Raw genomic sequence first — 57,671 nt, 5'->3', positions numbered from 1 at the left:
AGGGCCTCGCGCAGGGCGGCGATCAGGTTCTTGCCGGTGGTCTCGCCGACCGCGCTGTCGACCGGTCCGACACAGCGGTGCGCGGGCGTGAAGCCGAGCGGTACGGCCGCCATGCTGATCTCCCGCTGGACGCGGGTGCGCAGCCCCGAGGGTTCCTCGGCGGACTGCCCGAGCGCGAAGACCGCCGCGCGGATCTCCTGGATGGTGACGTCGAGTTCGGCCACGGCCCGGCCGACGCCCTCGCGCACCTCGGGGACGGCCGCGCCGCGCCGCGCGTCCTCCAGCAGCATCCCGGTCGCGAACAGCCGCTGGGTGACCAGATCGTGCAGGTCGCGGGCGATGCGGTCGCGGTCCTCGAACACCGCGAGCCGTTCCCGGTCGCGCTGGGCCTCGGCCATCATCAGCGCGAGCGCGGCCTGCGCGGCGAACCCGTCGGCCAGCTCGCGCTCCGCCCGGGTGAACGGGCGTTCCCCGCGGGCGCGGGCCATGACGAGGCCGCCGAGGACGCGTCCGTCGCTGCACAGCGGCAGCAGCAGGGTGGGGCCGTAGGCGCGGGCGAGGCCGTCGGCCAGACGGGGGTCGGTGGCCGCGTCGTCCACGCGCACGGACCGTCCGGCGAGCAGTTCGGCGGCGATGCCGCTGCTCGGCGGGATCACCGTGCCCAGTGATTCCGCGGGGCGCCGCGCGGACACGGCCGCGATCTCCAGGCCGCCGCCGTCCACCGGCAGCAGGACGACGCCGGCCGCCGCGCCGGAGAGCCGGCGGGCCTGTTCGGCGACCACCTGGAGGGCGTCGTCGGTGCCGTCGCCGGACAGCAGGGCCGTGGTGACGGCGACCGACCCGTCGATCCAGCGTTCGCGCTGCTGGGCGGCCTCGTACAGCCGGGCGTTGCCGATGGCGATGCCCGCCTCGGTGGCCAGCACCCGGACCAGGACGAGGTCGTCCTCGTCGAACGGTTCGCCGTCGCGTTTGTCGGCCAGGTACAGGGTGCCGAAGACCTCGCCCTGCACTCGGATCGGGACGCCGAGGAAGCCCCGCATCGGCGGGTGCTCCGCCGGGAAGCCGCTGAAGCGCGGGTCGGCGGCCAGGTCGTCGAGCCGGAGCGGCTCCCCGTCGCGGATCAGAGCGCCCGGCAGGCCCGTCCGGCCGTCCGGCGGCGGACCGATCCGGCGGGCGGTCGCCTCGTCGGTCCCGTGGTGGACGAAGTCGGCCAGCCCCTCACCGTCCTCGGCGACGACACCGATGGCCGCGTACCGGGCGCCGGACAGGGCCGCGGCCGTCGCGCAGATCCGGTCCAGCGTCACGTGCGGGTCCAGCCCGGAGGCGACGCACCGCATCGCCTCCAGCAGCTTCGGCACCCGTACGCGCAACTCGGCGGAGGGCTCCGGCTGCGACGGCGGAAGGCCGGGGGACGGGACGGGCATGACCTGAGCCTAATGAGGTGGATTTGGGGAGGAAAGTCGGATCTTCGACGGCGGGGCCGCGTCCCCGTCCGCCCCACCGGCGCGTCCGTGCCGGTGGGGCCCGGCCGGTCCCGCCTACCGGGCCGTCACCAGCAGGTCCGACGCCGTCTCCCGCTCGGCCATCGTCCGCAGCGGACCCGGTACGGCGGTCAGTTCCGCGTACGTCCCCCGCTGCACGACCCGCCCCTCGTCCAGGACGATCACCTCGTCGACGTGCTGGAGTCCGGCGAGCCGGTGCGTGATCAGCAGGGTCGTACGGCCCTCGGTGGCGGCGAGCAGGTCGGCGGTGAGGGCGTCGGCGGTCGGCAGGTCGAGGTGCTCGGCGGGCTCGTCGAGCACCAGCACGGGGAAGTCGGCGAGCAGCGTCCGGGCCAGCGCCAGCCGCTGCCGCTGACCGCCCGACAGGCGTGCCCCGTGCTCCCCGACCAGCGTGTCCAGACCGTCGGGCAGGCTCTCGGCCCAGTCCAGCAGCCGGGCCCGCGCGAGCGCGCCGCGCAGCTCGGCCTCACCGGCGTCCTTCCTGGCCAGCAGCAGGTTCTCGCGCACCGAGCTGTCGAAGAGGTGCGCGTCCTGGGCGCACAGCCCGACCAGCTTCCGTACGTCGTCGCCGTCCAGGGCGCTCGCGTCGACCCCGGCCAGCGTGTACGAACCGGCCTCGGCGTCCAGGAACCGCAGCAGCACCTGCGCCAGGGTCGTCTTGCCCGACCCGGACGGCCCCACCACGGCGATCCGGCGCCCCCGCGTCAGCGTCAGGTCCAGGCCGGCCAGGGCCTCCCGGTCCTGCCCGGAGTGGCGGGCGGCCAGGCCCTTGACGACCAGCGGGAACGGCGTCGCGGGCGCCGGCCGGGGAGTCTCCGGCTCCCGTACCGGCTCGGGCGCGTCGAGGACCTCGTACACGCGCTCGGCGCTGCGGCGCACCCGCTGCCGGTACTGCGCGGCGAGCGGCAGGCCGAGGACGGCCTCGAAGGCGGCCAGCGGAGTGAGGGCGACCACCGCCATGGCCACCCCGCCGAGCCGGCCGTCGGCGACCGCCTGGACCCCGGCCAGGGCGGCGGCGGCCACGGTCAGCCCGGAGATCAGCGCGGTGAGGCCGTCGCCGAGCGCGGTGGCGGTGGCGGCCCGCGAGGCGATCCGGGTCAGCGCCCCGTCGGCCCGGCGTGCCTCGGCGGCCCGTGCGGGCAGGGCCCCGGCGACGGTCAGTTCGGCGGTGCCGGTGAGCAGGTCGGTGACCCGGGTGGCGAGCAGCCCGCGGGCGGGGGCCAGCCTGCGCTCGGCCCGCCGCGCGACGGCCCCGGTGACCAGCGGGACGCCCACCCCGGCGGCCAGCAGTCCGGCGGCGAGCACGGCACCGGCCTCCGGCAGCAGCCAGGCGGTGAAGCCGACGGACGCGGCGGAGACGACCACGGCGGAACCGGCGGGCAGCAGCCAGCGCAGCCAGTAGTCCTGGAGCGCGTCGACATCGGTGACGAGCCGGGTCAGCAGATCGCCGCGCCGCTCGCGGCGCAGGCCGGCGGGCGCCAGCCGTTCCAGTCGCCGGTAGACGGCGACCCGGGTGTCGGCCAGCATCCGCAGGACGGCGTCGTGCGACACCAGCCGCTCGGCGTAGCGGAACACGGCCCGTCCGATCCCGAAGGCCCGGGTCGCGGTCACGGCCACCATCAGGTAGAGCACCGGCGGCTGCTGCGAGGCCCGCGAGATCAGCCACCCGGAGGTGGCCATCAGGCCGACGGCGCTGCCGAGCGCGAGACTGCCGAGCAGCAGGGCGAGGGCGAGCCGGCCGCGCCGGGCGGCGGACAGGGCCCGGACCCGGCCCAGGGGACCGCCGCCCGCACGGGTGCCGGTGGCGGGCAGGCCGGTACCGGAAGGGCCGGCCGGTTCCTCGCCGACCGTCGCGGCGGGGGCGGGCGTCCCGGCCGGTGCCGGGGCGGGTGTGGCCGGCTCCGCCAGCTTCACGACCCGGTCGGCCACCTCCAGCAGCGCCGGGCGGTGCACCACCAGCAGGACCGTCCGGCCGCGCGCCAGTCGCCGTACCGCCGCCACGATCTCGGCCTCGGTCCCCCCGTCGAGGGCGGCCGTCGGCTCGTCCAGCAGCAGCACCGGCCGGTCCGCGAGGAACACCCGGGCCAGCGCCAGCCGCTGCCGCTGACCGGCGGACAGCCCGGCCCCGTCCTCGCCGAGCACCGTCTCCAGGCCCTGGGGCAGTTCCTCGACGAAGGCCAGCGCCCCGGCGTCCCGCAGCGCCCGCCGTACGGCGGTGTCGTCCGCGTCGGGCCGGGCCAGCCGTACGTTCTCGGCGATGGTCGCGGCGTACAGGTGCGGGCACTGCGGCACCCAGGCCACCTGGGCGTGCCACCGCGCCGGGTCGAGGCCGGTGAGATCGGCTCCCCCGATCCGCACCCGCCCCTCGGCCGGCCGGACGAAGCCGAGCAGGACGTCGAGGAGCGTGGACTTGCCCGCCCCGCTCGGGCCGACGAGCGCGACCGTCTCCCCGGGCTCGACGGTGAAGCTGACGTCCGAGACCGCGTCCGCCGAGCGGCCGGGGTAGCGGACGGTCACGCCCTCGAAGGACAGGGCACCGCTCGTGGGCACCGGACGGCCGCCCCGCTCCGGGCCGGGGGTCTCCAGTACGGCGAAGACGTCCTCGGCCGCCGCCAGCCCCTCGGCCGCCGCGTGGTACTGCGTCCCGACCTGCCGCAGCGGCAGATACGCCTCGGGCGCGAGTACCAGCACGACCAGACCGTCGTACAGGGCCATGTCGCCGTGGACGAGACGCATGCCGATCGTCACCGCGACCAGCGCCACCGAGAGCGTGGCGAGCAGTTCCAGGGCGAAGGACGACAGGAAGGCGATCCGCAGCGTCCGCATGGTCGCCTGCCGGTACTCGCCGGTGATCCGCCGGATCGACTCGGCCTGCGCCTTGGCCCGGCCGAAGACCTTCAGCGTCGGAAGGCCCGCGACCACGTCGAGGAAGTGACCGGACAGTCGGGACAGCAGCCGCCACTGCCGGTCCATCCGGGACTGGGTGACCCAGCCGATCAGCACCATGAAGACCGGGATGAGCGGCAGGGTGACGACGATGATGGCCGCCGACACCCAGTCCTCGGTGACGATCCGGACCAGCACGGCCACGGGGACGACCACCGCGAGGCCCAACTGCGGCAGATAGCGCGAGAAGTAGTCGTCCAGGGCGTCGATCCCCCGGGTGGCCAGGGCGACCAGGGAGCCGGTGCGCTGGCCGCCGAGCCAGCCGGGGCCGAGCGCGGTCGCCCGTTCCAGCAGCCTTCCGCGCAGCTCCGACTTGACCGCCGCGCTCGCCCGGTGCGCGGCCAGCTCGGTGAGCCAGCCGACCAGCCCCCGGCCGCAGGCGACGGTGGCCAACAGCAGCAGGGGAGTGCGCAGTTCGGCCGCCGCCATGCCGTGCTGGAAGGCGCCGACCACGATCTCGGCGATGAGCATCGCCTGGGCGATGACCAGCCCCGCGCCGACGGCGCCGAGACCGACGACGGCGATCAGGAAGAGCCGGGTGGTGCGGGCGTACCGCAGGAGACGTGGATCGATGGGTTTCACGTGAAACATGCCCTCTCGTCCCGGAGGTGCGTTTCACGTGAAACCGTGGACCGGGCCCACCGGGCGGCGGTGTCCGTGAAACGCACCCTGACCGGACTCAATGCGTGGCTTCGGCGAGGTGCTGGGTACCGATGCGCTTGCGGAACACCCAGTACGTCCAGCCCTGGTAGACCAGGACGACCGGCGTGCCGATGGCCGCGAGCCAGGTCATGATCTTCAGGGTGTACGCGCCGGACGAGGCGTTGGTGACGGTGAGGCTCCACTCCGCGTTCAGCGTGGACGGCATGACGTTCGGGAAGAGCGTCAGGAAGAGCATGGACACGGCGGCCACGATGGTGACGCCGGACAGGGCGAACGACCAGCCCTCCCGCCCGGCCTGGTTGGCCACCAGCGCGACGACCAGTGCCGCGACGGCCACCACCAGCGCGACCAGGCTCTTGCCGTCACCGCTGTTCGCCTGCGTCCACAGCAGGAAGACCAGGGCCAGCACCGCGGTGAGCAGGCCGACCCGCAGGGCCAGCTTCCGCGCCCGTTCCCGGATCTCGCCGACCGTCTTCAGGGCGGTGAACACCGTCCCGTGGAAGGTGAACAGCGTCAGCGTCACCAGACCGCCGAGCAGCGCGTACGGGTTGAGCAGGTCCCAGACGCTGCCGACGTACTCCAGCTCCTGGTCGATCTTCACGCCCCGGACGATGTTGCCGAAGGCCACGCCCCAGAGGAACGCGGGGATCAGCGAGGTCCAGAAGATCGCGTTCTCCCAGTTGCGCTGCCAGCGCTCCTCGGGCCGCTTCACCCGGTACTCGAAGGCCACGCCCCGGACGATCAGGCAGAGCAGGATGACCAGCAGGGGCAGGTAGAAGCCGGAGAAGAGGGTGGCGTACCACTCGGGAAAGGCGGCGAAGGTGGCGCCGCCGGCCGTGAGCAGCCAGACCTCGTTGCCGTCCCAGACCGGCCCGATGGTGTTGATCAGCACCCGCTTCTCGGGCCGGTTCCGGGCCAGCAGCTTGGTCAGGACGCCGACTCCGAAGTCGAAGCCCTCCAGGAAGAAGTAACCGGTCCACAGGACGGCGATCAGGACGAACCAGACGTCGTGCAGTTCCATGACTGTGCAGCTCCCTTACGCCTAGTACGAGAAGGCCATCGGCTTGTCGGCGTCCCGGGCATCGCCGCCGATCTTCGTGGGCGGGTTGAGGTCGGCCTCGGTCAGCTCGGGCGGGCCGGCCTTGACGTACTTGGCGAGCAGCTTCACCTCGATGACGGCCAGGACGGCGTAGAGCAGGGTGAAGGCGGTCATCGAGATGACGACCTCGGCCGTGGAGACCCCGGGGGAGACCGCGTCGCGGGTCTGGAAGAGGCCGTAGACGACCCACGGCTGACGGCCCATCTCGGTGAAGATCCAGCCCCAGGAGTTGGCGATCAGCGGGAAGGCCATCGTCCACAGGGCCAGCAGCCAGTACAGCCTGGAGAACCTCGCTCCGAGCGGCTTCTTCAGCAGCACCAGACGCGGCACCTCGTCCTCCCCGGTCCGCCAGGCGGCCGGCAGCAGGAACTTCTTCCTGGTCAGCCAGAGCCCGAGCAGCCCGAGCGAGAAGGAGGCCATGCCGAAGCCGATCATCCACCGGAAGCCCCAGTAGGCGACGGGCACGATGGGCTTGTAGTCGCCCGGCCCGAACTTCTGCTGCTCGGCCTTGTTGGTGTCGTTGATGCCGGGCACGTACGAGTCGAAGTCGCTGTGGGCGAGGAAGGACAGCAGGCCGGGGATCTCCAGGGCGACCTTGTTGTGCCCCTCGTCGACGTCCCCGTAGGCGAAGACGGAGAAGGGCGCCGGCTGTTCGCCGTCCCACAGCGCCTCTGCGGCGGCCATCTTCATCGGCTGCTGCTCGTACATGACCTTGCCGAGGGTGTCGCCGCTGATCGCGGTGAGCATGCCGCCGACCGCCAGGGTCACCAGGCCGAGCCGGAGCGAGGTGCGCATCACGGGGATGTGCTTCTTGCGCATCAGGTGGAAGGCGGCGATGCCCACCATGAAGGCGCCGCCGGTCAGGAAGGCCGCGGAGAAGCTGTGGAAGACCTGGTTGAGCGCGGTGTTCTGGGTGAGGACCGCCCAGAAGTCGGTCAGCTCGGCGCGGCCCTTCTCCTCGTTGATCTTGTAGCCGACGGGGTGCTGCATCCAGGAGTTCGCCGCGAGGATGAAGTACGCCGACAGCAGCGTGCCGATCGAGACCATCCAGATGCAGGCCAGGTGGATCTTCTTCGGCAGCTTGTCCCAGCCGAAGATCCACAGGCCGATGAAGGTCGACTCGAAGAAGAAGGCGATCAGCGCCTCGAAGGCGAGCGGGGCACCGAAGACGTCACCGACGAAGCGGGAGTAGTCCGACCAGTTCATGCCGAACTGGAACTCCTGCACGATGCCGGTGACCACACCCATGGCGATGTTGATCAGGAAGAGCTTGCCCCAGAACTTGGTGGCCCGGAGGTACTTCTCCTTGCCCGTGCGCACCCAGGCGGTCTCCAGGCCGGCCGTCAGGGCGGCCAGCGAGATCGTCAGGGGGACGAACAGGAAGTGGTAGACGGTGGTGATGCCGAACTGCCAGCGCGCCAGCGTCTCTGGCGCCAGAGCCATGTCCACGTCGTCGATCTCCTTACATCGCCGTGGTCAGCGGCACTTTGTGCGTGTATGTCACACCTATCTAGGGAGCAACCCGACACGCTTGTGAACGCGTTCACATTCACAAGCAATTATGACCTACTGCTTTTCGGCGCCGGAAGGGGGGTCCACTGTGACGTCAACCCCGAAAAAATGCCCGTTCCACGTGGTTTCACGTGAAACGGGCATCCATGGGGAGGCGGCGCCGGGCCCCGGGGGCTACAGCTCCTTGCGGAACTCCTCGGTCACCTTCAGGAAGATGTCGTTCGCCTCGCTCTCGCCGACCGTCACCCGCACACCCTCGCCGGGGAACGGCCGGATCACCACGCCGGCCTTCTCGCACGCGTCCGCGAAGGCGGCCGTCCGCTCCCCCAGCCGCAGCCACACGAAGTTGGCCTGGGTCTCCGGTACCGTCCAGCCCTGGGCGCGCAGCCCGTCGACCACACGCGTGCGCTCGCACACCAGCGACCCGACCCGGCCGAGCAGCTCGTCCTCGGCCCGCAGCGAGGCGATCGCCGCCTCCTGCGCGATCTGGCTCACCCCGAAGGGCACCGCCGTCTTGCGCAGCGCCGCCGCCACCGGCTCATGGGCGATCGCGAAACCGACCCGCAGACCGGCCAGGCCGTACGCCTTGGAGAAGGTCCGCAGCACGCAGACGTTGGGCCGCTCACGGTAGATCTCGACGCCGTCCGGCACCTCGGGGTCCCGGATGAACTCGCGGTACGCCTCGTCCAGCACCACCAGCACGTCCTCGGGGACCCGGTCGAGGAACCGCTCCAGCTCGGCCCGCCGCACCACCGTGCCGGTCGGGTTGTTCGGGTTGCACACGAAGATCAGCCGGGTCCGCTCCGTGACGGCGGCGGCCATGGCGTCCAGGTCGTGCACCTCCCCGGGCGTCAGCGGCACCCGCACCGAGGCCGCTCCGCTGATCTGCGTGATGATCGGGTACGCCTCGAAGGACCGCCAGGCGTAGATCACCTCGTCGCCGGCCCCGGCGGTCGACTGCACCAGTTGCTGGGCGACACCGACCGAGCCCGTGCCGGTGGCCAGGTGGGACGCCGGGACCCCGAACCGCTCGGCCAGCTCGTTCACCAGGCCCGTACAGGCCATGTCCGGGTAGCGGTTGAAGGACCGCGCCGCCTCCGCCACGGTCTCCATCACACCCGGCAGCGGCGGGTACGGGTTCTCGTTGGAGGACAGCTTGTACGCCACCGGCCCGTCGGCCACCGCGGGCTTGCCCGGCTTGTAGGTGGGGATTCCCTCCAGCTCGGCGCGCAGCTTGGGGCTCGTCTCGCTCACCGCAGTCCTCCTCGTGACCACCACCGGCATCGAATACTTCTCACCCTATGAGGATTGAGGCCCGGCGCGTAGGGGTGCGGACGGGCCCCTGCGTCACACCGGCATCAGGGGCAACAGCGCACGAAGGCGTACGTTTCGGGGGGCGCGCCGTACATATATCTACGCGCCGGTAGCTCACGCCGTGGCGCGCATCGCCCGTAGTGGTGAGTTGAGACCTCTTCGCAACATCAGACCCACGCCAGGCCCACGCACCTCGACACGTAACGTACAGGGGTCAGGCGCGGCAACTGGCTTGGTTTCCAAGGGCGTTGACCACTGGCGACCATGCAGAAACGTGCCTGTCAACGTACGCATATGCGTCCGCCCTACCCCGCCACATGAGCCCTACTATCGGCTCGCCATGACAGCAGCAGGGAAGCACCAGGTGAGCCGCGCGGAAACCTCACGACGAGGCAGCCGGCCGGGTCGGGCGGGCATCAGGGACGTCGCCGCCGCCGCCGGAGTCTCCATCACGACCGTCTCCGACGCCCTCAACGGCAAGGGCCGGCTCCCGGACGCCACCCGACGCCATGTCCGAGAAGTGGCCGACCGGCTGGGCTACCGCCCGTCGGCCGCCGCCCGTACGCTCCGCACCGGCAAGTCGGGCCTCATCGGCCTGACGGTGACGACGTACGGGGATGAACCTTTCACCTTCACCGAGTTCGCGTACTTCGCCGAAATGGCGAGGGCCGCCACCTCGGCCGCGCTGGCACGCGGCTACGCCCTCGTCATCCTGCCCGCGACCTCCCGCCACGACGTGTGGTCCAACGTCGCCCTGGACGGCACGGTCGTCGTCGACCCCTCCGACCAGGACCCGGTCGTCAGCGAGCTGGCCCGGCAGGGCCTCCCGGTCGTCTCCGACGGCCGCCCGGCCGGCACCCTCCCGGTGACGGCCTGGGTCGACAACGACCACGAGGCCGCCGTACTCGGCATCCTCGACCACCTCGCCGACGCCGGCGCCCGCCGTATCGGCCTGCTCACCGGCACCACCACCGACACCTACACCCACCTGTCGACCACCGCGTACCTGCGCTGGTGCGAGCGGGTCGGCCAGACCCCGGTGTACGAGGCATATCCGGCGCACGATCCGTGCGCGGGCGCCGTCGCGGCCGACCGGCTGCTCGCCCGCCCCGACCGGCCCGACGCCGTCTACGGACTGTTCGACCCCAACGGCACCGACCTGCTCGCCGCCGCCCGCCGCTACGGGCTGCGGGTACCGGACGACCTGCTGCTGGTCTGCTGCAGCGAGTCCACCGTGTACGCCACCACCGAGCCGCCCATCAGCACCCTCTCGCTGAAGCCGCGCCGCATCGGCACGGCGGTGGTGCAGCTCCTCATCGACGCCATCGAGGGGGTCGACACGGACCAGCCGGTCGAGCAGGTGATACCGACCGAACTGATCGTGCGGACCTCCTCGCAGCGCCGCCCGCCGCGCACGACGATCAGCCCACCGCGCTCACCCGAGGGGGAGTGACCGCGGGCGGGCGGAGAGGACGGGGCCAGGCGGTCGGAAGGTGGCCGTGAGGTGTCCGCGGGGTGGTCGAAGCCCGGTCCAATCGGGGCGAAAGCCACGGCGAACCGGAGTCCTGCTCTGATTCACCACCCCTGGGTCATCACACAGCGCGATCCGCATTCCTATGATGGGCCCACGACACCGCGGGCCGCTGCGACCAGGCAGTCCGAAGCGGTGCAGATGCGGCGCGATGGTGGAGGGGTCGATGACTCAGGGGGCCGGTCAGGGACCCGAGGTGGAGCGGACGGCGACGCTGCGCGACTTCCGGGTGCCCGCGTACGTCCACGAGACCGGTCCGTACGCCGACAGCACACACCCCGGCGACGTCGTCCCCCCGCACGAGGAGGCCGTACCGGAGGGGTACACCCCCACCGAACGCGATCTGCCCGTCATCCATCGGGGTGACGCGCTCCAGCCCGGCGTCGAGCCCGCCGCGGCCCCGGCCGCGCAGCCCGCCACCGGACCCGGCCCGCTGTACGTCGTCGGCGACGTGCACGGCTACCTCGACGAGCTGATGGCCGCGCTGCGGGAGCAGGGCCTGATCGACGCCGACGGCCAGTGGTGCGCCGGGACCACCCGGCTGTGGTTCCTCGGCGACTTCACCGACCGCGGTCCGGACGGCATCGGCGTCATCGATCTGGTGATGCGGCTGTCCGCCGAGGCCGCGGCCGCCGGCGGCTACTGCAAGGCCCTCATGGGCAACCACGAACTGCTGCTGCTCGGCGCCAAGCGGTTCGGCGACACCCCCGTCAACTCGGGCGCGGGCACCGCCACCTTCCAGGCCGCCTGGCTGCTGAACGGCGGCCAGAAGACCGACATGGACCGCCTCCAGGACCACCACCTCCAGTGGATGGCCCGCCTGGACGCGGTGGAGGAGGTCGACGGCCACCTCCTGGTGCACTCCGACACCACCGCCTACCTCGACTACGGCCGGTCCATCGAAGAGGTCAACGACACCATCCACGACACGCTCACCCGCAACGACGCGGACGAGGTGTGGGACCTGTTCCGCAAGTTCACCAAGCGCTTCTCCTTCCGCGACGAGGGCGGTGCCGCCGCCGTGCGCTCGCTGCTGGACACGTACGGCGGCACCCGCGTCGTGCACGGCCACAGCCCCATCCCGTATCTCCTGGGCGAGGTCGGCTCCGAGGACGGCGAGGACGAGTCCGGTCCGGTGGTCGACGGACCTCATGTCTACGCGGACGGCCTCGCCATCGCGATGGACGGCGGGGTGACCATGGCCGGAAAGCTGCTGGTCCAGCAACTGCCGCTGCCCGACTGAGCGTTCGCCGGACCGGGTCTTCGCCGTCGGCGCATATGCGGATCGGCACCCAATTTCTGGAAACCCCCTGTCACCGTACGCCGTCACCGCTCTACCATCGGCTTATCCGTAGCAGGCTCCCCTCCGTTTCTGCCCGACGGCTCGTTGGCATGCGAGCCCCAAGCCCTACGGAGCATCGGGGGATGCACATGAACAGCGTTCCGCAGCACCTGTCGAACGAGGACCGCCAGGAGTACGCGCGGGTCCTCGACGAGGCGCTGCGCTCCGCACCACACCGCCCGGAACTGGCCGCTGTCGGACAGCGCCTCAACCCCGAACAACTGCGCACCATGGCGCTCAACGCCACCGCCCTGATCACGGCCGCCGCGGCGGCCGAGTACCAGCACTACGTGAGGGTCCGCGAGGAACTGCGCCAGCCGGCGCGGTCCGCTCCGTCCTCGTCCGCGGCGGAATCCGGCTCCGCCGAGCCGGGTCCGAACACCACGGGGCTCGCCGCCACCATGGGCGAGATCACCGAGGCCGCCGGCGCGGGCGCCGTCGCGATCATCGCCGTCCTGGCGCCGGTCCTGGCCGGTACGGCCGCGGCGATCTTCCTGCTCGTCGGGTACGTCCTGCGGATGCTCGACCCCGAGCAGACGTTCGCGCGGACGCTGCTCACCACCGGATGGGTGTTCGGCGCGGTGACCGCTGTCGCGATCCTCGTCGCCGGCGTCGGACTGCTGTCCACCGCCCTGCGCAACCGCCCATCCGCTGAGGCCGCGTCGTACGGCGCACTCGACGGGGAGGTGAAACGCGCCCGGGACGCCTGGCGGGAGGCGCTGCTGGAACGCGGCATCCTGCCGTTCCTCCAGGACGCGCTCGCGGACCCCGACGCGGCGGGCGCACTGCGCGGTACGCCGCCGCCCGCGCCGTCCGGCCGGATGCCGCGGTTGGGCTACGGCCGCCCGGGGTTCACCAGTCCCGACGACGGTCCCGCCGGTCCGCGCCCCAGTTACTCGAGTCCGGACTACACCAGCCCGGAGTTCGGGGGCCCGGAGCACCGCCCGGAGTGACCGCCCCGCCAGGGGCCCGGGAGGGGACAGGCCGCACGGTCCGTCCCCTCCCTTCGCGTGTCAGTCGGCGATCGGCAGATAGACCCGGTTGCCGGCCGCCGCGAACTCCTCGGACTTCTGGGCCATGCCCTCCTCGATCTCGGTCCGACTGCCGCCGTGTTCGCGGCGGATGTCCTGGGAGATCTTCATCGAGCAGAACTTCGGCCCGCACATCGAGCAGAAGTGGGCCGTCTTGGCGGGCTCGGCGGGCAGGGTCTCGTCGTGGAACTCCCGTGCCGTGTCCGGGTCGAGGGCGAGGTTGAACTGGTCCTCCCACCGGAATTCGAACCGGGCGTCGGACAGCGCGTCGTCCCACTCCTGTGCACCTGGGTGACCCTTGGCGAGGTCGGCGGCATGGGCGGCGATCTTGTAGGTGATGACGCCGGTCTTGACGTCGTCACGGTTGGGCAGGCCCAGATGCTCTTTGGGGGTGACGTAACAGAGCATGGCAGTGCCCCACCAGGCGATCATCGCGGCACCGATGCCGGAGGTGATGTGGTCGTACGCCGGCGCGACGTCCGTGGTCAGCGGGCCGAGCGTATAGAACGGAGCTTCATCACAGATCTCCTGCTGAAGGTCGATGTTCTCCTTGATCTTGTGCATCGGGACATGACCCGGGCCTTCGATCATCGTCTGTACATGGAAACGCTTCGCGATCCGGTTGAGTTCCCCGAGCGTGCGCAACTCCGCGAACTGCGCCTCGTCGTTGGCGTCCGCGATCGAGCCGGGCCGCAGGCCGTCGCCGAGCGAGTACGTGACGTCGTAGGCGGCGAGGATCTCGCAGAGTTCCTCGAAGTTCTCGTACAGGAACGACTCCTTGTGGTGTGCCAGGCACCACGCCGCCATGATGGAGCCGCCGCGCGAGACGATGCCGGTCTTGCGGTTCGCGGTCAGCGGCACGTAGGCCAGGCGCACGCCGGCGTGGACCGTCATGTAGTCCACGCCCTGTTCGGCCTGTTCGATGACCGTGTCCTTGTAGATCTCCCAGGTCAGCTCCTCGGCCCTGCCGTCGACCTTCTCCAGGGCCTGGTAGAGCGGGACCGTGCCGATGGGCACGGGGGAGTTGCGCAGCACCCACTCGCGGGTGGTGTGGATGTTGCGCCCGGTGGACAGGTCCATGACCGTGTCGGCGCCCCAGCGGGTCGCCCAGGTCATCTTCTCGACCTCCTCCTCGATGGAGGAGGTCACCGCGGAGTTGCCGATGTTGGCGTTGACCTTCACCAGGAACCGCTTGCCGATGATCATCGGCTCGATCTCCGGGTGGTTGACGTTGGCCGGCAGGACCGCCCGGCCGGCCGCGATCTCCTCGCGCACCACCTCCGGTGACACGTTCTCCCGGATGGCCACGTACTCCATCTCGGGCGTGATCTCGCCCCGCCGCGCGTACGCGAGCTGGGTCACCGCCTGGCCGTCCCGGCCCCGGCGCGGCTGGCGCGGGCGGCCGGGGAAGACCGCGTCGAGGTTGCGCAGTCCGCCGCGCGGTGAGGTGTGCTTGATGCCGTCGTCCTCGGGGCGGACGGGGCGGCCCGCGTACTCCTCGGTGTCGCCGCGGGCGACGATCCAGTTCTCCCGCAGCGGCGGCAGTCCCCTGCGGACGTCGGTGTCGACGAGCGGATCGGTGTACGGGCCGGAGGTGTCGTACAGCGTGACCGACTGCCCGTTGGTGAGGTGCACCTGACGGACCGGCACGCGCAGATCGGGGCGCGAGCCCTCGACGTACGCCTTGTGCCAGCCGATGGACTTCCCGGCCTCGTTCTGCGTGGAGGCAGGCGTGCTTGCGTCCTTGATGGTCATGAGACCTACTCCCTACGCCGGCATTACCCGGTAACAGGTTCGGCGGTCGACGCAGCGGTTATCCGTCTGCCGACGTTCCGTGGGATACATCACTCGACTTCGGTGATGTTTCCCGTGAAACATCGCTGGTACGGAGGTCAGCGCCCTCTCAGCCCGGTGCTCCGAGCTCCCGCGTGTACAAAGGTGGCTCCACGCTAGCGTCAATTCGGGCGCGGTGAACAGAGGGCCCCTGCCGTTCTTGCGATGATCGGGCGGTGACCACGACGCATCCCTCCTTCCCCCCGCCCGAACCGGGCCGCGACCCGGACACCGGCTACGGCTCCGGCCACGGCGGGCACGAGCAGGGCCACGGACACGGCCACCGTCATGGACCGGGCCCGGAAGGCGGCGGGTACGGATACGGGTACGGCGGCGGGGATCGCGGGCCCGGGGGCGGCGGGTACGGGACCGGTGACGGCCACGGCCCCGGGGCGGGTGACGGCCCCGGGGCGGGAGACGGCCATGGGCACCGCGGTGGGGGGCACGGGACGGGTGGTGGCCACGGGTCCGGTGGCGGACACGGAACCGGTGGCGGACACGGGCATTCGCACGGTCATGGCCCCGCGGCCCCCGTCTCGGCGCGTCTGCGCAAGGTCATCGCGGCGATCCTCGTCCCGTTCGCCGCGGCCGTCGTTGTGGGGCTCGCGGTGCTGTGGCCGGGCGGTGCCCCGCCGCACGAACGCACCGGCGTCGGTTTCGACCGGCAGACCCAGCAGGCGACGGTCACCGAGGTCGTGAAGGTGAGCTGCGCGGCCGCCAACGCCTCCGGTGTCCCCCCGACCGGCGACACCTCCACCGCCGAGGGCTCGTCCGCCCAGCAGCAGGCGGACGGGACCTGCAAGAAGGCGACCATCCGGGTCGACACCGGCGAGGACAAGGGCCGCACGTTCACGGAAATCGTGCAGCCGGACCAGTCCCGGCAGTTGTCGCAGGGCCAGGAGGTCGTCGTGGCCTACGAGCCCTCGGCGCCGAAGGACCTCCAGTACTCGGTCGCCGACGTCGACCGCCGGTTCCCGATGGCCCTGCTCGCCGGCATCTTCGCGCTCGCCGTCGTGGTCGTCGGGCGGTTGCGCGGTGTCATGGCGCTGGTGTCGCTGGCGATCAGCTTCCTGGTGCTGAACTTCTTCATCCTGCCCGCGATCCTCCAGGGCTCGAACCCGCTGCTCGTGGCGGTGATCGGGTCGAGCGCCATCATGCTGATCGCCCTGTACCTGTGCCACGGGCTGTCCGCCCGTACGTCCGTGGCCGTGCTGGGCACCCTGGTCTCGCTGCTGCTGATCGGCGTGCTGGGGTCGCTGTTCATCGGCTGGGCCGCGCTGACCGGCAACACGGACGACAACACCGGCCTGATCCACGGCCTGTACCCGACGATCGACATGAGCGGTCTGCTGCTGGCGGGCGTCATCATCGGTTCGCTCGGTGTCCTCGACGACGTGACGGTCACCCAGACGTCGGCGGTGTGGGAACTGCACCAGGCCAATCCGACGCTGGGCCGGCGCGGGCTGTACCGCGCCGGCATCCGCATCGGCCGCGACCACATCGCGTCCGTCGTCAACACGCTCGTTCTGGCGTACGCGGGTGCCGCGCTGCCGCTGCTGCTGCTGTTCTCGATCGCCCAGAGCAGTGTGGGTACGGTCGCCAACAGCGAGCTGGTGGCGGAGGAGATCGTGCGGACGCTGGTCGGCTCGATCGGCCTGGTGGCGTCCGTGCCGGTGACGACCGCCCTCGCGGCGCTCGTCGTCTCGGCCGACCGCTCCGGTCCCGGGGCCGCGCCCGCGGGTGCGGTCACCGGTCCGGTGCCGTCGCGCGGTCCCCGGGGGCGTCGCCGCAAGCACTGACGCCGCGGCCTGCGGACAGCACGCGCGGTGCCGTGCCTGCAAGGCCGGTACGGCACCGGCAAGGCCGGTACGGGGCCTCGTAGAAGCGCTGTCAGGACCAGGAGACGGCCCCATGCCCCCTGGTGAATCGTTCCGGCAGACCCCGCAGTACCCGGCGAAGCGTTACGCCACCGCCGCAGGACTGCCGGAACGCTTCAGCCCGCGCTCTGTTCCTCGGCCAGGATGCGGTCCAGCGCCTCGTCGAGGTGGGCGTCGAAGTCGGCGAGCGCCCCCTCCTGGCCCAGCGGCACCAGCTTGTCGGTGCGGTCGAGGAAGGCCACGAGCGGAGCGGCCGAGGACCGGAACAGGGCCTGGTCGGCTCCCACCTGGAGGCGGATCAGCACCTCGGCCAGCGGCTCGGGCTCCACGGGCGCGATGCGCACGTCGCCGTCACCGCACGGCCGGCCCACGCCGTCGATCAGCAACTCCCGGCCGAAGGCCCAGGTCACCGGCGCGTCACCGGGCAGATGGAAGGTCAACCGCACGGCATAGGGATCACAGGTCTCGTACCGCAGCTCCACCGGGATGCGGAAGGAGAGCTCCTCAGAGACGAGAAAGCTCATCATGACCTCTGCCTGTACGGACTCGCGCATCGCCTACCCCGTCATTCGCCGTCGACTGGCCGGGAATCAAACCTCTAACACTCATGGCATCTTGCTGAACGTACACACCAGATCACAAGGAGTGAGTTTTCAGATACTGATAGAGATTCCCAGTGACCCCAGCAGCCGCGCCACTTCGCCTTGGAGCCGGTGTGCCGCGGGCAGCAATCGGTCCGCATGCTGGACAGGCAGAGAGATGGCCACCGTCGCCGCCATGCTGCCGACGGTGATCGGGATCGCCGCGCACACCGTGCCCAGGGTGTACTGCTGATGCTCGGTCACCGGTTCGGACAGGGAAATCTGTTCGAGCCGTTTCAGCAGGCTCTGGCCGTCCCGCACGGTGTACGGGGTGACGGGCTGCGCCGGATGGCGGGCGAGGTGGTCCCGGCGGGCCTCCTCGTCGAGCTGCGCCAGCAGACACTGCCCGATGGCGTGCGCGTGCCCCGTCTCCCGGAAGTCGGCCCACTCCTCCACCGCGGGGTTGCCGGGTGTGTCGGAGACACACACGACGTCGATCTCCCCCTCGCGGTAGACCGCGTAGTACACCGGTGCGCCGACCACATCGCGCCAGCGGGCGAGCACGTCGACGACCATGCCGCGACGTTTCTGCTGTGCCCCGCTGCTGCTGAGCCGCTCGGTCGCCTCGCCGAGGAAGAACAGGCCGTTCTCACGGCGGAGATAGCCCTCGTGGACCAGCGTCCGCAGCAGGTGGTAGGCCGTGGGCAGAGCCAGTCCGGTCTCACGGGCCAACTGCTTGGCGGGGGCGCCGGACCCGTGTCCGGCGACGCACTCCAGAAGGCGCATGGCCCGTTGCACGGAACCGATGAGCGTCCCGGGGGGTACCCCTGTGACGGACGCCTCCGCGTCGGAGGCCCCCGCGCCGGAGGTCTCCGATTCGGAGGTCTTCGCGTCCGGGGTCCCGGCGGACGGGCCGGCGGAGGACCGGCCCGGGTCAGGGGCGTCCGCGGCGGGGGGTCTGGAGCGGGGCTGCACGGGGAGTGCGCGCAGATGGGCGGATGAGGCGGTGTCAGCCGTGGCCATGGGTCACTCCCGAAGCGCGAGGGGGCAGCCCGTGCGGGGAACACGGGTGGCGGTACGCCGCTCGCGGGGGATCGTCCCCGCGTCGGGTTCCGGACTCTAACCGTCTGTCACCGCACGCATACGGCCGGTCCGGGAAACTTCCCTCGCGCGAGGGAACCGCTGGTTCCCGTCACCCCCACCGGTGTCCCACGGCTCTCACCAGTCGCTGCGGGACGAGGAACTGGACATGAACTTCCGTACGACGTAGATCAGTCCGCCCACCAGTGCCACGAAGACCAGCAGCTTGAACAGCAGTCCGATCACGAAGCCGACGACGCTGGCGATCAGGCCGCCGAACACGACCAGGGCGATGACCGGCACCGCGATCCACTTAACCCACCACGGCAGTCCCGTGAAGATCTCTCGCATCGCCCTCGTCCTCATCTCTCCGCCCGGCACCCCGGGCCCGTACGACTGCCGGGTCCCTCGGTGTCCGGGAATTCTCTGACGTCCTGCCTCGATGCTAGGGCCGCGACGGGACCGCGCGGGGGTCCCGCAGCCCTTGTCTCCCCCTGACCGGTCCCCTAGGGAACCCGGGGGTGGCGGGTCAGCTCTCGGGCGGAGAGAACACCACCAGGACCCGCAGGTCCTCGCTGATGTGATGGAACTTGTGGGCGACACCGGCCGGCACGTACACCACGCTGCCCCGTGCCACCTGGGTCGTCTCCATGCCGACGGTGATCGCGGCGCGGCCGCTGACCACGAAGTACACCTCGTCCTGCTCGTGCGGCTTCTGCGGGTCGGCGGTGCCCGCGTCGAGCGCGTACAGGCCGACCGACATGTTCCGCTCCCGCAGGAACTGCAGGTAGGCACCGTCGTTGGCGGCGCGCTCCGCCTCCAGTTCGTCCAGTTGGAATGCCTTCATCGCGTGGTCCGCCCCTGTCTCACCGTTCGTTTCCGTGCGTGTCTGCCACGATCAGACACATGATGAATTTCCTAGTCAAGACGATCGCCAACGCGGGGGCGCTGGCCGTCGCCGTGTGGCTGCTCGACAAGATCACCCTGACCGGGGGCAGCACCGGCCGGAAGACCGGGACGCTGATTCTCGTCGCCCTGGTGTTCGGTCTGGTCAACCTGCTGGTCAAGCCGATCGTGCGGGTGCTGACCTTTCCGCTGTTCGTCCTGACCCTGGGCCTGTTCACCCTGGTGGTCAACGCGCTGATGCTGCTGCTCACCTCGTGGCTGGCCGACAAGCTCGACCTCAGCTTCCACGTGGAGGGCTTTTGGACCGCCGTCCTCGGCGGCCTGATCGTGTCGATCGTCTCCTGGGCCCTGAACATGGTCCTCCCCGACAAGGACTGACCCGATGACCTACCGCGTCTGTTTCGTCTGCACCGGCAACATCTGCCGCTCCCCGATGGCCGAGGCCGTCTTCCACGAGCGCGTGGCGGACGCCGGGCTCGACGGCCTGGTGGCGGTCGACAGCGCCGGGACGGGCGGCTGGCACGAGGGCGAGGGCGCCGACCCGCGCACCCTGGCCGTCCTGGAGGAGAACGGCTACGCCCTGGACCACACGGCCAGGCAGTTCCATGCCTCCTGGTTCTCCCGCCTGGACCTCGTCGTCGCCCTCGACTCCGGTCACCTCGGGGCGCTGCGCCGCCTGGCGCCCACGGAACAGGACGCGGCCAAGGTGCGCCTGTTGCGGTCCTACGACCCCGCCGCCGACCCCGACGACCTCGACGTACCGGACCCGTACTACGGGGGCATGGACGGCTTCGAGGAGTGCCTTGAGATGGTGGAGGCGGCGAGCGACGGTCTGCTCGCCGCCGTACGCGAGCAAGTGGAAGGACGAGCGGCATGAGTGATTCCGCGACCACAGGGCGGGACTCCGGGGACGGCGGGCGGAGCCCCGCGGCCGGAGCGGGGACGGCGCTTCCCCTGGCGGCGGCGCTGCCGCAGGGGGCGGGGGACGGCACGCGGGCCGTGCGCGCGGGGCTGCCGGAGCCGGTCAAGCACGAGCCGACGCTGCCCGGCCCCGTCTTCGCCGCCCACTTCCATCTGCCGGGCGACCCCACCGGCCCGTACACCTACGGCCGTGACGAGAATCCGACCTGGACGCTGCTGGAGAGCGCCATCGGCGGGCTGGAGGCACCGGGGCGGGACGACGTGGAGACGCTCGTGTTCGCCTCGGGCATGGCGGCGATCTCGTCGGTGCTCTTCTCCCAGGTGCGCGCCGGGGACGCGGTCGTCCTGCCGAACGACGGCTACCAGGCGCTGCCCCTGGCGCGGGCGCAGCTCGAGGCGTACGGCGTCGAGGTGCGCACCGCGCCCACCGGCGGCGACGCCCAGCTCGACCTGCTGGACGGGGCGAAGCTGCTGTGGATCGAGTCCCCGTCGAACCCGGGGCTCGACGTGTGCGACATCCGGCGGCTGGTCGAGGCGGCACACGCGCGTGGCGCCCTGGTCGCCGTCGACAACACCCTCGCCACGCCGCTCGGGCAGCGTCCGCTGGAGCTGGGCGCCGACTTCTCCGTGGCCAGCGGCACCAAGCAGCTCACCGGGCACGGTGACATCCTCCTGGGGTACGTCGTCGGCCGCGGCGGCGAGGCGATGACCGCGGTACGGCGCTGGCGCAAGATCGTCGGTGCCATCCCCGGCCCGATGGAGGCGTGGCTCGCCCACCGCTCGATCGCCACCCTCCAGATGCGGGTCGACCGGCAGGACGCCACCGCGCTGAAGGTCGCCGAGGCCCTGCGGGAACGGCCCGAGGTGACCGGGCTGCGCTATCCGGGGCTGCCCGACGACCCGTCGTACAAGATCGCCGCGCAGCAGATGCGGCGCTTCGGGTGCGTGGTCTCCTTCACGCTGCCGACGCGCGTGCGTGCGGACCGCTTCCTCGACGAACTGCGGCTCGTGGACGACGCGACGAGCTTCGGCGGCGTACGGTCCACGGCCGAGCGGCGCGGGCGCTGGGGCGGGGACGACGTGCCGGAGGGCTTCATCCGTCTGTCGGTCGGTGCCGAGGACCCCGACGACCTGGTGGCCGATCTCCTGCGAGCGCTGGACGCGTCCGCCGACTGACCGCCCGGCACGTGCGCCCGCCGCGGCCGGACCGGGGTGACGGGCGGTCCGAGCCTCCCCCCTCGTGGCTCGAACCGCCCTCGGTTCCGCGCGCCAAGAACCGCTTGGACAAGGCTAGTTGACTCTGTGTCAGTGTCCAATCACAGTAGCGGCAGCGACTCATCGCCATTTTTATGACTGGTCGGTGCCGGGGGCTGGAGAAGGGGCCGAAGAGGGGAAGGGTTCTCGTGGATCTGGCCTTACTGCGCACCTTCGTGACCGTGCACCGGGCCGGTTCCTTCACCCGCGCCGCCGCCCTGCTCGGCCTTTCGCAGCCGGCCGTCACCTCGCAGATCCGCACCCTGGAACGGCAGCTCGGCCGGCCCCTGTTCCTGCGCCAGGCCCGAGGCGTCACCCCGACGACCATCGGCGACGAACTGGCGCACAAGGCCGCGCCCCATCTCGACGCCCTGGTGGAGATAGCGGAGTCCGGGCTCGACGTGACGTCCCCCTTACGGACGCTGCATCTGGCCGGGCCCCCCGAGTTCATCGCCGAACGGGCGCTGCCCGCGCTCAGCGGGCTGACCGGCGAGGGCGGACAGGGCCTGGCCCTGCGCGCCTCCTTCGGCAACGCCGACGAGACGCTGGAGGGGCTGGCCGCCGGGCTGCACGACCTGGTCATCAGCACGGCCCGGCCACGCGGCGCGCTGCTCACGGCGACGCCCCTCTGCGACGAGGAACTCGTCCTGGTCGCCGCGCCGCGCTGGGCCAAGCAGATCGGCGGGGGGACGCGGGGCGACGGCGACCTGTCCGTCCTGGAACACGTGCCCGTGATCGAGGTGCACGAGTCGCTGCCGTTCGTGGCCCGGTACTGGTCTTCCGTCTTCGAGGGCTGCCCGGCCGCCCCCGGGACGGTCATCGTCCCCGACCTCCGCGCGGTCCTCACCTGCGCGATCGCGGGTGCCGGACTGGCGGTTCTGCCCCGCTATCTGGGTGCGGACGCGCTGGAGCGCGGTGATCTGGTCGCCCTGTACGACCCGGCGGTACCCCCGCTGCGGACGTACTTCCTCGCGGTGCGCACCGGCACGCTGGCGATGCCGCACATAGCGCGCGCCCACGAGTGGCTGTTACGGGCGGCAGCCGACTGGAACTGAGCGGTGCTCCCCCGGTACGACAGAGTCCGCCGGGCGGCGGTCGCCGGGTCTTGTAGGGGCGTTCCGGGATGTTTCACGTGGAACCAGCCGGGCCACATTTCTCCCATGACCGTCCGACCCGTGGTCAAGCGCACCGCACGTGCCGTTCTCCTGGACGGCGACGACCTGATTCTGATCAAGCGCACCAAGCCCGGTGTGGACCCGTACTGGGTCACTCCCGGCGGTGGCGTCGAGCCGGAGGACACGACCGTCGTCCACGCACTGCACCGCGAGGTGCACGAGGAATTGGGAGCCAAGATCACCGACGTGGTCCCCTGCTTCGTCGACACCGTCGAGCACATCGGTGAGGACGCCGCCACGACCGGAGTGAAGGTGCAGCACTTCTTCGTCTGCCACCTGGAATCCATGGACCCGGCCCTGCGGCACGGCCCCGAGGTCGACGAACCGGCCGGCGAGTACGAGATCGTCCGGATTCCGTTCACCCGGGTCGGCATCGCCTCCGTTCATCTCGTACCGCTGTCGCTGCGGCACTATCTGGACGGCAACATCGAAGGGGTGCGTGCCCTGCACGCGCATGATCTGGGTTGACCCGCGCACCGGCAGCGTTTTCCCGGCGATGTTTCACGTGAAACGCGCGGTGTCCACGCGCCGCACAGCCGGCCACGACTTGGCCAAAAGCTCCCACGTCTCAGGGGAAACAGGTGGACGGCAAGGGTCCGCGTCGGTCAGCCTGACCTCCGTGCCGACTCCTTCCCTCACCACTCTCCCGATCCGCCGTCTGACGCTTCGCGACCTCGCCGCCTGCGCCGACCTGTCCGAGGACCGGAGGTGGCCACGCGAGGAGCACAAGTGGAGCCTCCTGCTCACGGCCGGAAGGGGGTACGGCATCGACGACCCCGACGGGGGTCTGGTCGGTGCCTGCGCCGTCACCGAGTACGGGCCGCACGAGCGCCCGGCCCTCGCGGCCATCGGCATGGTGCTGGTCGCCGAACGCCACGGCCGCAAGGGAGTCGGGCGTCGGCTGATGCGGCATGTGCTCTCCACGATGGGCACCACGCCGCTGACCCTGTACGCCACCCCGAACGGCCGCCCGCTCTACGAGGAGCTGGGCTTCAAGGCCATTGGGCGGGCCGAGATGGTGCGGGGGCACTTCACTCCGGACGGGTCCGGGACCCGGGTCGCCACCCGCGCGGCCACCGCCGAGGACCTCACCACGATCCTCCGTCTCGACGAGGAGGTCTTCGGTACGGACCGCACCCACATCATCACGCGGCTGCCGGCCTTCGCCGACCAACTGCGCGTCGCCGAGGAGAACGGCCGGCTCATCGGGTACGCGGGTGCCTGGCCCAACATGGACACGCACGTCGTGGGCCCGTTGATCGCCCGCGACACGGAGACGGCGAAGGCGCTGATCGCCTCGCTCGCCGCCCACACGGACCGCCCGCTGCGCACCGACCTCGACGTACGGCACGAGGAGCTGCTGGCCTGGGCGAAGGAGCGCGGGCTGGCGTCCGTCGCCTTCAACACGGTCATGACGTACGGCGTCACCGAGCTGCCCGGGGACTGGAGCCGGAGGTTCGCTCCCCTGACGGTGGCGGCGGGCTGAACTGGCCCGCCGCCGTACCAGGGCTCCGGCGTCTGTGTGCCGTCGTCAGACGAGGGCCTCGACGGCGGCCGTGGCGAAGGAGTGGTCCTGCTCCGGGGCACCGCCGCCCACACCGATCGCGCCGATCAGCCGTCCGTCGCGGTGGACGGGCACGCCGCCCGCGATGAACAGCAGCGGCCGGTCCAGCGCGGTGGGCAGGGTGTGGAAGAGTCCGCCGGGCTGGACCGCGTCGACGAGATCGGCGGTGGGGGCGTTCAACTGGAGTGCCGTGTATGCCTTGCGGGTGCTGGTCTCCCCGGAGATCAGCACGGCCCGGTCGTCCCGCCAGAAGGCGAGCAGATGACCGCCGGCGTCGAGGACGGTGACGCTGACGGTGACCCCGGCGGCCTCCGCCGCGCGGCGGGCGGCCTCGACCAGTGCCTCGGCGTCCTGGGTGGTCAGCGGGGCGAGGGCGGTGGTGGGGGTGGACATCTGGGGTTTCTCCTTGCCGAGTCTGGTGGGTCTGGTGGATCTGGGTGGGGTCAGTGGTGGGCGGCGGCCCGCTGCTCGACGGTCGGCACCGCGCCCGCGACGACGGTGCTCGGAGCCTCGGTCCGCCGCTCCAGGACGGCCGACAGGAAGGCGAGGACCAGAGCCCCGGCGGCCAGGGCGGCGCCCACCCAGTTCGGGGCGGTGTAGCCGAGGCCGGCGGCGATGACGAGGCCGCCCAGCCAGGCGGACAGCGCGTTGCCGAGGTTGAAGGCGCCGATGTTCACGGCGGAGGCCAGCGTCGGGGCGCCGTGCGCCTGGTCGAGGACGCGCTTCTGCAACGGCGGGACGGTGGCGAAGCCGAAGGCGCCGATCAGCACGATGCTCACGGCCGCCGCGAACTTGTTGTGGGCGGTGACGGTGAAGAGGGCGAGCACGATCGCCAGGGCGCCCAGGGAGACGTACAGCATGGGCATCAGGGCGCGGTCGGCGAACCGGCCGCCGACGAGGTTGCCGCCGACCATGCCGAGGCCGAAGAGGACCAGCAGCCAGGTGACCGAGCCGTCGGCGAAGCCCGTGACGTGGGTCATCATCGGGGCGATGTAGGTGATGGCCGCGAAGACACCGCCGAAGCCGAGGACGGTCATCGCCATCGCGAGCAGGACCTGGACGTTCTTGAAGGCGGCCAGTTCGTGCCGCAGCCGGACGCCCTCCGGCTTGGGCATGTCGGGTACGAGCTTGGCGATGCCGGCCAGGCCGATGACGCCCAGCGCGGCGACGATGGCGAAGGTGACGCGCCAGCCGACGGACTGGCCGACGAGGGTGCCCAGCGGTACGCCCACGACGTTGGCGACGGTCAGGCCGGTGAACATCATGGCGATGGCGCCGGCCTTCTTGTCGGGGGCGACCAGGTCGGCCGCGACGACCGAGCCGATGCCGAAGAAGGCACCGTGGGCCAGCGAGGCGACCACGCGGCCGATCAGCATCACGGAGAAGGCGGGGGCGAAGGCGGAGACCAGGTTGCCGGCGATGAACAGGCCCATCAGCAGCATCAGCATCCGCTTGCGGGGGATCTTGGTGCCGAGCACGGTCATCAGCGGCGCGCCGAACATGACACCGAGCGCGTAGCCGGTCACCAGATACCCGGCGGTCGGGATGGAGACCCCGTAGTCACTCGCGACCTCGGGCAGCAGGCCCATGATCACGAACTCGGTCGTTCCGATCCCGAAGGCCCCGATCGCGAGGGCCAGAAGCGCGAGAGGCATGGGGGACACCTTCCCAGACGATTGCAGGAGCGCTTTGCGTGCGTTCACAATAGTTGCACACGCGGGCTATAGGCAACCGCCGTATATCGCGCTTCTGGTCTACCCTGGTGTCAGCCGCTCCGGGACGGAGGAAACGCCAATGACAGCGACGGACCCCGCACTCACCGCTCTGGCCCAGGGCTGGTGCGCCCTCTCTTTGCTGCACGGGAGGATCGAGGCGCACATCGAGCGCGCCCTGCAGGCCGGTCACGACCTCAGCGCGCGCGAGTACTCGCTGCTCGACGTGCTCAGCAGGCAGCACGATGGTGATGGCGGTCATCTGCAGATGAAGCAGGTCGCCGACGCGGTCGTGCTCAGCCAGAGCGCCACCACCCGCCTGGTGACCCGCCTGGAGGACCGCGGTCTGCTGGAGCGCTATCTCTGCCCCACCGACCGCCGCGGCATCTACACCAACGTCACGGAAGCCGGTCTGAGGCTGCTGGAAGAGGCGCGGCCCACCAACGACGCCGCCCTGCGGGAGGCCCTCGACGAAGCGGCCGAGAACCCCGATCTGGCGCCGCTGGTCCAGGTCGTCGAGACGCTGAAGGCGCCGGTGCCCGCGTAAAGGCCCTTGTCGGAGCGGTGCCGACGCATAGGGTGCGGATCATGGGAGATCTTGAGATACGGCCCGCCGCCGAGGACGACATACCGGCGATCGTCGCCATGCTCGCCGACGACCCGCTGGGCGCTCAGCGGGAGTCACCGGAGGACCTGAGTCCTTACCGGGCCGCGTTCGAGCGGCTCGCCGCCGACCCGAACCAGCGTCTGGTCGTGGCCGTCCGCGAGGGACGGGTCGTGGGCACCCTCCAACTGACGTTCGTCCCGGGGCTGTCCCGGCGCGGCGCCACCCGGTCGATCATCGAGGCCGTCCGCATTCACGCCGGGGAGCGCGGTGGCGGCCTGGGCACCCAGCTCATCGAGTGGGCGGTCGACGCGTCCCGCCGCCAGGGATGCAGCCTGGTGCAGCTCACCTCCGACGTCAGCCGCACCGACGCCCACCGCTTCTACGAGCGGCTCGGCTTCTCGGCCACGCACGTGGGCTTCAAGCTCCAGCTCTGACCGGCCGCGCGCCGCCCTTCGTGCCCTGTTTCACGTGAAACAGGGCACTTCCTGCTGCTCCTGCTCGGTACCGGGCGCCTAACCGATCCCCCGCCATCCCTCGGGGTCCACCCCGCCCGGAACGGGAGCGTCTTCGTCGTACGGCTGCCGGGTGAAGACGAAGGACCCGAGGTCCAGGTGGCTCACGGTCCCGTCCGGACGTCGTACGGCACGCAGCAGTTCCCCGGCGTAGTAACCGTCCAGCCCCGTCCAGGTGCCGTCGCCGTTGGCCCGGAACCGTGAGCGCCGGCCACCGCCCGCGAGCGGGCCCAGGGAGACTCCGCCGTCGGCGATGAGCCGCAGCGCGAAGGCATGTGTCCCCCAGTACCACTGTCCGGCCAGTTCCAGCACGGACCCGTCGACCCGCGGCAGCGGACGCCAGGGCTCGGGAAAGCGGGGCTCGGCCTCGGCGACGATACGGATCAGATCGGCCCCCACCGATCCCACCAGCGGGCCGGAGGTGCAGTTGGTCAGGACCACCGCGGCCACGTCGTCCTCGACGGCGATGGTGAGGCTGGCCAGGAAGCCCGGCAGCGACCCGGAGTGCCCCAAGAGCAACCGCCCGCCCCGGCTCTGGATCTGCAGACCCAGCCCGTACGTCACACCGTCCACGACATCCGCGGGCTCGGCCGGTGCCGCGGGCACCCGCATCTCCCGTACGCTCTCCGCGCTCAGCACCCGGTCGTCCCCGTGGGCCAGGAAGGCGGCGAACCGCGCCAGGTCCCCGGACGTGGACCAGAGCTGACCGGCCGGTGCCATCCGTCCGAGATCCTCGGTGGGCTCGGCCAGCATCACATCGGCCCATGGATGCACCGCCCAGCCGCCCGCGTGCGGCGACCGCGGCCGCCCACTCGTGCGGTCCAGTCCGAGAGGCTCCAGCACCTCCTGCCGCAGCACTTCCTCCCACGGTGCCCCGCGCAGCTTCTCGACCAGCGCGCCGAGCAGGGTGTAGCCAGGGTTGGAGTAGTGGTGCCGCCGGCCCACCGGGTGCAGGAGGGGCCGCTCACCCAGTACATCGGCGAGTTCCGGTCGCAGCGAGCCGGGCGTCCGCTCCCACCAGGGCGCGGGCGACTCCGCCGCCAGTCCGCCGGTGTGCGCGAGCAGCTCGGCGATGGTGGCCTCCCCGGCCCCGGTGCCCGGAAGGTGCTTCTCCAGCGGGTCCCCGAGGCCGAGTACGCCTTCGTCGCGCAGCCGCAGGACCAGAACGGCGGTGAAGGTCTTGGTGATCGAGCCGATCCGGTACTGCACCCGCTCGTCGGGGCTCTCCCCCTCCACCGAGGTCCGCGAGCCGTGCCAGACGGCCCGTCCCCCGCGTACCACCGCGGCGACCATCGACGGCGCGCGCCCTTCGGCCTGGGCCACGGCGATCCGGTGCGCCAGCGCCCGCCTGGTACTGGGGAGCAGCTCTTCCTGAAATGTCGTCATGGCCCCAGTCCACCCGCCGGATCACCGCGCGTCGAGCGCATTTCCGCGCGACCGGACCGCCTACCGTCCAGCCGGCCGGCCAGGTGTGCGGCACCCGGAGTCCCATGCCGTTCCGCGCATCAGGTCTGGGCCATGTCCACGAAGCGCGAGTAGTGGCCCTGGAAGGCCACCGTGATCGTCGCCGTCGGGCCGTTTCGGTGCTTGGCCACGATCAGGTCGGCCTCGCCCGCGCGGGGTGACTCCTTCTCGTAGGCGTCCTCGCGGTGCAGCAGGATGACCATGTCGGCGTCCTGCTCGATCGAACCGGACTCACGCAGGTCGGAGACCATCGGCTTCTTGTCCGTGCGCTGTTCGGGGCCACGGTTGAGCTGGGAGAGCGCGATGACGGGGATCTCCAGCTCCTTGGCCAGCAGCTTGAGGTTCCGGGACATGTCCGAGACCTCCTGCTGGCGGCTCTCGGCGCGCTTGGAGCCGCCGGACTGCATGAGCTGGAGGTAGTCGATGACGACCAGCTTGAGGTCGTTGCGCTGCTTGAGGCGGCGGCACTTGGCGCGGATCTCCATCATCGACAGGTTCGGGGAGTCGTCGATGTAGAGGGGGGCGGCCGAGACGTCCGGCATCCGGCGGGCCAGCCGGGTCCAGTCGTCGTCCGTCATCGTGCCGGACCGCATGTGGTGCAGGGCGACACGGGCCTCGGCGGAGAGGAGGCGCATCGCGATCTCATTGCGCCCCATCTCCAGGGAGAAGATGACGCTCGGCAGGTTGTGCTTGATCGACGCCGCCCGCGCGAAGTCCAGCGCGAGCGTCGACTTGCCCATCGCGGGGCGGGCGGCGATGACGATCATCTGACCCGGGTGCAGACCGTTGGTCAGCGAGTCGAAGTCCGTGAAGCCGGTGGGCACGCCGGTCATCTCGCCGCTGCGCGAGCCGATCGCCTCGATCTCGTCGAGGGCGCCCTCCATGATGTCGCCCAGCGGCAGGTAGTCCTCGCTGGTCCGCTGCTCGGTGACCGCGTAGATCTCGGCCTGGGCACGGTTGACGATCTCGTCCACGTCGTCGTCGGCCGCGTAACCCATCTGGGTGATCCGCGTCCCCGCCTCGACCAGGCGCCGCAGGACGGCCCGCTCATGGACGATCTCCGCGTAGTACGCGGCGTTGGCCGCCGTCGGCACGGTCTGGACGAGGGTGTGCAGATACGACGCCCCGCCGACCTTGTTGATCTCGCCGCGCTTGGTCAGCTCGGCGGCGATCGTGATGGGGTCGGCAGGCTCACCCTTGGCGTAGACGTCGAGGATCGCCTGGTAGATCGTCTCGTGGGCCGGCTTGTAGAAGTCGTGGCCCTTGAGCAGCTCCACCACGTCGGCGATGGCGTCCTTGGAGAGCAGCATGCCGCCGAGGACCGACTGCTCGGCGTCGAGGTCCTGCGGCGGGACACGCTCGAACGACGAGCCCCCACCGTCCCACGCGCCGCCCTCCCGGCCGCGCTCGTGCTGCTCCTCGCGGCCCCCCGCTCCGTCGCCGCGCCGGCGGGAGGCAGGCAGACGATCACTGGGCCCGCTGTCGGCCCACGGCTCGTCCAAGGGCTCGGAAATGCTCACCGAGCCACCTCCTCCCGTCCGCCGTGCGGACCTCGCCGTGCCCCTCATTTCTACGGCACGGCACTGACAAATAAGAGGCCCAACTCCGGTTCTGGCGCGTCGGTTTTATGGCGGTTCGCGAACCGACGTACGGAGCGGGCGCCGGACCACCGTAGGCCCGTGCGGGGCGTCAGCCAATCTGGTTATCCACAGGCCATGTGGACGACCGCCCAGATGCTGTGGAGAACTCCGCGAAACCTGTGCACGACCCGGTGGACAGCCCTGTGAACAAGCCCTCGACCCTTCCAACAGAACCCTTCTGACCAGCCCTTTTTCCATCCACCGGCTGTGCAGAAGAAAAACTTTCCCAGGAGAATCAAGATCGCTGCGGACGGCACGCGCGAGGACGCGCGACGAGACGGCAAGTAAGGGTCACAAAAGCTTTGCATCACTTACCTGTGGAAGATTAGATTGGTGCCCATGACACAGGCCCCCGTGCGCTCGCGGACCGACCGGCGTCGGCACGACCGAGAGATCATCGCTCTGGCCGTCCCGGCCTTCGGCGCGCTCGTCGCCGAGCCCCTTTTCGTGATGGCCGACAGCGCGATCGTCGGCCATCTCGGCACGGCGCAGCTTGCCGGACTCGGCGTGGCCTCGGCCCTTCTGACGACCGCCGTCAGCGTCTTCGTCTTCCTCGCCTACGCCACCACGGCCGCCGTCTCCCGACGCGTCGGCGCCGACGACCTCCCGGCCGCCATCCGCCAGGGCATGGACGGCATCTGGCTGGCCCTGCTGCTCGGCGCCGCCGTCATCGCCGCCGTCCTGCCCACGGCCCCGTCCCTCGTGGAACTCTTCGGCGCCTCGGACACCGCGGCCCCCTACGCCACCACCTATCTGCGCATCTCCTCGCTCGGCATCCCCGCCATGCTGATCGTGCTCGCCGCGACCGGCGTCCTACGGGGCTTGCAGGACACCAGGACTCCGCTCTACGTGGCCATCGGGGGTTTCCTCGCGAACGCCGTCCTCAACGTCGCCCTCGTCTACGGCGCCGGCCTCGGCATCGCGGGCTCGGCCTGGGGCACCGTGATCGCTCAGGCCGGCATGGCCGCCGTCTATCTGACGGTCGTCGTCCGCGGTGCCCGCGAGCACGGCGCCTCCCTGCGCCCGGACGCCGCCGGCATCCGCGCCTCCGCCCAGGCCGGCGTACCGCTGCTGGTGCGTACGCTCTCGCTCCGGGCCATTCTGATGATCGCCACGGCGGTCGCCGCGCGCCTCGGTGACGCCGACATCGCGGCCCACCAGATCATCCTGTCCCTGTGGAGCCTGCTCGCCTTCGCCCTCGATGCCATCGCCATCGCAGGACAGGCCATCATCGGCCGCTATCTGGGAGCCGGTGACGCCCAGGGCGCCCGGAACGTCTGCCGACGGATGGTGGATTGGGGCGTGGGGGTCGGGGTCGTCCTCGGTGTGCTGGTCGTGATCACCCGGCCCGCGTTCCTGCCCCTGTTCACCGGCGACCCCGCGGTCAAGGACACGGCCCTGCCCGCGCTGGTGATCGTGGCACTCTCCCAGCCGATCTGCGGAGTGGTCTTCGTCCTGGACGGCGTCCTGATGGGCGCGGGCGACGGCCCGTATCTGGCCTGGGCCATGCTGATCACTCTCGCGGTCTTCACCCCGGCCGCGCTGCTGGTTCCGGAGTTCGGCGGTGGGCTCACGGCTCTCTGGGCGGCGATGACGCTGATGATGGCCGTGCGACTGGTGACGCTGTGGGTACGGACGCGCTCCGGCCGCTGGGTCGTCACCGGCGCGACTCGCTGACCGTTTCACGTGAAACACCGGAACCCCGGAGCGCCCTCGAACCGCTCCTCGCCTCCTCGCGAGTCCCGACGAGAAGGGTCCGCACCCCGCCGCGCACGAGAATGGGGCCGCACCCGGAAGGGATGCGGCCCCATCAACGCGCTACCGCGGTGATCCCGGCACTCAGGCCGCGACGACCTCGATGCTGACCTTGGCGTCGACCTCGGGGTGCAGACGCACGGACGTCGCGTGGGCGCCCAGCGTCTTGATCGGCGAGGCGACCTCGATGCGGCGCTTGTCGACGTCGGGGCCACCGGCAGCCTTGATCGCCGAAGCGATGTCGGCCTGGGTGACGGAGCCGAAGAGACGACCGGCGTCGCCGGCGCGGACGGCCAGGCGGACCTTGACGCCCTCGAGCTGGGCCTTCACCTGATTGGCCTGCTCGATGGTCTGGATCTCGTGGATCTTGCGAGCACGACGGATCTGCTCGACGTCCTTCTCGCCGCCCTTGGTCCAGCGGATCGCGAACTTCCGCGGGATCAGGTAGTTACGGGCGTAACCGTCCTTGACGTCGACGACGTCGCCCGCGGCACCGAGGCCGGAGACCTCGTGGGTGAGGATGATCTTCATGTTTCGGTCACCCTTCCCTTATCGCGCGGTGGAGGTGTAGGGCAGCAGCGCCATCTCACGGCTGTTCTTCACGGCCGTGGCGACGTCACGCTGGTGCTGCGTGCAGTTGCCGGTCACGCGGCGGGCACGGATCTTGCCGCGGTCGGAAATGAACTTCCGCAGCATGTTCGTGTCCTTGTAGTCCACGTACGTGACCTTGTCCTTGCAGAACGCGCAGACCTTCTTCTTAGGCTTGCGCACAGGCGGCTTCGCCATGGTGTTTCTCCTGTGTGATCAAGAAGTTGGGGTACGGGCCCGGCCCTAGAAGGGGGGCTCGTCCGAGTAGCCGCCGCCACCGCCGCCGCCGGAGTTTCCACCCCAGCCGCCGCCACCGCCGCCCTGCTGGCCACCGGCGGGAGCGCTGGTCGCCCACGGGTCGTCGGCGGGAGCGCCGCCGCCGGGCTGACCGCCGCCGGGGCCGCCGCCCCAGCCGCCGCCACCCTGGCCGCCGCCCTGTCCGCCACCGCCGTAGCCGCCCTGGCCTCCGCGGCCCTGGCCCGAGGTCTTGGTGACCTTGGCCGTGGCGCTGCGCAGGCTGGCGCCGACCTCGTCGACGTCCAGCTCGTAGACCGTGCGCTTGACGCCCTCACGGTCCTCGTAGGACCGCTGCTTCAGCCGGCCCTGCACGATGACGCGCATGCCTCGCTGGAGCGACTCGGCGACGTTCTCCGCCGCCTGGCGCCAGACCGAGCAGGTCAGGAACAGGCTCTCGCCGTCCTTCCACTCGTTGGTCTGACGGTCGAAGGTGCGGGGAGTGGACGCGACACGGAACTTCGCGACGGCCGCACCGGACGGGGTGAAGCGCAGCTCGGGGTCATCGACAAGATTGCCGACGACCGTGATGACGGTCTCGCCTGCCATGGGGGAACCTCTCGGCGGGTTTGCTGCTGGCTGCTTGTGCTGCTACTCGGAATCCCGGACCGACTGAGTGCGGGACTCAGTGGGTCTCGGGACGGAGGACCTTGGTCCGGAGGACCGACTCGTTCAGGTTCATCTGGCGGTCGAGCTCCTTGACGACCGCAGGCTCGGCCTGCAGGTCGATGACCGAGTAGATGCCCTCGGGCTTCTTCTTGATCTCGTACGCGAGACGACGACGGCCCCAGGTGTCGACCTTCTCGACCTTTCCGCCACCGTCACGGACGACGGAAAGGAAGTTCTCGATCAGCGGAGAGACAGCGCGCTCCTCGACCTCGGGGTCGAGGATGACCATCACCTCGTAGTGACGCATGTGGAACCCACCTCCTTTGGACTCAGCGGCCACGGTCGTTCCGTGGCAGGAGGGTTGTGATGCGTACGCCTCGGTGTCCGTCAGGGGTACAGCGGCCACTGGCGATCGGGGACCGTCAGGGCTCTCCAGGCTGTGCCGGGCAGACACCGGTGCAGACGGTACACAGTACCCGCACACCGGCTTCCGGTTGAAATCCGGCCGCAAAGGCGGTCAGTCTGGACACATCGGGTGTGTATGGCGCTACGATGCGCCGCGTTTCGCAGGAGGTGCCCCATGGCACAGGCATTGCGACCCACCAACGGCGCCGGCGGCCTCTTCGCCACGGACGGCAAGTCCCATCCGCTCCAGGACGGCCTCATGGCGCTGACCCTGGTGCTGGGCGTCCTGTCGTTCATCACGGCGTGGTTCCACCATCTGCACCTGCTCAGCTCCTGGGCCGGCCTGCTGGGGCTGCTGGTCGGCGCCTACGGCCAGTGGGTCTCCGAGACGACCCGTGAGCGCTTCGGTCTCATCCTGGGACTCGGGGCCTCGGGCGTCGGCTTCCTCCTGGGCATGGCGCACGGCGGCCTCTTCGGCGGGGTCATCGACTGACGCCCGGCACCACGCCGCGGACACCGTACGACGCTCCGGCCGGCCCCCGGCCGGAGCAAAGGTGCCCTACGCCCAGACGGGGCGCCCCACGGGCGCAGTAGGCTTCGCGCGAGAGCCGGAGCCCCTGTACCCATGGGGACACACCAGCCCGAGGAGCGCCCCGAATGAGTCTGACCCTGAGGACCATCAGTCGAGAGCAGCATCTGGCGTATATCCAGAGTCTGCCGTCGGCGAGTCACATGCAGGTCCCGGCATGGGCGGACGTCAAGGCGGAGTGGCGCTCCGAGAACCTCGGCTGGTTCGACGAGCGGACCGGTGAACTGGTCGGCGCCGGCCTGGTCCTCTACCGGCAGCTCCCCAAGATCAAGCGCTACCTCGCCTATCTCCCCGAGGGCCCGGTCATCAACTGGTTCGCGCCGAACCTCCAGGACTGGATCGAGCCGATGCTGGCGCACCTCAAGCGGCAGGGCGCCTTCTCGGTCAAGATGGGCCCGCCGGTGATCATCCGGCGCTGGGAGGCCGCGTCGATCAAGAAGGGCATCCAGGACCCGGACGTCAAGCGGCTGCGCGACCTGGAGGCCGACTTCATCGAGCCGCGCGCCTTCGAGGTGGCCGACAAGCTGCGCCGTATGGGCTGGCAGCAGGGCGAGGACGGCGGCGCCGGCTTCGGCGACGTGCAGCCCCGGTACGTCTTCCAGGTGCCGCTGGCCAACCGGTCCCTGGAAGAGGTCCACAAGAACTTCAACCAGCTCTGGCGCCGGAACATCAAGAAGGCCGAGAAGGCCGGTGTCGAGGTGGTCCAGGGCGGCTACCACGACCTGGAGGAGTGGCAGCGGCTGTACGAGATCACGGCCGTGCGGGACCACTTCCGGCCCCGCCCGCTCTCGTACTTCCAGCGCATGTGGTCGGCCCTCAACAGCGAGGACCCCAACCGCATGCGGCTGTACTTCGCCCGCCACAACGGGGTCAACCTGTCGGCGGCGACCATGCTGATCGTCGGCGGCCACGTCTGGTACTCCTACGGCGCCTCCGACAACATCGGCCGCGAGGTCCGGCCCTCGAACGCGATGCAGTGGACGATGCTGCGCGACGCCTACGCGCTCGGCGCCACCGTCTACGACCTGCGGGGCATCTCCGACTCGCTGGACGAGAGCGACCACCTCTTCGGTCTGATCCAGTTCAAGGTGGGCACGGGCGGGCAGGCCGCCGAGTACCTCGGCGAGTGGGACTTCCCGCTGAACAAGCTGCTCCACAAGGCGCTCGACATGTATATGTCGCGCCGCTGACCACACGCCGGCCGGATCATCCCCGGCTTCGACAGCTCCATACCTCTGATACACCGCAGCCACGAGAAAGGTTCCAGGTCCGGCCATGGCGCTCACGCTCTACGTCGACACCGCGCGCTGGCGGGCGCACCACAAGCACGTGCAGGAGCAGTTCCCCGGGCTGGTCCCGGTCTGCAAGGGCAACGGCTACGGCTTCGGGCACGAGCGGCTGGCGGAGGAGGCCACGCGGCTGGGCTCGGACATCCTCGCCGTGGGCACGACGTACGAGGCCGCCAGGATCAAGGACTTCTTCGGCGGTGACCTGCTGGTCCTGACGCCGTACCGGCGCGGCGAGGAGCCGGTGCCGCTGCCCGACCGGGTGGTGCGCTCCGTGTCGTCCGTGGACGGTGTGTACGGCCTGGTGGGCGCCCGGGTCGTCATCGAGGTGATGTCCTCGATGAAGCGGCACGGCATCAGCGAGCAGGACCTGCCGCAGTTGCACGCCGCCATAGAGAACGTCCGCCTGGAAGGCTTCGCCCTCCATCTGCCGCTGGACCGTGCCGACGGCTCGGACGCCGTCGAGGAGGTCATCGGCTGGATGGACCGGCTGCGCGCCGCCCGCCTGCCGCTGCACACGATGTTCGTCAGCCACCTCAAGGCGGACGAGCTGGCCCGGCTCCAGCAGCAGTTCCCGCAGACCCGTTTCCGCGCCCGCATCGGCACCCGGCTCTGGCTGGGCGACCACGACGCCACCGAGTACCGCGGGGCCGTCCTGGACGTCACCCGGGTGACCAAGGGGGAGCGGTTCGGCTACCGGCAGCAGAAGGCGGCCTCGGACGGCTTCCTGGTGGTCGTGGCGGGCGGCACCTCGCACGGGGTGGGCCTGGAGGCCCCGAAGGCGCTGCACGGCGTCATGCCGCGCGCCAAGGGCGTCGCCCGTGCCGGCCTCGCCACGGTCAACCGGAACCTCTCGCCGTTCGTCTGGGGAGGCAAGCAGCGCTGGTTCGCCGAGCCCCCGCACATGCAGGTCTCCATCCTGTTCGTGCCCTCGGACGCGCCGGAGCCCCAGGTCGGCGACGAACTGGTGGCCCACCTGCGGCACACCACCACGCAGTTCGACCGGCTCGTCGACCGCTGACCCCCGCGCGGCGGAGGCCGACAGCCCGAAGGCCGTGCACGGTCATCCGCGCACGGCCTTCGTCATACCGGTCGGCACCCGTCCGGCCGACCCGGCTGGCCGTCGCCACCAGGGCTGTTCGCTCAGAGCGAACCGCCACTCGGCCGCCGGGTGCCCCACTCCACCTGGGGCCCCACGATCTGGGCCACCGGTTGTGCGGAGCGCGCCGCCGGCCCCAGCGCGAAGGAGTCGTCCGCGCCGTCGAGCACCCCGCCCGAGGGATCGTCGTCACCGGCCCTGCGCACCGGGTCGCGGTCGGGCATCAGGATGTCGCGCACCACCATGACGCAGAGGTAGAGCGTGCCCAGCAGATGCAGCCCGATCGCCCAGTGGTAGCCGTCGGTCGGCAGGCCCTTGTGGGCGTCTCCGCTGGTCGTGTACGCGAGGTACATCCAGATGCCGAGGAAGTAAGCCACCTCGCACGCCTGCCAGATGAGGAAGTCCCGCCACTTCGGCCGGGCCAGCACGGCCAGCGGCACCAGCCACAGGACGTACTGCGGTGAGTAGACCTTGTTGGTGAGGATGAAGGCCGCCACGATCAGGAAGGCCAGTTGGGCGAAGCGCGGACGGCGGGGCGCGGTCAGCGTGAGCACCGCGACGCCGGCGCAGCACAGCAGCATCAGCAGCGTGGCGAGCGTGTTGACGGTCTCGGTGCTGAGCGGGTCGGACGAGTTCTGGGCCAGGATCAGCCAGAAGGACCCGAAGTCGACGCCCCGGTCCTGGCTGAACGTGTAGAACTTCGACCAGCCCTCGAAGGCGAACAGCATCACCGGCAGGTTCACCACCAGCCAGGACGCCACCGCCCCGCCCAGGGCCGCTCCGAACGCGCGCCACTTGCCCGCGCGCCAGCACAGGACGAGCAGCGGGCCGAGGAGCAGGAAGGGGTAGAGCTTGGCGGCCGTGGCGAGCCCGAGGAGCACCCCGAAAGCGAGGGAGCGGCCCCGTGACCACATCAGCATCGCGGCGGCCGTCAGCGCGACCGCCAGCAGGTCCCAGTTGATGGTCGCGGTGAGCGCGAAGGCGGGCGCCAGGGCGACCAGCAGTCCGTCCCAGGGCCGCCGGGCGTGGGTCCTGGTAACGCAGACGGCGATGACCGCCGCGCAGACCATCAGCATTCCGGCGTTGACCATCCAGTACCACTGTTCCTGGTGCTGGATGCTGCCGCTGCCCGGGGTGAGCCAGGACGCGACCTCCATGAACACCCCGGTCAGCACCGGGTATTCGAGGTACTGCATGTCCCCGGGGAGCTTGTCGAAGTACGGCACGAGACCGTCGGCGAATCCGCGTCCGTTGTAGAGGTGCGGGATGTCCGAGTAGCACGCGTGTGTGTACTGCGAGCTGGCGCCGAAGAACCATCCCCCGTTGTAGCAGGGGGCCTTCTGGACCAGGCCGAGGGCGAACACGCCGATCGCCACGAGCACGATCACCCGCGCCGGAGTCCACCAGGACGTCCCGAGCAGGACCCGTCGGCCGATGGGACCGCCGATCAGCTCGCTGCCGGCCGCGGCGACCTGATCCTCCCTGGTCGGCAGCACCGGCCCCGACGGGTGCGCGCTCGCTTGCGTCGATTCTGCACTGGGCATGGGGCACATCCTGCCGTACGTCCCTCGGAAAACACCGAGGGCCGCCGCTCCCGGTCGGTGCGGCGGCCCTGTTTCACGTGAAACATAGGGGTGTTTCACGTGAAACACCCATGCCGGGCAGTGCTCTGGCTAGCCGTTCGGGCCGCCGAAGAGGTCGCCATTGGCGCCACCCCGTGGGTTGCCCTCCTCCGACGACTGGGAGACCGATGGCGAGGGAGACTCGCCGCCGCCCTCCGAGCCGCCGTTCTCCGAGCCACCGTTCTCCGAGCCGCCGTCGCTCTCGTGCTCGCAGTTCCAGTCGAAGACACCGCAGGACTCGGACGCGGACGGGCTGGGGGACTCTTCCTCCTCCGACTCGGTGACCGACGGGGTAGGCGTCGGGCTCTCCTTCTCCTCTTCCGTCTCGGTGACCGAGGGGGTCGGCGTCGGCGTGGGGTCGTCGTTGATGACCTCACCGATGGGCTCCGGCGTCGGGAACTTCTTCGCCGGCTGACCCTTCAGCGCCTCTTCCATGTAGTCGTGGAAGATCTCGGACGGGAACGAGGCACCGTGGATCGACTCCTGGTCACCCGTTCCGTACATCTCCAGGAAGGTGCGGTTCTTGATCGACTCGTCGTCCGGGTAGCGGAACATGGTGATGGCGGTCGAGAGCTGCGGGGTGTAGCCGACGAACCAGGCGGACTTGTTGCCGTCGGTCGTACCGGTCTTGCCCGCCACCTCGCGGCCTTCGAGCTGGGCGTTGGTACCCGTGCCCTTCTCCACCACGGTCTTCAGCACGTCCGTGACGTTGTCCGCGACCTTGGCCGTGAACGCCTGCTCGGTCTTCACCTCGTGCGTATAGATCGTGCCGTCCTTGTTCGTCACCTTGGTGACGGAGAACGGGTCCCGCTGCTTGCCGCTGGAGGCGAAGGTGCCGTACGAGCCCGCCATCCGGATGGCGCTCGGGTCGGAGATACCGATCGAGAAGGAGGGGAACGAGGTGCCGGCCAGGCTGTCCTCCAGAAGGCCCGCCTCGGTCGCGGCGTCCTTCACCTTGTCCAGTCCGACGTCCATGCCGAGCTGGACGAAGGAGGAGTTCACCGACTCCCGCATCGCCTCGCGCAGGTCGATCTTGTAGTCGGGTGCCTCACCGTAGGAGACGCCGCCGTCATTGACCTGGAGCCACTCCTCGCCCTCCTCGTTGTGCCAGACGCTGCCGTCATAGTTCTTGATCTTCAGCTTGTTCTGGCCGCTGTAGAGGCTCTGCGGGGAGACCACCGTGCGCTCGTCCTGTGCCTGGACCTGGCCGAGGTCGGGATTGCGCACGCCCCACTGCATCGCCGCCGCGAGAACGAACGGCTTGAACGTCGAACCGACCTGCGCACCGGTCACATCGGCGTTGTTGGTGAAGTGCTTGGTCGCATCCGCACCACCGTAGATGGCCTCGATGGCACCGGTCTCGGGATTCACGGAGGCACCGCCGAACTGGACGTGGGTGTCCGTGTCCGGGCGCTTCTTCGGATCGATGTTCTTCTTGTAGACCTTGGTGACGGCGGTCTCCAGTTCCTCGACCTTGTTCTTGTCGAAGGTGGTGTAGATCGAGTAGCCGCCCTGGTCGAGCTGGCTCGCGGTGACCACGTCGTTCTTGATCAGAGACGCCTTGGCGAGGTCGACGAGATAGCCGACCTGGCCGCTGAGCTGGGTGTTCGTCCGCGGGTTCTGCCACTTGGGCAGCGTCTTGTACTTGTCGCGCTCGGCCTGGCTCAGATGGCCGTACTCCACCATCTTGTCGAGGGTGTCCTGCATCTGGAGCAGGGCCCGCTTCTGGTTCGCCTTCGGGGTGGCGGCCGAGTCGATGGACTGCGAGCCCTGCGGGTCGTAGTAGGTGGCGCCCTTGAGCATCGCCGACAGGAAGGCGCACTCACCCGGGTTCAGGTCGACGGCGTCCTTCTCGAAGTACGCCCGCGCCGCGGCCTGGATGCCGTAGGCGCCGCGGCCGTAGTAGGCGGTGTTGAGGTAGCCCGCGAGGATGTCGTCCTTGTCCTTGGTGGCGCCCACCTTGATCGAGACGAAGATCTCCTTGACCTTGCGGGAGACCGTCTGCGACTGATCGTCCAGCATCGCGTTCTTCACGTACTGCTGGGTGATGGTAGAGCCGCCCTGGGTGTTGCCGCCCCGGGCCATGTTGAGCACGGCCCGCGCGATGCCCTTGGGGTCGACGCCGCTGTCGTCGTAGAAGGTCTTGTTCTCCTGCGAGATGACGGCGTTCTGCATCGCCTTGGGGATCTGCGAGAGGTTGATGATCTGGCGGTTGCGCTCACCGCCGGTGGCGACCATCTGCTCGCCGTCGGCCCAGTAGTAGACGTTGTTCTGCGCCTTCGCGGTCTTGGCCATGTCGGGGACCTCGACCATGGAGTAGGCGAGGCCGGCCGCCGCCACCATCGCGCCGAAGAAGCCGATGCAGAGGCCGGAGGCGAGCTTCCAGGACGGCACCCAGCGGCGCCATCCGTCGCGGTCGAAGCGCGGATAGTCGATCAGCCGCTTCTTGCCGGGCGCCGCCGCCCGGCCGCGTCCCCCCGGTGCCGCGCGCCGGCCCGCGCGGCCGGGTTCGGCCGCTCTGCGGCGGCCGCCCGCACCGCGCTGGGCCGCGCGACGGGCTTCGGCCCGGCCGCCGTAGGGGCGCTCCTCACCCCCCGGACCGTACGAGCCGGACGGAGACTCTGTGGCGCCCCGCGGTGCCGCGCGGCGGCCGGAGGACGAGCCGGACTGGCCGCGTCGGGCCGCGGCACGTCCGCCTCCCTGCGGCTGCGGCGGTTTGCGACGGTGCTCGCTCATCGAACGACTACTCCTCGGGCAGGCGCACCTTTGCGCGCCTGGCAACGGCGGCTGGTTTCCGGTCCCCCCGAAGTACGGATGCGGCTGCTGCCGTATGCACCCGTACTGCACCGAGGACAGGGACGCCCCCGGGCGTCACTCGGTTCCCGGTGGTCTGCATGGCGCACAGACTACGCACCGCCGAAACCCCCGAGCTTCGAAGTTCACCTCAAATCAGGCAACTTGCTTCCCATGAATCGGCGATGTGATCCCGTTCACGGACCCCCCTCTTGTTCCGCGGGACGGGCCGTTCTATCGTCTGGATGTATCGAGTCGATACATCAGCTCGGCATAAGGGCCCACGCGACAGAGAGGAGGCGACGATGAGCCGGCGTTCCGGAATCCTCGAGTTCGCCGTCCTCGGCCTGCTCCGCGAGTCCCCGATGCACGGCTATGAGCTGCGCAAACGGCTGAACACGTCACTGGGGGTCTTCCGGGCGTTCAGCTACGGGACGCTGTACCCCTGCCTCAAGACGCTGGTCACCAACGGCTGGTTGATCGAGGAACCGGGGAACACCACGGAGACCGCCGCCCCCCTGGCCGGCCGCCGGGCCAAGATCGTCTACCGGCTGACAGCGGAAGGCAAGGAGCACTTCGAACAGCTCCTGTCGCAGACGGGTCCCGACGCCTACGAGGACGAGACCTTCGCCGCCCGCTTCGCCTTCTTCGGACAGACCTCGCGTGACGTACGCATGCGTGTCCTGGAGGGCCGCCGCAGCCGGCTGGAGGAGCGCCTGGAGAAGATGCGCGTCTCGCTGGCGCGTACCCGGGAGCGCCTGGACGACTACACGCTTGAGCTCCAGCGCCACGGCATGGAGTCCGTGGAGCGCGAGGTGCGCTGGCTGAACGAGCTCATCGAGAGCGAGCGGGCGGGACGGGACCTCAGGGGTTCCGCCGGCGAGGGGACCGCTCAACAGGACACCACACATGGAGCGACGGGCGGCCTGCCCCGGCCCGGGGACCACCCCCGGCCGGATACGCCCGACGACACCGCCACGTGAGCGCCCAGTCAGGGCCTCACTCGTACACACAGGGAGCAACCGGAATGGGTTCGGTTCGCGTAGCCATCGTCGGCGTGGGCAACTGCGCCGCATCGCTGGTGCAGGGCGTCGAGTACTACAAGGACGCCGACCCGGCGGCCAAGGTCCCGGGCCTGATGCACGTCCAGTTCGGCGACTACCACGTCAGTGACATCGAGTTCGTCGCCGCCTTCGACGTGGACGCCAAGAAGGTCGGCCTGGACCTCGCGGACGCCATCGGCGCCTCCGAGAACAACACCATCAAGATCTGCGACGTGCCGAACACCGGTGTCCAGGTCCAGCGCGGCCACACCCTCGACGGTCTCGGCAAGTACTACCGCGAGACCATCGAGGAGTCCGCCGAGGAGCCGGTCGACGTCGTCCAGATCCTGAAGGACCGGCAGGTCGACGTCCTGGTCTGCTACCTGCCCGTGGGCTCCGAGGACGCGGCGAAGTTCTACGCCCAGTGCGCCATCGACGCGCGGGTGGCCTTCGTCAACGCCCTTCCGGTCTTCATCGCCGGCACCAAGGAGTGGGCGGACAAGTTCACCGAGGCGGGCGTCCCGATCGTCGGCGACGACATCAAGTCGCAGGTCGGCGCCACCATCACGCACCGCGTCATGGCGAAGCTGTTCGAGGACCGGGGCGTCGTCCTGGACCGCACGATGCAGCTCAACGTCGGCGGCAACATGGACTTCAAGAACATGCTCGAGCGTGACCGCCTGGAGTCGAAGAAGATCTCCAAGACGCAGGCCGTCACCTCCCAGATCCCCGACCGGGACCTGGGCGAGAAGAACGTCCACATCGGCCCGTCCGACTACGTCGCCTGGCTCGACGACCGCAAGTGGGCCTACGTCCGCCTGGAGGGCCGCGCGTTCGGTGACGTCCCGCTGAACCTGGAGTACAAGCTCGAGGTCTGGGACTCCCCGAACTCCGCCGGTGTCATCATCGACGCCCTGCGCGCCGCGAAGATCGCCAAGGACCGCGGCATCGGCGGCCCCGTGCTGTCCGCGTCGAGCTACTTCATGAAGTCCCCGCCGGTCCAGTACTTCGACGACGAGGCCCGCGCCAACGTCGAGAAGTTCATCGCCGGCGAGGTCGAGCGCTGACCCGCTCCCGCCGCTGAGCGCAGAGGGTCCCCGGTCGCGGTGCGTCCGGGGGCCTTCCCGTAGGCGGGGCCTTCCCGTCAGCGGGGCTTTCCCGTGGGCGGGGTCTCCCGTGGACGGGGTCTCCCGTGGACGGTGACCCTCCCGTAGGGGAGGACCTTCCGTAGGCGAAGACCTTCCCTGGGCGGGGCCGTCCGCCCGGGGGCCGCGCCCGTATGTGAGGCTGTGCCCCATGGCCGTCGTCCGTGACCTGCGCGTCCTGCTGCGCTTGCAGGGGTTCCGGCGCCTGCTCGCCGTGCGCCTGCTCTCCCAGGGCGCCGACGGCGTCTACCAGGTGGGCCTCGCCACCTATGTCGTCTTCTCGCCGGAGGAGCAGACCTCGGCCGCCGCGGTCGCCTCCGCCATGGCGGTCCTGCTGCTGCCGTACTCCCTGGTGGGCCCCTTCGCCGGCGTCCTCCTCGACCGCTGGCGCCGCCGCCAGGTCTTCCTCTACGGCAACCTGCTGCGCGCCCTGATGGCCTCGGTGACGGCCGTCCTGATGATCGCCGCCGTCCCGGACTGGCTGTTCTACGTCTCCGCCCTGTGCGTGACCGCCGTCAACCGCTTCGTCCTGGCCGGCCTGTCCGCCGCCCTGCCGCGCGTGGTCGACGCCGAGCGGCTGGTGATCGCCAACTCGCTCTCCCCGACGGCCGGGACCCTGGCGGCGACGGCGGGCGGCGGCCTCGCCTTCGCCGTCCGCCTGGTGGTCGCGGACTCCGACGCCGCCGTGGTGGTGCTGGGCGCGGTGCTGTACCTGTGCGGTGCGCTGGCCTCGCTGCGCATGGCGGTGGAACTGCTGGGTCCCGACCGGGCCCTGGTACGGCCCCGACTGGCCACCGCCCTCGCCGGCACCGCCCGTGACCTGGCGGCCGCGGTACGGCACCTGGCCGCGCCGGCCCGGCGGGAGGCGGCCCGGTCGCTCGCGGCGATGACGCTGATGCGGTTCTGCTACGGCGCCCTGCTGGTGATGCTGCTGATGCTGTGCCGGTACGCCCTGGCCTCCGGCACCGACGAGGGGCTCGCCCTGCTCGGGCTGGCGCTGGGCGTCTCGGGCGCCGGCTTCTTCGCGGCGGCGGTGCTCACGCCCTGGGCGGCGGGGCGGCTCGGCCCCGGCCGCTGGATGGCCCTGTGCGCGGCGGCCGCCGCGGTGCTGGTACCCGCCCTCGGCCTGCCGTTCGCCACGGCGCCGCTGATCGCGGCCGCGTTCGTGCTGGGGCTGACGACCCAGGGTTCGAAGATCGCGACCGACACCATCGTGCAGACCTCGGTCGACGACGCCTTCCGTGGCCGGATCTTCTCGGTCTACGACGTGCTGTTCAACGTCGCCTTCGTCGGCGCCGCCGGAGTGGCCGCGCTGATGCTGCCGCCGGACGGGCGCTCGGTGCCGCTCGTGGTCACGGTCGCCCTGGTCTACGCGGCGGTTGCGGTGGCTATGACCCGGTTCGAGCACCGGTCAGTGTCACATCCATGACACGGAGTCCTCTGTGGGGACGGAGATGTCAGTGGGGCCCGATAGCTTACGTGGGTCTTATGCGCGACATGTTCGCGTCACGTACCCATGTTTGAGGGGGACCCCCAAGTGACCACTCCGCCGCCCCAGGGCAATCCGTTCGCGCCGGGCCAGCCGCAGGCTCCGCAGCAGCCCCAGGGCCAGAACCCCTACGCCCAGGGTCAGCCGCCCATGCCGCAGCAGACCGGGCAGCCCGGGTTCCCCCCGCAGGGCGGTGCGCCGTTCCCGGGGGCCCCGGTCCCGCCCAGCGCTCCCACCGGCCGCTTCAAGAAGAAGGCCCTGCGGATCGTCGCCATTGTGCTCGTCGCGGCGGCTATCGGCATAGGCAAGTGGTACTTCAGCCAGAGCGACGCGGAGACCACCGCGGTGGGCAACTGCATGCACAACGAGGGCACGCAGACCTCGCCGGACCTGAAGACGGTCGACTGCTCCTCCAGCGACGCCCAGTACAAGGTCGTGGAGAAGTTCGACGACAGCACCGACAGCGGCAAGTGCGAGGCCGTCAAGGAAGCGGAGATCTCGTACTGGCAGCAGGGTGACGGTCACGATGTCGTCCTCTGCCTGAAGGAAGTCTGAGCCTGCAAAGGGTTCTGAGCGGGAGACGGGGTCATGTTTCACGTGAAACATGACCCCGTTTCCCATGGGCCCGTGCGCCGGACCGGGCCGCTCAGCCCTGCTGCTGGGCCCACCACTCCTTGAGCGCCGCCACCGCCTCGTCGCGCCCCATCGGCCCGTGCTCCAGCCGCAGCTCCAGCATGTGCTGGTACGCCCGCCCGACGCCCGGACCGGGCCGGATGCCCAGGATCTCCATGATCTCGTTGCCGTCGAGGTCCGGTCGGATCGCGTCCAGCTCCTCCTGCTCCTGAAGCCTGGCGATCCGCTCCTCCAGCCCGTCGTACGCCCGGGAGAGCGCCGCGGCCTTGCGCTTGTTGCGGGTCGTGCAGTCGGAGCGGGTCAGCTTGTGCAGCCGGCCGAGCAGCGGACCCGCGTCCCGCACGTACCGGCGGACCGCGGAGTCCGTCCACTCCCCGGTGCCGTAGCCGTGGAACCGCAGGTGCAGCTCGACCAGGCGCGAGACGTCCTTCACCAGTTCGTTGGAGTACTTCAGGGCCGTCATGCGCTTCTTGGTCATCTTGGCCCCGACCAGCTCGTGGTGGTGGAAGGAGACCCGGCCGTCCTTCTCGAAGCGGCGGGTGCGCGGCTTGCCGATGTCGTGCAGCAGCGCGGACAGGCGGAGGGCCAGGTCGGGGCCGTCCTCCTCCAGGGCCATCGCCTGCTCCAGGACGATCAGCGTGTGCTCGTAGACGTCCTTGTGCCGGTGGTGCTCGTCGCTCTCCAGCTTCAGGGCCGGCAGCTCGGGCAGGACCCGGTCGGCGAGGCCGGTGTCGACCAGCAGCGTCAGGCCCTTGCGCGGGTGCGCGGAGAGGATCAGCTTGTTCAGCTCGTCCCGGACCCGCTCGGCCGAGACGATCTCGATGCGCCCGGCCATCTCCTTCATCGCCGTGACGACCTCGGGAGCCACCTCGAAATCGAGCTGCGCGGCGAATCGCGCGGCCCGCATCATCCGCAGCGGGTCGTCCGAGAACGAGGACTCCGGCGTGCCCGGCGTCCGCAGCACCCGGGCCGCGAGGTCGTCCAGCCCGCCGTGCGGATCGACGAACTCCTTCTCGGGGAGCGCCACGGCCATCGCGTTGACGGTGAAGTCCCGCCGGACGAGGTCCTCCTCGATGGAGTCGCCGTAGGACACCTCGGGCTTGCGCGAGGTGCGGTCGTACGCCTCCGACCGGTAGGTCGTGACCTCGATCTGGTAGCCCTCCTTCTGCGCCCCGACGGTGCCGAAGGCGATCCCGACCTCCCAGACGGCGTCCGCCCACGGGCGCACGATCTTCAGGACGTCCTGGGGGCGGGCATCGGTGGTGAAGTCCAGATCGTTGCCGAGCCGCCCGAGCAGCGCGTCCCGGACCGAGCCGCCGACCAGGGCGAGCGAGAACCCGGCCTCCTGGAAGCGGCGGGCGAGGTCGTCGGCGACCGGCGAGACCCGCAGCAGTTCGTTCACCGCGCGGTGCTGCGCCTGACTCAGGGCACTGGGGTTGACTTCGTTGGCGTTCGGCACAACAGAAAAGGGTACGTGGCCCGCGCGGACCCGGCCGCACACCTTTTCCTCCGCTCCCCTTTATAGGGGCATATACGGGACCGGTCCGGCCCGGGTTTCCGATCTTGTGGTGCCCTCCGCGGCACTTACCCTCAGCGCGCCTCGTTACCATGCGTGGACGCACATTCCGACGACCACTGACGACGAGGGACGGGCGAGCGCGTGGCCGAGGCGGCAGACATCCAGGGGACCAGTCCCTCACCTGCCCGCCGCCGGGTACGGCGCACACTGGCCCTGCTCACCGGGACGCCCCTGCTGGCCGGCCTGGTGCAGATCCCCGCCGCCGGTGCCGCGCAGGCCGAGGGGCGGGACGGGGTCCGGGCCGCCTCCGACGCGGGCGGCGTGAGCGTGGCCGTCGACTCGCTCAGCCCCGCCGCCCCCGGGGACGGCGACACGGTCACCGTGTCGGGCACCGTGACCAACCTCGGCAAGCGGACCGTCACCGACGCCCATGTGGGGCTGCGCGTGGGAGAGCGGCTCACCACCCGGGCGGCCATCGACGAGGTCGCCGAGGACAGCCACGACCTGTCGGACGCGCCCGGTACGGAGATCGACGACAAGTACGGCACGAAGTTCGCCAAGCTCACCCCCGGTGTCGCCGAGAGCTTCAACGTCTCCGTGCCCGTCGACGAGCTGGACCTCGGCGAGAACGGCGTCTACGAGTTCGCCGTGGCGCTCTCCGGGCAGACCTCCGCGCAGCCCTGGGAGCAGGTCCTCGGCGTGCAGCGCACCTTCCTGCCCTGGAAGCCCGACGGGTCCGGCATCAAGACGAAGACGACGTACCTGTGGCCGCTCGTCTCCGACGCCCACATGGCCGCCGAGACCGGGTCGAACGAGAGCCAGACCCCGGTCTTCCTCGATGAGGACCTGGCCGAGGAGATCTCTCCCGGCGGCCGCCTCGACCAGATGGTGGCCCTCGGCAAGGACCTCGACGTCACCTGGGTGGTCGACCCCGACCTGCTGGCCTCCGTCGACGCGATGAGCGGCAGCTACGAGGTGCGGGGCGCGGACGGCACCAACACCGCCGGCAAGCACCAGGCGGTCGCCAAGCACTGGCTGGCGGACCTCCAGGACGCGGTGGAGGACAAGGAGGTCGTCGCGCTGCCCTTCGCCGACCCGGACCTCGCCTCCCTCGCCCACAACGGCACGGACATCACGGGCTCGCTCAGCCAGCTCCAGGACGCCACGGACGTCGTCGCCAACACGGTCGAGCCGATCCTCCACGTGAAACCGAGCACGGACTTCGCCTGGCCGGCGGAGGGCGCCGTCGACCCGTCGATCGTCAAGGTCGCCACCTCCGCGGGCGCCGACAAGGTGATCGCCCGCAGCGACAGCCTCCAGGAGACCGGCGGCCTGTCGTACACGCCCTCAGCGGCCCGGCCCATCGGAGGCGGGACGACGGCGGTCGTCGCGGACGCCCGGCTGTCGACGGCCTTCGAGGGCGACCTGACGAAGGCGTCCGCCTCGACGGCGGCCGTGCAGCGGTTCCTCGCGCAGAGCCTGGCGCTCGGCCTGCAGACCGGCAAGCAGCGCAACGTCGTCGTCGCCCCGCAGCGGATGCCGACCGGCAGCCAGGCTCGGGCGATGGCCGAGGCGCTGACCGCCCTGGAGCACAGCACCTGGTCCCAGTCCCAGGACCTGACGGACGCCGCCACGGCCAAGCCGGACCCGGGCGCCACCACCAAGGTGCCGACGCGCTCCTCGTACCCCGCCAAGCTGCGGAAGCGGGAACTGCCGCACGCGGCGTTCGAGCAGATCGCCCGGACCCAGGACAAGCTCGGCCACTTCAAGGTCGTCCTCTCCGACCAGTCCCGGGTGGTGACCCCCTTCGGGCGGGCACTGAACCGCGGGATGTCCACGGCCTGGCGCGGCCGGGCGGCCCAGGCGCAGTCCTTCCGCGACGGCGTGGAGACCTACCTCGACGGACTGACCGGCCGGGTCAGACTGATCGACAAGTCGGAGATGAAGCTCTCCGGCCGCAGCGCCACGATCCCCGTGACCGTGCAGAACAACCTGGTCCAGGGCGTCGACCACCTGGTGCTCCGGCTCACCTCGACCAACCCGACACGTCTGAAGATCGACGGCGACGCCTACCAGGAACAGCCCGTCACGGTCTCCGGCGGGCACAGCCAGTCGGTGAAGTTCACCACGTCCGCCAACGCCAACGGCCAGACGACGGTGATCGCCCAGCTCTTCACGGCGGACGGGCAGCCGTACGGCCATGCGGTCACCTTCAACGTGAAGGTCACCGAGATCACCCCCACCGTCATGCTGGTCATCGGCGGCGGCGTCCTCCTGCTCGTCCTGGCCGGCTACCGGATGTACCAGCAGCGCAAGCGCGCCGCCGCCCGCGCCGGGGACGAGGACGGTCCCGGCGAGGGCGACGACGGGACGGCGGACGGACCCGAGAACCCGGCGGGCCCCGAGGCACGTCTCCAGGGGGAGTCCGGGGCACACGGCCGGGCAGGCGACCCCGTGCAGCCGAGTGACCCGACACCGGACACCGCAGCGGAAAGCGCCGACCCGTCCGGGACGGGTGAGAGAGTGGACCGTTGAGGATGTCGTGGCCGGTCGGCCCGGGACGATGAGGTGGGGTAACCATGAACGCGCCGTACGACGGTGACCGCGGCCGGGCCGCGGGCGGCTCGGGGCACCCCGAGGGCCCGCCGCCCGAGCACGGCCAGGTACCGCCGCAGCCTCCCGCGGACATGTACCTCCAGGACGCCTACGACCAGGACCCCTACCGGGCGCAGGACCTCGCCGCCCAGGACCCGGTCGACGAGGCGCTCTACGACCGCGCCGCGCACCCGCCGCCGCCCCCGGGCACGTACCCCCCGCAGCAGCCGCTCTACTCCCAGCCGCCCCAGTCGCCGTACGCCCCCGACCCGCGGGTGTGGGCGCAGACGCCGGCGCCCGAGCCCGACAGCGCGACGCAGCACCTGCCGTACGGCGACGACCCGCGCACGACGCAGTACGTCGGCGTGGACGACCTGGTCGCCCAGGCCGGCGAGGAGCGGCACGAGCCGGACGCCTTCGCGCACCTCTTCCGGGACCAGCAGCAGGGCGGCGGCCACCCCGCCTACGACGACCAGCCGTCGGTGCCCGGCCCCTCCCCGGCGCCGAACCCGTACGGCGCGGCGCCCGGCCCCTACGGACAGCAGCAGGCACACGGCGCGTACGGCGAGCCGCAGCCCCCGTACGGCCAGCAGCAGAACCAGTACGGCACGCCCCAGGCGCCGGGCCCGTACCAGGCGGCCCCGGCGCAGTACGCGGCGACCGCGCCCGGCCAGTACGCGACCGCACCGCCGCCCGCGGCGGCCGAGACCCCCGCGCAGGGGATCGAGGAGCCGATGGCGGCCGCCCCCGCAGCCGCCAAGAAGAGCGGCCGCGCGGCCGGGCTGCTGAAGTCGAGCGCCGTGATGGCGGCGGGCACCATGGTCTCCCGCCTCACCGGCTTCATCCGCTCCGCCCTGATCGTCTCCGCCCTCGGCGTCGGCTTGCTCGGCGACACCTTCCAGGTCGCCTACCAGTTGCCGACGATGATCTACATCCTCACCGTCGGCGGCGGGCTCAACTCCGTCTTCGTGCCGCAACTCGTGCGGGCCATGAAGGAGGACGACGACGGCGGCGAGGCGTACGCCAACCGGCTGCTCACCCTCGTGATGGTGGCGCTGGGCGCGCTCACCGTCCTGTCGTTCTTCGGGGCGCCGATCCTGATCCGCCTGCTGTCCGGCTCGGTCGCCGACGACGCGCACGCCAACCAGGTCGGCATCACCTTCGTGCGGTACTTCCTGCCCTCGATCTTCTTCATGGGCGTCCACGTGGTGATGGGGCAGATCCTCAACGCCCGCGGCAAGTTCGGCGCGATGATGTGGACGCCGGTCCTGAACAACATCGTCATCATCGTGACGCTCGGCATGTTCATCTGGGTGTACGGCACCGCCGCCGACTCCGGGATGGAGGTCGGCGCCATCCCGCCGGAGGGGCAGCGGCTCCTCGGCGTCGGCGTCCTGCTCGGCCTCGTCGTGCAGGCGCTGGCGATGATCCCGTACCTGCGCGAGACGGGCTTCCGGCTGCGGCCGCGCTTCGACTGGCGGGGACACGGACTGGGCAAGGCCGTCACCCTGGCCAAGTGGACGTTCCTGTTCGTCCTCGCCAACCAGGCGGGCGCGATCGTCGTCACCCAGCTCTCCACCGCCGCCGGCGATACCTCGCACGTCGACGGCACCGGCTTCGCCGCCTACGCCAACGCCCAGCTCATCTGGGGACTGCCGCAGGCCATCATCACCGTCTCCCTGATGGCGGCGCTGCTGCCCCGGATCTCCCGCTCGGCGGCCGAGGACGACGCCGGCGCCGTCCGCGACGACATCTCGCAGGGCCTGCGCACCACGGCCGTCGCGATCGTGCCGATCGCCTTCGGCTTCGTCTCGCTCGGCATCCCGATGTGCACGCTGATCTTCGGTTCCTCGGGCACCGCCGAGGCCACCAACATGGGCTACATGCTGATGGCCTTCGCCCTCGGCCTGATCCCGTACTCCGTCCAGTACGTCGTCCTGCGCGCGTTCTACGCCTACGAGGACACCCGGACGCCCTTCTACAACACGGTCATCGTGGCCGCCGTCAACGCGGGTGCCTCGGCGCTCTGCTACTTCCTGATCCCGGCGCGCTGGGCCGTGGTCGGCATGGCCGCCTCCTACGGTCTGGCCTACGCGACCGGCGTCGGCGTCGCCTGGCGCCGGCTGCGCAAGCGGCTCGGCGGGGACCTGGACGGCTCCCGGGTGCTGCGCACCTACGCCCGGCTGGCCATCGCCTCGGTGCCGGCCGCCCTGCTCAGCGGTGCGGCCTGCTACGGCATCGGCCACACCCTCGGCCAGGGCGTCCTCGGCTCGTTCGCCGCGCTGCTGGCGGGCGGCGTGGTGCTGCTCGGCGTCTTCTTCGTGGCCGCCCGGCGGATGCGGATCGAGGAGCTGAACTCGCTGGTCGGTATGGTCCGCGGACGCCTGGGACGCTGAGACGGGGGGTAGGCGCACAACCATCGTCCGCCGCCGCGTGTCGTGCATAGCGGCGGACTGTGGGCACAATTGGTTTCGGCGTCGGACGGCGCGCATCGGGTGCCGACCGGCGCGCAACGAATGGGGAGGCAGGAACGACGGTGGCGGAACGGAGCACGGCTGCCGTCGACGTGGCAGCCACCAGCGGCAGGAAGTCGCTGGCCGCCGAGGCGGACCAGGCCACGGCCGACGGGGTGGCCAACAACCGGGAGCGGGACACGGACAGCGACGAGGCACAGGAAAGCGCCGGAACAGAGGTGTCCGGGAAGACCCCGCCTCCCGAACTGCACAGCGGCCACAAGCTCGCCGGACGCTACCGGCTCGAGGAGTGCGTCACCCGTCTGGACGGATTCAGCAGTTGGCGGGCGGTCGACGAGAAGCTCCGCCGCGCCGTCGGCGTCCACGTCCTCCCCTCGCAGCACACCCGGGCCCGTTCCGTACTGGCCGCCGCCCGCTCCTCCGCCCTGCTGGGCGACCCCCGTTTCGTCCAGGTGCTGGACGCCGTCGAGGACGACGACCTCGTCTACGTGGTCCATGAATGGCTTCCCGATGCCACCGAGCTGACCGCCCTGCTCGCCGCCGGCCCGCTGGAGGTGTACGACGCCTACCAGATGGTCAGTCAGGTCGCGTCCGCCATGGCCGCCGCCCACCGCGAGGGCCTCGCCCACCTCCGCCTCAACCCCAACGCCGTACTGCGCACCTCGACCGGCCAGTGGCGCATCCGCGGCCTCGCCGTGAACGCCGCGCTGCGCGGCATCAGCTCCGACACCCCGCAGCGCACCGACACCGAGGCCATCGGCGCCCTGCTGTACGCCACGCTCACCCAGCGCTGGCCGTACGAGAACGACGCGCACGGTCTGTCCGGGCTGCCCAAGGACCTCGGCCTGATCCCGCCCGACCAGGTGCGGGCCGGTGTCCACCGGGGCCTGTCCGAGCTGGCGATGCGCGCGCTCGCCAACGACGGCGCCACCGCCTCCCGCCACGAGTCCCCGTGCACCACGCCGGAGGAACTGGTGAAGGCGATCGGCGAGATGCCCCGCATCCGCCCGCCGGAGCCGGCGTTCACCACCCCGCCCGAGTACCAGCGCACGACCTACCAGCAGGGCACCTACGGCCGTCCGGCGCCGCATCCCGGCGTCACCCAGGCGGTGCCGGCTCCGCCGCCCCCGCTGCAGAGCCGTACCGGCAAGGCCCTGAAGTGGGGCGTCTCGGCGCTGCTCATCGCCGCGCTCGGTCTGGGCAGTTGGCAGTTGGCGGACGCCCTCATGGACCGGGGCGGCAAGGCCGGCGACCAGAACCGCACGCAGACGACGGACAGCGACGACAAGAGCCCGAAGAAGCCGGTGTCCGGCAAGCCGATCGCGATCAGCGAGGCGCGCGACTTCGATCCCCTCGGCGACCAGTCCGAGAAGCCGTCCGAGATAGGGAACGTCTACGACGACAGCACGGCCACGTACTGGCAGACGGACTACTACCTCAGCTCCGACTTCGGCCGTCTGAAGTCGGGCGTCGGCGTCATCCTCGACCTGGGCAAGGCCCAGCGGGTCGGCAAGGTGACCGTCACCTTCGTCGGGGACACCACGGTCGAACTGCGCAGCGCGAGCGCGGACGCCGCCTCGGAGCCGACGTCCCTGGACTCCTACAGCAAGGTCGCCGAGGGCTCCGGTACCACCGTGGTGCTCAAGCCCGACAAGACGCTCAAGAGCCGTTACCTTCTCGTGTGGCTCACCGATCTGCCCATGCAGGCGAACGGCCAGTGGCGCGGCAGGCTGGCGGACATCAAGGTGACCAGCTAAGGCATCGGCCGCGAGGGAGGGGGCGAGATGGCGGACGGCTCCGGGGAGGACGGCCCGAGCGATCACGACCTGCTCGCCCGCCATCTGCGAGGCGACCCCGACGCCTTCGGTGAACTGGTACGCCGCCACCGCGACCGACTCTGGGCCGTGGCCCTGCGGACGCTGGGGGACCGGGAGGAGGCCGCCGACGCCGTGCAGGACGCGCTGGTCTCCGCCTACCGTGCCGCCCACACCTTCCGCGGCCGGTCCGCCGTCACGACCTGGCTGCACCGGATCACGGTGAACGCCTGCCTGGACCGCGTCCGCAAGGCCGCCTCCCGCAGGACCGCGCCCGTGGACGACACCGAGCGGCTGGACCAGTTGCTGGAGCCGCACGAAGCGGCCTCCGCACCGGCCGAGCGCAACGACCTGCAACGCCAGCTCGTGGCGGCCCTCGCCACCCTCCCGCCCGATCAGCGGGCGGCCCTCGTCCTGGTCGACATGCAGGGCTACCCGGTCGCCGAGGCCGCCCGCATCCTCGACGTGCCGATCGGCACGGTCAAGAGCCGCTGCGCCCGCGGCAGAGCCAGACTGCTCCCGCTGCTCACCCACCTCCGCCCGGTCGGCGGCGGGGACGGCACGGCACCGGGCGCGGAACGGAACCGGACGCAGGGGACACCCGTCCCACCCGCAGCGACACCACGACAGGCGGACCCACCCGACGCGGGACCGAGCGATTCCCCAGCAGTGAAGGGCGGAGGTGGACGAACATGACGTCGTCGACGACAGACATGGCCGGACACCCGGACGTCGCGGAGATCTCCGACCTCACCGAGGGCCTGCTGCCCCCGTCCCGGACCGCCGCCGTACGACGTCACCTGGACGCCTGTGAGCTGTGCGCGGACGTGCACGCCTCCCTGCGGGAGATCCGGGGACTGCTCGGTACCCTCCCGGGGCCGCAGCGGATGCCGGAGGACGTGGCAGGCCGGATCGACGCCGCCCTCGCCGCCGAGGCACTGCTGAACGCCACGGCCCCTCAGCCGACGGACGCGACGGCGCTCGGCGCGCCCGGCGCCGAGCCGGACGGAGACGGCCGGGCGCATGTTTCACGTGAAACATCGGCCCCGGCGGGGCGACCGCGCGCCTCCACCACCGGACCCGGGCGCAAGAACCGCACACGGGCCGGACGCCGGAGGATCGCCACGCTGGGAGCCGTGTTCGCGGCGGCCGCCCTGGGACTGGGCTCGGTGATCGTGGCCTCCGTCCATGACAGCGGTTCACCCGAGCCCGCCCAGCGGACCACCCTCGCCGACACCTTCTCCGAGGGCAGGCTGGAGCGACAGGTCGCCGATCTGCTGAGCGACGAGCAGCCCGTGCACGGCGGGCGTACGCCGCACACCTTCGGCACGCAGTCCGAGGGCGGTGCCGAGAACGGTACTGGTCTCTTCACACAGACCGCGGTCCCCGAGTGTGTCCAGCAGGGCATCGGGCGCGACGAAATGGCGCTCGCCGTGGAGGAGGGCGTCTTCCAGGGAAGCAAGGCCATGCTCGTGGTGCTGCCCGAAGCCTCCGACGACAGCCGGGTCACCGTCTACATCGTGGAGTCGACCTGTGTCGGGCAGCCCTCGTCCGACAAGGCCGAAGTGCTGCTGAAGCACTCCTACCCACGGTTCTGACCGCCGGACGCCTCACCGTCGGACGTGTGCGCGGACACAACGGGAATGCATGCCCCTTAGTATCCGTTGAGTGGGTCGAGAGCACTGAGAAGCGCTCGCCCCGGTCCTGCAAGACGCAGTCCAGAGACGAGGAATCAAGCCGTGAGCGACGTCCGAAACGTGATCATCATCGGCTCCGGGCCCGCCGGTTACACGGCGGCGCTCTACACCGCGCGGGCGTCGCTGAAGCCGCTGGTCTTCGAGGGCGCCGTCACCGCCGGCGGTGCGCTGATGAACACCACCGAGGTGGAGAACTTCCCCGGCTTCCAGGACGGCATCATGGGTCCCGAGCTCATGGACAACATGCGCGCCCAGGCCGAGCGCTTCGGTGCCGAGCTGGTCCCGGACGACGTCGTCTCCGTCGATCTGACGGGTGAGATCAAGACCGTCACGGACACCGCCGGTACGGTCCACCGTGCCAAGGCCGTCATCGTCACCACCGGCTCGCAGCACCGCAAGCTCGGTCTGCCGAACGAGGACGCCCTCTCCGGCCGCGGCGTCTCCTGGTGTGCCACCTGCGACGGCTTCTTCTTCAAGGACCAGGACATCGCCGTGATCGGTGGCGGTGACACCGCCATGGAGGAGGCGACCTTCCTCTCCCGCTTCGCCAAGTCCGTGACGATCGTCCACCGCAGGGACACCCTCCGGGCCTCCAAGGCGATGCAGGAGCGTGCCTTCGCCGACCCGAAGATCAGCTTCGTCTGGGACAGCGAGGTCGCCGAGATCCATGGCGACCCCAAGCTCTCGGGCCTGAAGCTGCGCAACCTCAAGACCGGCGAGCTGTCGGACCTGCCCGTCACCGGCCTGTTCATCGCGATCGGCCACGACCCGCGCACCGAGCTGTTCAAGGGACAGCTCGACCTGGACGCCGAGGGTTACCTGAAGGTCGACGCGCCCTCGACCCGGACCAATGTGCAGGGCGTCTTCGCCGCCGGTGACGTGGTCGACCACACCTACCGCCAGGCGATCACCGCGGCCGGCACCGGCTGCTCCGCCGCTCTCGACGCCGAGCGCTTCCTCGCCTCGCTGTCCGACGAGGACAAGGCCGAGCCCGAGAAGACCGCAGTCTGACCTCCCTTCCCCTCTCACGCACCAACCAGTTAAGGAGCCCGCCGTGGCCGGCACCCTGAAGCAAGTGACTGACGCCTCCTTCGAGGAAGAGGTCCTCAAGAGCGACAAGCCCGTACTGGTGGACTTCTGGGCCGCCTGGTGCGGTCCGTGCCGCCAGATCGCGCCGTCCCTCGAGGCGATCGCTGCCGAGTACGGCGACAAGATCGAGATCGTCAAGCTCAACATCGACGAGAACCCGGGAACGGCCGCGAAGTACGGCGTCATGTCCATCCCGACCCTGAACGTCTACAAGGGTGGCGAGGTCGCCAAGACCATCGTCGGCGCCAAGCCGAAGGCCGCGATCGTCCGCGACCTCGGGGACTTCATCGCCGAGTGATGTTTCACGTGAAACACGAATGGGCCGACCCGAAAGGGTTGGCCCATTCGCTTTGCCGCGCCCGCGAGGCCGGTCGTCTCACGACGGCCTGAGGATGTTGGCCCTCACAGCGGCCTGAGCGCCGGTTCCTTCTGCACGGCCCCCAGCAGCCGGTCGAGCGCCATCTCCACGTCTTCCTTCCAGGACAGCGTGGACCGCAGCTCCAGCCGCAGCCGAGGATGACTGGGGTGCGGACGCACCGTCTTGAAGCCGACGGCCAGCAGATGGTCCGCCGGCAGCATGCAGGCGGGCTCCTTCCAGCGGGCGTCGCCGAATGCCTCGATCGCTTTGAAGCCCCGGCGCAGAAGATCCTTGGCGACCGTCTGCACCATCACCCGGCCCAGTCCCTGGCCCTGGTATCCCGGCACGATGAACGCGGTCATCAACTGCACCGCGTCCGGCGAGACAGGACTCGTGGGAAACGCCGTGGACCGTGGCACATAAGCGGGAGGGGCGTAGAGGACGAAGCCGACCGGGACGTCGTCGACGTAGACGACCCGGCCGCAGGAGCCCCAGTCGAGGAGGACGGCGGAGATCCAGGCTTCCTTCTCCAGAGCGGGGGTGCCCGCCTTTATCGCGGCTTCGCCGCTGACGGGGTCCAGCTCCCAGAAGACACATGAGCGACAGCGCTGGGGGAGGTCCTCAAGGTTGTCCAGCGTGAGCGGTACGAGCCGACGCCCCATGAAGGCTGTTCCTCGCTTCCTTCGCCCGCAGCGTCACGAGCGGCTGT

Annotated in this window: 49 protein-coding genes and 1 riboswitch (1 of these 50 only partly in view); of the genes, 27 read left to right on the top strand and 22 right to left on the bottom strand. The window is 70.6% G+C overall.

The window, feature by feature from the left end:
* From ACFY32_RS20365 to hisC, 5 genes are all read right to left on the bottom strand, one after another.
* A protein-coding gene (locus ACFY32_RS20365; protein WP_390674893.1) for a GAF domain-containing protein crosses the window boundary here: on the bottom strand, positions 1-1,424 show its 5' portion. The gene continues 256 nt to the left of window position 1, outside the view; only the first 1,424 of its 1,680 coding nucleotides appear in the window; the start codon lies at positions 1,422-1,424; the stop codon falls past the left edge of the window.
* Positions 1,425-1,538: 114 nt separating this feature from the next.
* Positions 1,539-5,039, bottom strand: a complete 3,501-nt coding sequence (gene cydD, locus ACFY32_RS20360; protein WP_390674892.1) for a thiol reductant ABC exporter subunit CydD — start codon at positions 5,037-5,039, stop codon at positions 1,539-1,541.
* Between the two features lie 88 nt (positions 5,040-5,127).
* Entirely contained in the window at positions 5,128-6,132 is a 1,005-nt protein-coding gene (gene cydB, locus ACFY32_RS20355; RefSeq protein WP_359190527.1) for a cytochrome d ubiquinol oxidase subunit II, read from the bottom strand.
* A gap of 21 nt (positions 6,133-6,153) precedes the next feature.
* A complete protein-coding gene (locus ACFY32_RS20350) occupies positions 6,154-7,659 on the bottom strand; it encodes a cytochrome ubiquinol oxidase subunit I (protein WP_359190524.1) in 1,506 nt (501 codons plus the stop codon).
* Between the two features lie 237 nt (positions 7,660-7,896).
* On the bottom strand, positions 7,897-8,976 hold the full coding sequence (hisC, locus tag ACFY32_RS20345; RefSeq protein ID WP_390674891.1) for a histidinol-phosphate transaminase: 1,080 nt from the start codon (positions 8,974-8,976) through the stop codon (positions 7,897-7,899).
* Between the two features lie 400 nt (positions 8,977-9,376).
* Between hisC and ACFY32_RS20340 the strand changes: the two genes are divergently transcribed.
* The 3 genes from ACFY32_RS20340 (at position 9,377) to ACFY32_RS20330 (ending at position 12,862) form a co-directional block, all read left to right on the top strand.
* Entirely contained in the window at positions 9,377-10,489 is a 1,113-nt protein-coding gene (locus ACFY32_RS20340) for a LacI family DNA-binding transcriptional regulator (protein ID WP_359190519.1), read from the top strand.
* A 229-nt stretch (positions 10,490-10,718) separates the two neighbouring features.
* Positions 10,719-11,810 (top strand): metallophosphoesterase, encoded by a 1,092-nt coding sequence (locus ACFY32_RS20335; protein ID WP_390674890.1) that lies wholly within the window; start codon positions 10,719-10,721, stop codon positions 11,808-11,810.
* A gap of 182 nt (positions 11,811-11,992) precedes the next feature.
* The gene (locus ACFY32_RS20330) at positions 11,993-12,862 is read left to right on the top strand and encodes a hypothetical protein (RefSeq protein WP_390674889.1); all 870 of its coding nucleotides are present in this window, start codon (positions 11,993-11,995) and stop codon (positions 12,860-12,862) included.
* 60 nt (positions 12,863-12,922) lie between these two features.
* On the opposite strand, the gene thiC is transcribed toward ACFY32_RS20330, so the two are convergent.
* Positions 12,923-14,695: a phosphomethylpyrimidine synthase ThiC gene (gene thiC / locus ACFY32_RS20325; RefSeq protein ID WP_359190512.1), complete on the bottom strand. Its 1,773-nt coding sequence runs from the start codon at positions 14,693-14,695 to the stop codon at positions 12,923-12,925.
* Positions 14,688-14,878, bottom strand: a riboswitch (TPP riboswitch). Its footprint overlaps the gene before it by 8 nt.
* 71 nt (positions 14,879-14,949) lie before the next feature.
* Here thiC and ACFY32_RS20320 point away from each other — a divergent pair.
* Positions 14,950-16,572, top strand: a complete 1,623-nt coding sequence (locus tag ACFY32_RS20320; RefSeq protein ID WP_390674888.1) for a YibE/F family protein — start codon at positions 14,950-14,952, stop codon at positions 16,570-16,572.
* A 194-nt stretch (positions 16,573-16,766) separates the two neighbouring features.
* On the opposite strand, the gene ACFY32_RS20315 is transcribed toward ACFY32_RS20320, so the two are convergent.
* The 4 genes from ACFY32_RS20315 to ACFY32_RS20300 form a co-directional block, all read right to left on the bottom strand.
* Positions 16,767-17,204 (bottom strand): SsgA family sporulation/cell division regulator, encoded by a 438-nt coding sequence (locus ACFY32_RS20315; protein WP_359190507.1) that lies wholly within the window; start codon positions 17,202-17,204, stop codon positions 16,767-16,769.
* 99 nt (positions 17,205-17,303) lie between these two features.
* Complete coding sequence (locus ACFY32_RS20310) at positions 17,304-18,017, bottom strand: IclR family transcriptional regulator (RefSeq protein ID WP_390674887.1); 714 nt, start codon at positions 18,015-18,017, stop codon at positions 17,304-17,306.
* Between the two features lie 432 nt (positions 18,018-18,449).
* On the bottom strand, positions 18,450-18,662 hold the full coding sequence (locus tag ACFY32_RS20305) for a DUF5326 family protein (RefSeq protein ID WP_007388908.1): 213 nt from the start codon (positions 18,660-18,662) through the stop codon (positions 18,450-18,452).
* Positions 18,663-18,840: 178 nt separating this feature from the next.
* Entirely contained in the window at positions 18,841-19,158 is a 318-nt protein-coding gene (locus ACFY32_RS20300; protein ID WP_359190500.1) for a cupin domain-containing protein, read from the bottom strand.
* Between the two features lie 59 nt (positions 19,159-19,217).
* On the opposite strand from ACFY32_RS20300, the gene ACFY32_RS20295 reads away from it, so the two are divergent.
* The 6 genes from ACFY32_RS20295 to ACFY32_RS20270 all read left to right on the top strand — a co-directional run bounded on the left by ACFY32_RS20295 (position 19,218) and on the right by ACFY32_RS20270 (position 24,053).
* The gene (locus ACFY32_RS20295; RefSeq protein ID WP_359190497.1) at positions 19,218-19,595 is read left to right on the top strand and encodes a phage holin family protein; all 378 of its coding nucleotides are present in this window, start codon (positions 19,218-19,220) and stop codon (positions 19,593-19,595) included.
* A gap of 4 nt (positions 19,596-19,599) precedes the next feature.
* The gene (locus tag ACFY32_RS20290; protein WP_390674886.1) at positions 19,600-20,094 is read left to right on the top strand and encodes a low molecular weight protein-tyrosine-phosphatase; all 495 of its coding nucleotides are present in this window, start codon (positions 19,600-19,602) and stop codon (positions 20,092-20,094) included.
* Positions 20,091-21,314 carry a cystathionine gamma-lyase gene (locus ACFY32_RS20285; RefSeq protein ID WP_359190491.1) on the top strand — a complete coding sequence of 408 codons (1,224 nt, stop codon included), beginning with the start codon at positions 20,091-20,093 and terminating at the stop codon, positions 21,312-21,314. Before ACFY32_RS20290 ends, ACFY32_RS20285 begins: the two co-directional genes overlap by 4 nt.
* Before the next feature lie 227 nt (positions 21,315-21,541).
* Positions 21,542-22,447, top strand: coding sequence for a LysR family transcriptional regulator (locus tag ACFY32_RS20280; RefSeq protein WP_359190488.1), 906 nt, complete (start codon positions 21,542-21,544; stop codon positions 22,445-22,447).
* Positions 22,448-22,552: 105 nt separating this feature from the next.
* On the top strand, positions 22,553-23,035 hold the full coding sequence (locus tag ACFY32_RS20275) for an NUDIX domain-containing protein (RefSeq protein ID WP_390674885.1): 483 nt from the start codon (positions 22,553-22,555) through the stop codon (positions 23,033-23,035).
* 151 nt (positions 23,036-23,186) lie between these two features.
* Positions 23,187-24,053, top strand: coding sequence for a GNAT family N-acetyltransferase (locus ACFY32_RS20270; RefSeq protein WP_390674884.1), 867 nt, complete (start codon positions 23,187-23,189; stop codon positions 24,051-24,053).
* A gap of 45 nt (positions 24,054-24,098) precedes the next feature.
* Here the strand turns inward: ACFY32_RS20270 and ACFY32_RS20265 are convergent, their stop codons facing one another.
* Together ACFY32_RS20265 and ACFY32_RS20260 are read right to left on the bottom strand one after the other, a co-directional pair.
* Positions 24,099-24,524: a heme-binding protein gene (locus ACFY32_RS20265; RefSeq protein ID WP_390674883.1), complete on the bottom strand. Its 426-nt coding sequence runs from the start codon at positions 24,522-24,524 to the stop codon at positions 24,099-24,101.
* 50 nt (positions 24,525-24,574) lie between these two features.
* Positions 24,575-25,786, bottom strand: coding sequence for an MFS transporter (locus tag ACFY32_RS20260; RefSeq protein WP_359190477.1), 1,212 nt, complete (start codon positions 25,784-25,786; stop codon positions 24,575-24,577).
* A gap of 139 nt (positions 25,787-25,925) precedes the next feature.
* Between ACFY32_RS20260 and ACFY32_RS20255 the strand changes: the two genes are divergently transcribed.
* Together ACFY32_RS20255 and ACFY32_RS20250 are read left to right on the top strand one after the other, a co-directional pair.
* Positions 25,926-26,390, top strand: coding sequence for a MarR family winged helix-turn-helix transcriptional regulator (locus tag ACFY32_RS20255; RefSeq protein ID WP_390674882.1), 465 nt, complete (start codon positions 25,926-25,928; stop codon positions 26,388-26,390).
* 41 nt (positions 26,391-26,431) lie between these two features.
* Positions 26,432-26,884, top strand: a complete 453-nt coding sequence (locus ACFY32_RS20250; protein ID WP_359190472.1) for a GNAT family N-acetyltransferase — start codon at positions 26,432-26,434, stop codon at positions 26,882-26,884.
* 78 nt (positions 26,885-26,962) lie between these two features.
* Here the strand turns inward: ACFY32_RS20250 and ACFY32_RS20245 are convergent, their stop codons facing one another.
* Positions 26,963-28,348, bottom strand: a complete 1,386-nt coding sequence (locus ACFY32_RS20245; RefSeq protein ID WP_390674881.1) for a serine hydrolase domain-containing protein — start codon at positions 28,346-28,348, stop codon at positions 26,963-26,965.
* A gap of 119 nt (positions 28,349-28,467) precedes the next feature.
* Entirely contained in the window at positions 28,468-29,946 is a 1,479-nt protein-coding gene (gene dnaB / locus ACFY32_RS20240; protein WP_359190466.1) for a replicative DNA helicase, read from the bottom strand.
* 459 nt (positions 29,947-30,405) lie between these two features.
* On the opposite strand from dnaB, the gene ACFY32_RS20235 reads away from it, so the two are divergent.
* Complete coding sequence (locus ACFY32_RS20235) at positions 30,406-31,743, top strand: MATE family efflux transporter (RefSeq protein WP_390674880.1); 1,338 nt, start codon at positions 30,406-30,408, stop codon at positions 31,741-31,743.
* Positions 31,744-31,905: 162 nt separating this feature from the next.
* Here the strand turns inward: ACFY32_RS20235 and rplI are convergent, their stop codons facing one another.
* The 4 genes from rplI to rpsF form a co-directional block, all read right to left on the bottom strand.
* Positions 31,906-32,352, bottom strand: coding sequence for a 50S ribosomal protein L9 (gene rplI, locus ACFY32_RS20230; protein ID WP_359190460.1), 447 nt, complete (start codon positions 32,350-32,352; stop codon positions 31,906-31,908).
* Positions 32,353-32,370: 18 nt separating this feature from the next.
* A complete protein-coding gene (gene rpsR, locus ACFY32_RS20225; RefSeq protein ID WP_003949403.1) occupies positions 32,371-32,607 on the bottom strand; it encodes a 30S ribosomal protein S18 in 237 nt (78 codons plus the stop codon).
* A gap of 45 nt (positions 32,608-32,652) precedes the next feature.
* Positions 32,653-33,252 (bottom strand): single-stranded DNA-binding protein, encoded by a 600-nt coding sequence (locus tag ACFY32_RS20220; protein WP_390674879.1) that lies wholly within the window; start codon positions 33,250-33,252, stop codon positions 32,653-32,655.
* Positions 33,253-33,328: 76 nt separating this feature from the next.
* Positions 33,329-33,619, bottom strand: a complete 291-nt coding sequence (gene rpsF, locus ACFY32_RS20215) for a 30S ribosomal protein S6 (protein ID WP_030847098.1) — start codon at positions 33,617-33,619, stop codon at positions 33,329-33,331.
* Positions 33,620-33,892: 273 nt separating this feature from the next.
* Here rpsF and ACFY32_RS20210 point away from each other — a divergent pair, with 273 nt between their 5' ends.
* The 3 genes from ACFY32_RS20210 to ACFY32_RS20200 all read left to right on the top strand — a co-directional run bounded on the left by ACFY32_RS20210 (position 33,893) and on the right by ACFY32_RS20200 (position 36,613).
* A complete protein-coding gene (locus ACFY32_RS20210; protein WP_359190453.1) occupies positions 33,893-34,210 on the top strand; it encodes a hypothetical protein in 318 nt (105 codons plus the stop codon).
* Positions 34,211-34,374: 164 nt separating this feature from the next.
* The gene (gene femX, locus ACFY32_RS20205) at positions 34,375-35,496 is read left to right on the top strand and encodes a peptidoglycan bridge formation glycyltransferase FemX (protein WP_359190451.1); all 1,122 of its coding nucleotides are present in this window, start codon (positions 34,375-34,377) and stop codon (positions 35,494-35,496) included.
* 85 nt (positions 35,497-35,581) lie between these two features.
* A complete protein-coding gene (locus ACFY32_RS20200) occupies positions 35,582-36,613 on the top strand; it encodes an alanine racemase (protein ID WP_359190448.1) in 1,032 nt (343 codons plus the stop codon).
* 122 nt (positions 36,614-36,735) lie between these two features.
* On the opposite strand, the gene ACFY32_RS20195 is transcribed toward ACFY32_RS20200, so the two are convergent.
* The gene (locus tag ACFY32_RS20195) at positions 36,736-38,235 is read right to left on the bottom strand and encodes a glycosyltransferase family 87 protein (protein WP_390674878.1); all 1,500 of its coding nucleotides are present in this window, start codon (positions 38,233-38,235) and stop codon (positions 36,736-36,738) included.
* Between the two features lie 129 nt (positions 38,236-38,364).
* Positions 38,365-41,049: a transglycosylase domain-containing protein gene (locus ACFY32_RS20190; RefSeq protein ID WP_390674877.1), complete on the bottom strand. Its 2,685-nt coding sequence runs from the start codon at positions 41,047-41,049 to the stop codon at positions 38,365-38,367.
* Positions 41,050-41,411: 362 nt separating this feature from the next.
* On the opposite strand from ACFY32_RS20190, the gene ACFY32_RS20185 reads away from it, so the two are divergent.
* The 4 genes from ACFY32_RS20185 to ACFY32_RS20170 all read left to right on the top strand — a co-directional run bounded on the left by ACFY32_RS20185 (position 41,412) and on the right by ACFY32_RS20170 (position 45,338).
* Complete coding sequence (locus ACFY32_RS20185; RefSeq protein ID WP_359190439.1) at positions 41,412-42,089, top strand: PadR family transcriptional regulator; 678 nt, start codon at positions 41,412-41,414, stop codon at positions 42,087-42,089.
* Positions 42,090-42,133: 44 nt separating this feature from the next.
* Positions 42,134-43,216, top strand: coding sequence for an inositol-3-phosphate synthase (locus ACFY32_RS20180; protein WP_359190437.1), 1,083 nt, complete (start codon positions 42,134-42,136; stop codon positions 43,214-43,216).
* Between the two features lie 229 nt (positions 43,217-43,445).
* A complete protein-coding gene (locus ACFY32_RS20175) occupies positions 43,446-44,723 on the top strand; it encodes an MFS transporter (protein WP_390674876.1) in 1,278 nt (425 codons plus the stop codon).
* Positions 44,724-44,831: 108 nt separating this feature from the next.
* Positions 44,832-45,338, top strand: coding sequence for a hypothetical protein (locus ACFY32_RS20170; RefSeq protein ID WP_359190431.1), 507 nt, complete (start codon positions 44,832-44,834; stop codon positions 45,336-45,338).
* 91 nt (positions 45,339-45,429) lie between these two features.
* On the opposite strand, the gene ACFY32_RS20165 is transcribed toward ACFY32_RS20170, so the two are convergent.
* Positions 45,430-46,875, bottom strand: coding sequence for a CCA tRNA nucleotidyltransferase (locus tag ACFY32_RS20165; protein ID WP_359190428.1), 1,446 nt, complete (start codon positions 46,873-46,875; stop codon positions 45,430-45,432).
* Positions 46,876-47,076: 201 nt separating this feature from the next.
* Between ACFY32_RS20165 and ACFY32_RS20160 the strand changes: the two genes are divergently transcribed.
* From ACFY32_RS20160 to trxA, 7 genes are all read left to right on the top strand, one after another.
* A complete protein-coding gene (locus ACFY32_RS20160) occupies positions 47,077-49,470 on the top strand; it encodes a DUF6049 family protein (RefSeq protein ID WP_390674875.1) in 2,394 nt (797 codons plus the stop codon).
* A gap of 44 nt (positions 49,471-49,514) precedes the next feature.
* Positions 49,515-51,926 (top strand): murein biosynthesis integral membrane protein MurJ, encoded by a 2,412-nt coding sequence (gene murJ, locus ACFY32_RS20155; RefSeq protein WP_390674874.1) that lies wholly within the window; start codon positions 49,515-49,517, stop codon positions 51,924-51,926.
* 140 nt (positions 51,927-52,066) lie between these two features.
* Positions 52,067-53,761: a serine/threonine protein kinase gene (locus tag ACFY32_RS20150; protein ID WP_390674873.1), complete on the top strand. Its 1,695-nt coding sequence runs from the start codon at positions 52,067-52,069 to the stop codon at positions 53,759-53,761.
* A gap of 27 nt (positions 53,762-53,788) precedes the next feature.
* Entirely contained in the window at positions 53,789-54,514 is a 726-nt protein-coding gene (gene sigM / locus ACFY32_RS20145) for an RNA polymerase sigma factor SigM (protein ID WP_359190417.1), read from the top strand.
* Complete coding sequence (locus ACFY32_RS20140; protein ID WP_390674872.1) at positions 54,511-55,416, top strand: anti-sigma factor family protein; 906 nt, start codon at positions 54,511-54,513, stop codon at positions 55,414-55,416. Before sigM ends, ACFY32_RS20140 begins: the two co-directional genes overlap by 4 nt.
* 141 nt (positions 55,417-55,557) lie before the next feature.
* Positions 55,558-56,526 (top strand): thioredoxin-disulfide reductase, encoded by a 969-nt coding sequence (gene trxB, locus ACFY32_RS20135; RefSeq protein ID WP_390674871.1) that lies wholly within the window; start codon positions 55,558-55,560, stop codon positions 56,524-56,526.
* Between the two features lie 43 nt (positions 56,527-56,569).
* A complete protein-coding gene (gene trxA / locus ACFY32_RS20130; protein WP_359190409.1) occupies positions 56,570-56,902 on the top strand; it encodes a thioredoxin in 333 nt (110 codons plus the stop codon).
* 104 nt (positions 56,903-57,006) lie between these two features.
* On the opposite strand, the gene ACFY32_RS20125 is transcribed toward trxA, so the two are convergent.
* Positions 57,007-57,624, bottom strand: a complete 618-nt coding sequence (locus tag ACFY32_RS20125; protein ID WP_359190406.1) for a GNAT family N-acetyltransferase — start codon at positions 57,622-57,624, stop codon at positions 57,007-57,009.
* Between the last annotated feature and the right edge of the window lie 47 nt (positions 57,625-57,671).

The organism is Streptomyces sp. NPDC000134, assembly GCF_042899225.1.
Lineage (GTDB): Bacteria > Actinomycetota > Actinomycetes > Streptomycetales > Streptomycetaceae > Streptomyces.
The sequence above is the reverse complement of the archived record's forward strand: the minus strand, read 5'-3'. Positions and strand labels throughout refer to the sequence as shown.

Bases quoted from the DNA above. Each gene is read 5' to 3' on its own strand.
- cydD (WP_390674892.1), bottom strand. From the start codon at position 5,039: ATGTTTCACGTGAAACCCATCGATCCACGTCTCCTGCGGTACGCCCGC.
- cydB (WP_359190527.1), bottom strand. From the start codon at position 6,132: ATGGAACTGCACGACGTCTGGTTCGTCCTGATCGCCGTCCTGTGGACC.
- ACFY32_RS20340 (WP_359190519.1), top strand. From the start codon at position 9,377: ATGACAGCAGCAGGGAAGCACCAGGTGAGCCGCGCGGAAACCTCACGA.
- ACFY32_RS20335 (WP_390674890.1), top strand. From the start codon at position 10,719: ATGGTGGAGGGGTCGATGACTCAGGGGGCCGGTCAGGGACCCGAGGTG.
- ACFY32_RS20330 (WP_390674889.1), top strand. From the start codon at position 11,993: ATGCACATGAACAGCGTTCCGCAGCACCTGTCGAACGAGGACCGCCAG.
- thiC (WP_359190512.1), bottom strand. From the start codon at position 14,695: ATGACCATCAAGGACGCAAGCACGCCTGCCTCCACGCAGAACGAGGCC.
- ACFY32_RS20315 (WP_359190507.1), bottom strand. From the start codon at position 17,204: ATGCGCGAGTCCGTACAGGCAGAGGTCATGATGAGCTTTCTCGTCTCT.
- ACFY32_RS20310 (WP_390674887.1), bottom strand. From the start codon at position 18,017: ATGCGCCTTCTGGAGTGCGTCGCCGGACACGGGTCCGGCGCCCCCGCC.
- ACFY32_RS20305 (WP_007388908.1), bottom strand. From the start codon at position 18,662: ATGCGAGAGATCTTCACGGGACTGCCGTGGTGGGTTAAGTGGATCGCG.
- ACFY32_RS20300 (WP_359190500.1), bottom strand. From the start codon at position 19,158: ATGAAGGCATTCCAACTGGACGAACTGGAGGCGGAGCGCGCCGCCAAC.
- ACFY32_RS20295 (WP_359190497.1), top strand. From the start codon at position 19,218: ATGATGAATTTCCTAGTCAAGACGATCGCCAACGCGGGGGCGCTGGCC.
- ACFY32_RS20290 (WP_390674886.1), top strand. From the start codon at position 19,600: ATGACCTACCGCGTCTGTTTCGTCTGCACCGGCAACATCTGCCGCTCC.
- ACFY32_RS20285 (WP_359190491.1), top strand. From the start codon at position 20,091: ATGAGTGATTCCGCGACCACAGGGCGGGACTCCGGGGACGGCGGGCGG.
- ACFY32_RS20275 (WP_390674885.1), top strand. From the start codon at position 22,553: ATGACCGTCCGACCCGTGGTCAAGCGCACCGCACGTGCCGTTCTCCTG.
- ACFY32_RS20265 (WP_390674883.1), bottom strand. From the start codon at position 24,524: ATGTCCACCCCCACCACCGCCCTCGCCCCGCTGACCACCCAGGACGCC.
- ACFY32_RS20260 (WP_359190477.1), bottom strand. From the start codon at position 25,786: ATGCCTCTCGCGCTTCTGGCCCTCGCGATCGGGGCCTTCGGGATCGGA.
- ACFY32_RS20255 (WP_390674882.1), top strand. From the start codon at position 25,926: ATGACAGCGACGGACCCCGCACTCACCGCTCTGGCCCAGGGCTGGTGC.
- ACFY32_RS20250 (WP_359190472.1), top strand. From the start codon at position 26,432: ATGGGAGATCTTGAGATACGGCCCGCCGCCGAGGACGACATACCGGCG.
- ACFY32_RS20245 (WP_390674881.1), bottom strand. From the start codon at position 28,348: ATGACGACATTTCAGGAAGAGCTGCTCCCCAGTACCAGGCGGGCGCTG.
- ACFY32_RS20235 (WP_390674880.1), top strand. From the start codon at position 30,406: ATGACACAGGCCCCCGTGCGCTCGCGGACCGACCGGCGTCGGCACGAC.
- rplI (WP_359190460.1), bottom strand. From the start codon at position 32,352: ATGAAGATCATCCTCACCCACGAGGTCTCCGGCCTCGGTGCCGCGGGC.
- rpsR (WP_003949403.1), bottom strand. From the start codon at position 32,607: ATGGCGAAGCCGCCTGTGCGCAAGCCTAAGAAGAAGGTCTGCGCGTTC.
- ACFY32_RS20220 (WP_390674879.1), bottom strand. From the start codon at position 33,252: ATGGCAGGCGAGACCGTCATCACGGTCGTCGGCAATCTTGTCGATGAC.
- rpsF (WP_030847098.1), bottom strand. From the start codon at position 33,619: ATGCGTCACTACGAGGTGATGGTCATCCTCGACCCCGAGGTCGAGGAG.
- ACFY32_RS20210 (WP_359190453.1), top strand. From the start codon at position 33,893: ATGGCACAGGCATTGCGACCCACCAACGGCGCCGGCGGCCTCTTCGCC.
- femX (WP_359190451.1), top strand. From the start codon at position 34,375: ATGAGTCTGACCCTGAGGACCATCAGTCGAGAGCAGCATCTGGCGTAT.
- ACFY32_RS20200 (WP_359190448.1), top strand. From the start codon at position 35,582: ATGGCGCTCACGCTCTACGTCGACACCGCGCGCTGGCGGGCGCACCAC.
- ACFY32_RS20195 (WP_390674878.1), bottom strand. From the start codon at position 38,235: ATGCCCAGTGCAGAATCGACGCAAGCGAGCGCGCACCCGTCGGGGCCG.
- ACFY32_RS20190 (WP_390674877.1), bottom strand. From the start codon at position 41,049: ATGAGCGAGCACCGTCGCAAACCGCCGCAGCCGCAGGGAGGCGGACGT.
- ACFY32_RS20185 (WP_359190439.1), top strand. From the start codon at position 41,412: ATGAGCCGGCGTTCCGGAATCCTCGAGTTCGCCGTCCTCGGCCTGCTC.
- ACFY32_RS20180 (WP_359190437.1), top strand. From the start codon at position 42,134: ATGGGTTCGGTTCGCGTAGCCATCGTCGGCGTGGGCAACTGCGCCGCA.
- ACFY32_RS20175 (WP_390674876.1), top strand. From the start codon at position 43,446: ATGGCCGTCGTCCGTGACCTGCGCGTCCTGCTGCGCTTGCAGGGGTTC.
- murJ (WP_390674874.1), top strand. From the start codon at position 49,515: ATGAACGCGCCGTACGACGGTGACCGCGGCCGGGCCGCGGGCGGCTCG.
- sigM (WP_359190417.1), top strand. From the start codon at position 53,789: ATGGCGGACGGCTCCGGGGAGGACGGCCCGAGCGATCACGACCTGCTC.
- ACFY32_RS20140 (WP_390674872.1), top strand. From the start codon at position 54,511: ATGACGTCGTCGACGACAGACATGGCCGGACACCCGGACGTCGCGGAG.
- ACFY32_RS20125 (WP_359190406.1), bottom strand. From the start codon at position 57,624: ATGGGGCGTCGGCTCGTACCGCTCACGCTGGACAACCTTGAGGACCTC.